Annotated in this window: 51 protein-coding genes and 1 riboswitch (2 of these 52 running past the window's edge); of the genes, 23 read left to right on the forward strand and 28 right to left on the reverse strand. The window is 60.5% G+C overall.

The window, feature by feature from the left end; translation table 11 throughout:
• Both LEPTO7104_RS0124230 and LEPTO7104_RS0124235 read right to left on the reverse strand, forming a co-directional pair.
• Positions 1-253 carry the 5' end (the start) of an MOSC domain-containing protein gene (locus LEPTO7104_RS0124230; protein WP_017301179.1) on the reverse strand. Its footprint begins 539 nt before the window's first position, so 253 of the gene's 792 nt are visible here — the first part of the coding sequence; its start codon is at positions 251-253; the stop codon falls past the left edge of the window.
• 322 nt (positions 254-575) lie between these two features.
• The gene (locus tag LEPTO7104_RS0124235; protein ID WP_017301180.1) at positions 576-1,118 is read right to left on the reverse strand and encodes a PadR family transcriptional regulator; all 543 of its coding nucleotides are present in this window, start codon (positions 1,116-1,118) and stop codon (positions 576-578) included.
• Between the two features lie 197 nt (positions 1,119-1,315).
• Here LEPTO7104_RS0124235 and LEPTO7104_RS0124240 point away from each other — a divergent pair, with 197 nt between their 5' ends.
• The 4 genes from LEPTO7104_RS0124240 (at position 1,316) to LEPTO7104_RS35145 (ending at position 8,357) form a co-directional block, all read left to right on the forward strand.
• On the forward strand, positions 1,316-2,686 hold the full coding sequence (locus LEPTO7104_RS0124240; RefSeq protein ID WP_017301181.1) for an efflux RND transporter periplasmic adaptor subunit: 1,371 nt from the start codon (positions 1,316-1,318) through the stop codon (positions 2,684-2,686).
• A gap of 18 nt (positions 2,687-2,704) precedes the next feature.
• The gene (locus LEPTO7104_RS0124245) at positions 2,705-3,706 is read left to right on the forward strand and encodes an SDR family oxidoreductase (protein WP_017301182.1); all 1,002 of its coding nucleotides are present in this window, start codon (positions 2,705-2,707) and stop codon (positions 3,704-3,706) included.
• Between the two features lie 101 nt (positions 3,707-3,807).
• Positions 3,808-4,887, forward strand: coding sequence for a peptidoglycan-binding protein (locus tag LEPTO7104_RS37320; protein ID WP_155523757.1), 1,080 nt, complete (start codon positions 3,808-3,810; stop codon positions 4,885-4,887).
• A 383-nt stretch (positions 4,888-5,270) separates the two neighbouring features.
• Complete coding sequence (locus LEPTO7104_RS35145) at positions 5,271-8,357, forward strand: efflux RND transporter permease subunit (protein WP_017301184.1); 3,087 nt, start codon at positions 5,271-5,273, stop codon at positions 8,355-8,357.
• A gap of 18 nt (positions 8,358-8,375) precedes the next feature.
• Here the strand turns inward: LEPTO7104_RS35145 and cdf31 are convergent, their stop codons facing one another.
• Positions 8,376-9,278 (reverse strand): CDF family zinc efflux transporter Cdf31, encoded by a 903-nt coding sequence (gene cdf31 / locus LEPTO7104_RS0124260; RefSeq protein WP_017301185.1) that lies wholly within the window; start codon positions 9,276-9,278, stop codon positions 8,376-8,378.
• A gap of 374 nt (positions 9,279-9,652) precedes the next feature.
• Between cdf31 and LEPTO7104_RS0124265 the strand changes: the two genes are divergently transcribed.
• Complete coding sequence (locus LEPTO7104_RS0124265) at positions 9,653-10,516, forward strand: PEP-CTERM sorting domain-containing protein (protein ID WP_083887132.1); 864 nt, start codon at positions 9,653-9,655, stop codon at positions 10,514-10,516.
• A 12-nt stretch (positions 10,517-10,528) separates the two neighbouring features.
• Here the strand turns inward: LEPTO7104_RS0124265 and rpmB are convergent, their stop codons facing one another.
• The 5 genes from rpmB to LEPTO7104_RS0124295 form a co-directional block, all read right to left on the reverse strand.
• Positions 10,529-10,765, reverse strand: coding sequence for a 50S ribosomal protein L28 (gene rpmB / locus LEPTO7104_RS0124270; protein WP_026073040.1), 237 nt, complete (start codon positions 10,763-10,765; stop codon positions 10,529-10,531).
• Between the two features lie 269 nt (positions 10,766-11,034).
• Positions 11,035-12,966, reverse strand: a complete 1,932-nt coding sequence (locus LEPTO7104_RS0124275) for a M48 family metallopeptidase (RefSeq protein ID WP_017301188.1) — start codon at positions 12,964-12,966, stop codon at positions 11,035-11,037.
• Positions 12,967-12,968: 2 nt separating this feature from the next.
• Entirely contained in the window at positions 12,969-13,559 is a 591-nt protein-coding gene (locus LEPTO7104_RS0124280) for a LemA family protein (protein ID WP_017301189.1), read from the reverse strand.
• A 153-nt stretch (positions 13,560-13,712) separates the two neighbouring features.
• Positions 13,713-14,243 carry a Crp/Fnr family transcriptional regulator gene (locus LEPTO7104_RS35150; RefSeq protein WP_083887133.1) on the reverse strand — a complete coding sequence of 177 codons (531 nt, stop codon included), beginning with the start codon at positions 14,241-14,243 and terminating at the stop codon, positions 13,713-13,715.
• Positions 14,244-14,288: 45 nt separating this feature from the next.
• Complete coding sequence (locus LEPTO7104_RS0124295) at positions 14,289-17,291, reverse strand: MFS transporter (RefSeq protein WP_017301192.1); 3,003 nt, start codon at positions 17,289-17,291, stop codon at positions 14,289-14,291.
• Between the two features lie 401 nt (positions 17,292-17,692).
• On the opposite strand from LEPTO7104_RS0124295, the gene ilvN reads away from it, so the two are divergent.
• Positions 17,693-18,214, forward strand: a complete 522-nt coding sequence (gene ilvN, locus LEPTO7104_RS0124300; RefSeq protein WP_026073042.1) for an acetolactate synthase small subunit — start codon at positions 17,693-17,695, stop codon at positions 18,212-18,214.
• Positions 18,215-18,371: 157 nt separating this feature from the next.
• Complete coding sequence (gene dapB / locus LEPTO7104_RS0124305) at positions 18,372-19,196, forward strand: 4-hydroxy-tetrahydrodipicolinate reductase (protein ID WP_017301194.1); 825 nt, start codon at positions 18,372-18,374, stop codon at positions 19,194-19,196.
• Between the two features lie 4 nt (positions 19,197-19,200).
• Here the strand turns inward: dapB and LEPTO7104_RS0124310 are convergent, their stop codons facing one another.
• Positions 19,201-19,692 (reverse strand): DUF2062 domain-containing protein, encoded by a 492-nt coding sequence (locus tag LEPTO7104_RS0124310; RefSeq protein WP_017301195.1) that lies wholly within the window; start codon positions 19,690-19,692, stop codon positions 19,201-19,203.
• Between the two features lie 326 nt (positions 19,693-20,018).
• On the opposite strand from LEPTO7104_RS0124310, the gene mnmE reads away from it, so the two are divergent.
• The gene (mnmE, locus tag LEPTO7104_RS0124315; RefSeq protein ID WP_017301196.1) at positions 20,019-21,440 is read left to right on the forward strand and encodes a tRNA uridine-5-carboxymethylaminomethyl(34) synthesis GTPase MnmE; all 1,422 of its coding nucleotides are present in this window, start codon (positions 20,019-20,021) and stop codon (positions 21,438-21,440) included.
• Positions 21,441-21,471: 31 nt separating this feature from the next.
• Here the strand turns inward: mnmE and LEPTO7104_RS0124320 are convergent, their stop codons facing one another.
• Positions 21,472-22,125: a Uma2 family endonuclease gene (locus LEPTO7104_RS0124320; RefSeq protein WP_017301197.1), complete on the reverse strand. Its 654-nt coding sequence runs from the start codon at positions 22,123-22,125 to the stop codon at positions 21,472-21,474.
• A gap of 95 nt (positions 22,126-22,220) precedes the next feature.
• Positions 22,221-22,886 (reverse strand): class I SAM-dependent methyltransferase, encoded by a 666-nt coding sequence (locus LEPTO7104_RS0124325; protein WP_017301198.1) that lies wholly within the window; start codon positions 22,884-22,886, stop codon positions 22,221-22,223.
• A gap of 184 nt (positions 22,887-23,070) precedes the next feature.
• On the opposite strand from LEPTO7104_RS0124325, the gene LEPTO7104_RS0124330 reads away from it, so the two are divergent.
• Positions 23,071-23,262 (forward strand): hypothetical protein, encoded by a 192-nt coding sequence (locus LEPTO7104_RS0124330; protein ID WP_017301199.1) that lies wholly within the window; start codon positions 23,071-23,073, stop codon positions 23,260-23,262.
• 4 nt (positions 23,263-23,266) lie between these two features.
• Here LEPTO7104_RS0124330 and LEPTO7104_RS0124335 read toward each other — a convergent pair whose 3' ends face one another.
• Together LEPTO7104_RS0124335 and LEPTO7104_RS0124340 are read right to left on the reverse strand one after the other, a co-directional pair.
• Positions 23,267-23,632 (reverse strand): DUF7980 family protein, encoded by a 366-nt coding sequence (locus LEPTO7104_RS0124335; protein ID WP_040695632.1) that lies wholly within the window; start codon positions 23,630-23,632, stop codon positions 23,267-23,269.
• Positions 23,619-24,203 carry an SRPBCC family protein gene (locus tag LEPTO7104_RS0124340; RefSeq protein ID WP_017301201.1) on the reverse strand — a complete coding sequence of 195 codons (585 nt, stop codon included), beginning with the start codon at positions 24,201-24,203 and terminating at the stop codon, positions 23,619-23,621. The genes LEPTO7104_RS0124335 and LEPTO7104_RS0124340 overlap by 14 nt, the downstream gene beginning before the upstream one ends.
• Before the next feature lie 321 nt (positions 24,204-24,524).
• Here LEPTO7104_RS0124340 and LEPTO7104_RS0124345 point away from each other — a divergent pair, with 321 nt between their 5' ends.
• On the forward strand, positions 24,525-24,713 hold the full coding sequence (locus tag LEPTO7104_RS0124345; RefSeq protein ID WP_017301202.1) for a hypothetical protein: 189 nt from the start codon (positions 24,525-24,527) through the stop codon (positions 24,711-24,713).
• Positions 24,714-25,003: 290 nt separating this feature from the next.
• Here LEPTO7104_RS0124345 and LEPTO7104_RS0124350 read toward each other — a convergent pair whose 3' ends face one another.
• Together LEPTO7104_RS0124350 and LEPTO7104_RS0124355 are read right to left on the reverse strand one after the other, a co-directional pair.
• Complete coding sequence (locus tag LEPTO7104_RS0124350; RefSeq protein WP_155523758.1) at positions 25,004-25,918, reverse strand: YihY/virulence factor BrkB family protein; 915 nt, start codon at positions 25,916-25,918, stop codon at positions 25,004-25,006.
• A 128-nt stretch (positions 25,919-26,046) separates the two neighbouring features.
• Positions 26,047-27,219 carry a histidine kinase gene (locus LEPTO7104_RS0124355; RefSeq protein ID WP_017301204.1) on the reverse strand — a complete coding sequence of 391 codons (1,173 nt, stop codon included), beginning with the start codon at positions 27,217-27,219 and terminating at the stop codon, positions 26,047-26,049.
• 491 nt (positions 27,220-27,710) lie between these two features.
• Here LEPTO7104_RS0124355 and LEPTO7104_RS37325 point away from each other — a divergent pair, with 491 nt between their 5' ends.
• Both LEPTO7104_RS37325 and LEPTO7104_RS0124365 read left to right on the forward strand, forming a co-directional pair.
• Positions 27,711-28,280 carry a hypothetical protein gene (locus tag LEPTO7104_RS37325; protein WP_155523759.1) on the forward strand — a complete coding sequence of 190 codons (570 nt, stop codon included), beginning with the start codon at positions 27,711-27,713 and terminating at the stop codon, positions 28,278-28,280.
• 95 nt (positions 28,281-28,375) lie between these two features.
• The gene (locus LEPTO7104_RS0124365; protein ID WP_017301206.1) at positions 28,376-28,837 is read left to right on the forward strand and encodes a hypothetical protein; all 462 of its coding nucleotides are present in this window, start codon (positions 28,376-28,378) and stop codon (positions 28,835-28,837) included.
• A gap of 441 nt (positions 28,838-29,278) precedes the next feature.
• Here the strand turns inward: LEPTO7104_RS0124365 and LEPTO7104_RS0124370 are convergent, their stop codons facing one another.
• Complete coding sequence (locus LEPTO7104_RS0124370; protein WP_225887033.1) at positions 29,279-31,255, reverse strand: FAD-dependent oxidoreductase; 1,977 nt, start codon at positions 31,253-31,255, stop codon at positions 29,279-29,281.
• Between the two features lie 396 nt (positions 31,256-31,651).
• On the opposite strand from LEPTO7104_RS0124370, the gene LEPTO7104_RS43320 reads away from it, so the two are divergent.
• The 3 genes from LEPTO7104_RS43320 to LEPTO7104_RS0124385 all read left to right on the forward strand — a co-directional run bounded on the left by LEPTO7104_RS43320 (position 31,652) and on the right by LEPTO7104_RS0124385 (position 33,188).
• Positions 31,652-31,777: a hypothetical protein gene (locus tag LEPTO7104_RS43320; RefSeq protein ID WP_017301209.1), complete on the forward strand. Its 126-nt coding sequence runs from the start codon at positions 31,652-31,654 to the stop codon at positions 31,775-31,777.
• A gap of 490 nt (positions 31,778-32,267) precedes the next feature.
• The gene (locus LEPTO7104_RS44025) at positions 32,268-32,456 is read left to right on the forward strand and encodes a TLTLP motif-containing protein (RefSeq protein ID WP_479724826.1); all 189 of its coding nucleotides are present in this window, start codon (positions 32,268-32,270) and stop codon (positions 32,454-32,456) included.
• A 222-nt stretch (positions 32,457-32,678) separates the two neighbouring features.
• Positions 32,679-33,188, forward strand: a complete 510-nt coding sequence (locus LEPTO7104_RS0124385; RefSeq protein ID WP_017301210.1) for an inorganic diphosphatase — start codon at positions 32,679-32,681, stop codon at positions 33,186-33,188.
• 140 nt (positions 33,189-33,328) lie between these two features.
• On the opposite strand, the gene LEPTO7104_RS0124390 is transcribed toward LEPTO7104_RS0124385, so the two are convergent.
• The 3 genes from LEPTO7104_RS0124390 to LEPTO7104_RS40380 all read right to left on the reverse strand — a co-directional run bounded on the left by LEPTO7104_RS0124390 (position 33,329) and on the right by LEPTO7104_RS40380 (position 34,793).
• Entirely contained in the window at positions 33,329-33,628 is a 300-nt protein-coding gene (locus tag LEPTO7104_RS0124390) for a ferredoxin (RefSeq protein WP_017301211.1), read from the reverse strand.
• 337 nt (positions 33,629-33,965) lie between these two features.
• Complete coding sequence (locus LEPTO7104_RS0124395; RefSeq protein ID WP_017301212.1) at positions 33,966-34,151, reverse strand: DUF4278 domain-containing protein; 186 nt, start codon at positions 34,149-34,151, stop codon at positions 33,966-33,968.
• A 477-nt stretch (positions 34,152-34,628) separates the two neighbouring features.
• Positions 34,629-34,793 carry a hypothetical protein gene (locus LEPTO7104_RS40380; protein ID WP_017301213.1) on the reverse strand — a complete coding sequence of 55 codons (165 nt, stop codon included), beginning with the start codon at positions 34,791-34,793 and terminating at the stop codon, positions 34,629-34,631.
• Positions 34,794-34,969: 176 nt separating this feature from the next.
• Here LEPTO7104_RS40380 and LEPTO7104_RS0124405 point away from each other — a divergent pair, with 176 nt between their 5' ends.
• Complete coding sequence (locus LEPTO7104_RS0124405) at positions 34,970-36,400, forward strand: FAD-binding domain-containing protein (protein WP_017301214.1); 1,431 nt, start codon at positions 34,970-34,972, stop codon at positions 36,398-36,400.
• Between the two features lie 9 nt (positions 36,401-36,409).
• Here the strand turns inward: LEPTO7104_RS0124405 and LEPTO7104_RS0124410 are convergent, their stop codons facing one another.
• On the reverse strand, positions 36,410-38,056 hold the full coding sequence (locus LEPTO7104_RS0124410; protein WP_026073045.1) for an ABC1 kinase family protein: 1,647 nt from the start codon (positions 38,054-38,056) through the stop codon (positions 36,410-36,412).
• 132 nt (positions 38,057-38,188) lie between these two features.
• A riboswitch (cobalamin riboswitch) is annotated at positions 38,189-38,363 on the forward strand.
• 21 nt (positions 38,364-38,384) lie between these two features.
• On the opposite strand from LEPTO7104_RS0124410, the gene LEPTO7104_RS0124415 reads away from it, so the two are divergent.
• Positions 38,385-39,098 (forward strand): HupE/UreJ family protein, encoded by a 714-nt coding sequence (locus tag LEPTO7104_RS0124415; protein WP_017301216.1) that lies wholly within the window; start codon positions 38,385-38,387, stop codon positions 39,096-39,098.
• Between the two features lie 100 nt (positions 39,099-39,198).
• On the opposite strand, the gene LEPTO7104_RS0124420 is transcribed toward LEPTO7104_RS0124415, so the two are convergent.
• Entirely contained in the window at positions 39,199-40,125 is a 927-nt protein-coding gene (locus LEPTO7104_RS0124420) for a LysR family transcriptional regulator (RefSeq protein WP_017301217.1), read from the reverse strand.
• Positions 40,126-40,256: 131 nt separating this feature from the next.
• Here LEPTO7104_RS0124420 and ald point away from each other — a divergent pair, with 131 nt between their 5' ends.
• Complete coding sequence (ald, locus tag LEPTO7104_RS0124425; protein WP_017301218.1) at positions 40,257-41,372, forward strand: alanine dehydrogenase; 1,116 nt, start codon at positions 40,257-40,259, stop codon at positions 41,370-41,372.
• A gap of 115 nt (positions 41,373-41,487) precedes the next feature.
• Here the strand turns inward: ald and pheT are convergent, their stop codons facing one another.
• Positions 41,488-43,923, reverse strand: coding sequence for a phenylalanine--tRNA ligase subunit beta (pheT, locus tag LEPTO7104_RS0124430; RefSeq protein WP_017301219.1), 2,436 nt, complete (start codon positions 43,921-43,923; stop codon positions 41,488-41,490).
• 387 nt (positions 43,924-44,310) lie between these two features.
• Between pheT and LEPTO7104_RS0124435 the strand changes: the two genes are divergently transcribed.
• Positions 44,311-45,897, forward strand: a complete 1,587-nt coding sequence (locus LEPTO7104_RS0124435; RefSeq protein ID WP_017301220.1) for a serine/threonine-protein kinase — start codon at positions 44,311-44,313, stop codon at positions 45,895-45,897.
• Positions 45,898-45,901: 4 nt separating this feature from the next.
• Here the strand turns inward: LEPTO7104_RS0124435 and LEPTO7104_RS0124440 are convergent, their stop codons facing one another.
• The gene (locus LEPTO7104_RS0124440; RefSeq protein WP_225887034.1) at positions 45,902-47,005 is read right to left on the reverse strand and encodes an AI-2E family transporter; all 1,104 of its coding nucleotides are present in this window, start codon (positions 47,003-47,005) and stop codon (positions 45,902-45,904) included.
• Between the two features lie 342 nt (positions 47,006-47,347).
• Here LEPTO7104_RS0124440 and LEPTO7104_RS35160 point away from each other — a divergent pair, with 342 nt between their 5' ends.
• Positions 47,348-48,058 carry a GDSL-type esterase/lipase family protein gene (locus LEPTO7104_RS35160; RefSeq protein ID WP_017301222.1) on the forward strand — a complete coding sequence of 237 codons (711 nt, stop codon included), beginning with the start codon at positions 47,348-47,350 and terminating at the stop codon, positions 48,056-48,058.
• A gap of 9 nt (positions 48,059-48,067) precedes the next feature.
• On the forward strand, positions 48,068-49,513 hold the full coding sequence (locus LEPTO7104_RS0124450; RefSeq protein WP_225887035.1) for a DUF2252 domain-containing protein: 1,446 nt from the start codon (positions 48,068-48,070) through the stop codon (positions 49,511-49,513).
• A 3-nt stretch (positions 49,514-49,516) separates the two neighbouring features.
• Here the strand turns inward: LEPTO7104_RS0124450 and LEPTO7104_RS35165 are convergent, their stop codons facing one another.
• Entirely contained in the window at positions 49,517-50,023 is a 507-nt protein-coding gene (locus tag LEPTO7104_RS35165; RefSeq protein WP_017301224.1) for a Rid family hydrolase, read from the reverse strand.
• A 174-nt stretch (positions 50,024-50,197) separates the two neighbouring features.
• On the opposite strand from LEPTO7104_RS35165, the gene LEPTO7104_RS0124460 reads away from it, so the two are divergent.
• Positions 50,198-51,487 carry a peptidase MATCAP family protein gene (locus LEPTO7104_RS0124460; protein WP_017301225.1) on the forward strand — a complete coding sequence of 430 codons (1,290 nt, stop codon included), beginning with the start codon at positions 50,198-50,200 and terminating at the stop codon, positions 51,485-51,487.
• Positions 51,488-51,722: 235 nt separating this feature from the next.
• On the opposite strand, the gene LEPTO7104_RS0124465 is transcribed toward LEPTO7104_RS0124460, so the two are convergent.
• Complete coding sequence (locus LEPTO7104_RS0124465; protein WP_017301226.1) at positions 51,723-52,133, reverse strand: acyl-CoA thioesterase; 411 nt, start codon at positions 52,131-52,133, stop codon at positions 51,723-51,725.
• A 96-nt stretch (positions 52,134-52,229) separates the two neighbouring features.
• On the opposite strand from LEPTO7104_RS0124465, the gene LEPTO7104_RS0124470 reads away from it, so the two are divergent.
• Positions 52,230-52,841, forward strand: a complete 612-nt coding sequence (locus LEPTO7104_RS0124470; RefSeq protein ID WP_017301227.1) for a TetR/AcrR family transcriptional regulator — start codon at positions 52,230-52,232, stop codon at positions 52,839-52,841.
• A 207-nt stretch (positions 52,842-53,048) separates the two neighbouring features.
• On the opposite strand, the gene map is transcribed toward LEPTO7104_RS0124470, so the two are convergent.
• The 3 genes from map to LEPTO7104_RS0124485 all read right to left on the reverse strand — a co-directional run.
• On the reverse strand, positions 53,049-53,903 hold the full coding sequence (gene map / locus LEPTO7104_RS0124475) for a type I methionyl aminopeptidase (protein ID WP_017301228.1): 855 nt from the start codon (positions 53,901-53,903) through the stop codon (positions 53,049-53,051).
• Positions 53,904-54,034: 131 nt separating this feature from the next.
• On the reverse strand, positions 54,035-54,649 hold the full coding sequence (locus tag LEPTO7104_RS0124480) for a hypothetical protein (RefSeq protein ID WP_017301229.1): 615 nt from the start codon (positions 54,647-54,649) through the stop codon (positions 54,035-54,037).
• Between the two features lie 88 nt (positions 54,650-54,737).
• Positions 54,738-55,412: the 3' portion of an aldo/keto reductase gene (locus tag LEPTO7104_RS0124485; RefSeq protein WP_017301230.1), read on the reverse strand. Its footprint extends 453 nt past the window's final position; the window shows 675 of its 1,128 coding nt (coding positions 454-1,128); its start codon lies off the right edge, out of view — the gene reads right to left on this strand; the stop codon is at positions 54,738-54,740.

Below are 55,412 nucleotides of genomic sequence, written 5' to 3' on the forward strand. Positions count from 1 at the left end.
CCTCGGCCTCCGCCAGATTAGGGGGCTTTGCGGCCTTGTCAGCATTTCGAAAGCGGGGCTGGTAGCGCAGCATTTCCTGCTGCTCACGCCCGGTTAGGTAGGGAAACCCTTTGGGGGCCGCCGCATTCTTGAAGGCAAAGAGGCGATCGCCGTAGATGCCCGCATAGCCCATAAATGCTTCGTCTAGCTCTTGGCCGCGCATACTTTTGACCGGATATCGCCAGAGGCTTTCGACCTGGCCGATGATGCTCATGGGAAACCTCTCTTTGGATGGAATGATTTAACCAGAAAAGTCGCGCTTTGGCTTGATGCCCAGCGCAGGCTGCGACTACAGCAGGTTATTAATCAGCAGCCCCATACCAAATCCTGTCTAGTTACCCCCGATTCCCCAGGACGAAAGCCATAAAGTCGCTGGCTTGGCTACGCCAACGCCCCTACAAGTTGGCCCCTATGGAAGCAGGGATATGGGGTTCGGATTTGCTATCACACCCAATTAGGCGCTGATAGGCCCAAAATTTCAGTATAAACAGCCCCCATCGTCGTACCGACTGAATCTGGCACCGTTCTTCTTGCCGTTACTCAGGGCTGTCTTGCTTTAAGAAATCCAGTACCTCGTCGCACCAGTCAATCCAGTCTTGTTCGTAGCGCAGGCCCCGGCGCAGGGTGAGGTAGCGAAAGCGCTCGGTTTTGGGCGGGTGGGGCATGGCCTGGTAGGCCGCTGCCATGGCCTGATAGTCGATCAGCTTTTCGAGGTGTAGCTGACGGCGGCGCTGTAGCTCTTGCCGCAGCGAATCTATCGAGACAAAGGGGGCGGCCAACACCTTGACCAGCAGATCTTCGCGGATGGGGGTGGGCTCGGTGGGTTCGACGAACCAGCGGGCCAGTTCGCCATGGCCCACATCGGTAATGCTGTAAATCTTTTTGTCGGGCTTGCCCGCCTGGAGCACGGTTTCGTGGGTGACCCAGCCCTGGGACTCCATTTTGCCCAGCTCACGGTAAATCTGCTGCTGGCTGGCCTGCCAGTAGCAGCTGACGCTCTCTTCAAAGCGCTTGCTGATGTCGTAGCCGCTCAGAGACTCGCGGGACAACACCGCCAAAATTGTGTGGGACAGGGCCATAGGTTCTCTTGCCCATTGACATACTCAACAATTTGAGTATACCTTTTGGTCAAGGTACACAACAATTTGAATACCGACTTGTTGAATACCCATTGGTTGTATAGCATTTTGTTGTTTAAGGCAGACTTATCACCGCTTTTGGGTCAGCCCTCTGGTCGGATTAGCCGATCGCCCGTTCTTCTCGCCAAGGTGCCGTCATGACCGACGCTCCCGCTCCGCTCGATTTGACCTCCACCGATTTAGTTTCCGCGCAGCCTCGCCCAGCTGACCCCGTGGCCAACCCTGGTAACAATGTCCCAAAGCCCAGGCGGTGGCGGCTGCGGCTGCGGCGCTGGTGGCTATTGCCCCTAGTCACGGTGCCGCTGGCGGTGGGGGTGGGCCTGCGGCAGCTCGGCCAGCTGGCGGAAACGCCTGCTGCTGATCTCCCACTGCCCGTTGAGGTGGTTTCGCTGACGCCGGTAGAGTCCTACCAGGTGGAGCGGCAGTACGCGGGGGAGATTGTGGCCCAGCGCCGCAGCGCCCTGGGGTTTGAGCAGGGAGGGACGGTGGTGGCGCTGCTGGTGGACGAGGGCGATCGCGTCTCTGCCGGACAACCCCTGGCCCGCCTGGATACCCGCAGCCTTACCACCCAGCGCCAGCAGCTCGTCGCCCAGAAAGATCAGGCCGTGGCCACCCTGAATGAATTGCAAAACGGCCCCCGCCAGCAGTCGATCGCGGCAGCCCAGGCGGCGGTGGGCGATTTAGAACAGCAGCTCGCTCTGGCCCAGACCCAGCGCGATCGCCGCACCGACCTCTACCAGCGCGGCGCCATTTCCCGCGAAGAACTCGACCAGCAAACCTTTGGGGCTGGTGCTCTAGAGAGCCGCCTGGCCCAGGCCCAGAGCGAGCTGGATGAGCTGCTGGCCGGGACTCGCCCGGAGCAGATCGCCGCCCAGGTGGCCTGCGTGCGCCAGCTAGAGGCCAGCATTCAGGCGGTGGATGTGGAGCTGTCGAAGGCGGTGATTAAGGCCCCTTTCGCCGGACGCATTAGCGATCGCCCCGTCGACGAAGGCATGGTGGTCAGCGGCGGCCAGACCGTGCTGCAACTGACTGAGGGGGGCAAAACCGAGGCCCACATCGGCCTGCCCGCCGATGTGGCCCAGGGCGTCTCCCTGGGCAGCGCGGTGACGGTAGCAGTAGGCGATCGCACCTATCCCGCCACCGTCACCGCGCTGCTGCCGGAGCTGGAGTCGAGTAGCCGCACCGTCACCGCCGTGCTGGGTCTGGATACGCCGGAGGACATCACTCTGGGCCAAACCGCTCGGCTGGTGCTGAAGGAAACTCTGCCCACCGCCGGGTTCTGGCTGCCCGCCACCGCCCTGGTGCAGGGAGAGCAGGGGTTGTGGTCGGTGTACGTGGCCGACCACAACGAAGATTCTGCCCAGGCTAAGGTGGCCCGCCAGCCGGTGGAAATTGTCTACACAGAGGGCGATCGCGTGCTGGTGAATGGGCTGGTGCAGTCCGGCGATCGCGTCATCACCTCGGGCACCCATCGAGTGGTGCCCGGTCAAACCGTCAGCGTCCTCTAACCAAAAGGAATTTTTACTATGCAGGCCTTTGTAACTGGCAGCACCGGGCTGCTCGGCAGCAACCTGGTGCGCGAACTGGTCGATCGGGGCTACAGCGTCAAGGCCCTGGTGCGCTCGGTGGATAAGGCCAAGCACCTGCTGGGCGACGTGCCCCAGGTGCAGTTTATCCAGGGCGATTTGCAGGCTATTCCAGCCTTTGCCCCCGAGCTACAGGGGTGCGACGTGCTGTTTCACACCGCCGCCTACTTTCGCGAATCCTACGGGCTGGGCGACCACTGGCCCAGGCTCAAGCGCCTCAACATCGACGCCACCATCGAACTGCTGGAAGCGGCGGAGAAAGCCGGGGTGCGCAAGGCGATCTACGTCAGCTCCTCGGGCTGCATTGGCCGCAACCCCGACGGCTCCCCCGGCAGCGAAGCCTCGCCGCCCGCTCCGGTTTCCTACAGCAACCTCTACTTCAAAAGCAAGCTGATAGCCGAAGATGCGGTGGCTACCTTCCTCCAGCGCTCTACTCTGCCCGTGGTGCTGATCTGCCCCGGTGCCATGCTCGGCCCCCAGGATGCTGCTCCCACCGAATTTGGCCAGTTTGTACTCGACTTTTTGAACCGCAAAATTCCGGCCCGGCTGGCGGGGGGCATGCCCACGGTGGACGCGCGGGATGTGGCCGCCGCGATGGTGAATGCGGTGGAACGGGGCAAATCGGGCGATCGCTACATCGTCGGTGGACCCTACTTTTCCATGGCCGACCTGATGCACCGTCTGGAAACCGTCAGCGGCGTGCCCAGCCCCCGGCAAAAAATACCTGGCTTTATGATGCGCCTGCTGGCCCTTTTGGCCACCGCCGTGGCCCGCTTCACGGGGGGCGAGCCCGCCATTCCCATAGAAGGCGTGAAAATTATGCTGGCCGATCTGGCCTACGACTCGGCCAAAGCCCAGCGAGAATTGGGGGCCGAGTTTCGCCCCATAGACACAACCCTGGCCGATATGGTCGCCTGGTACCGCCAAGCCAACTACCTGTAGGAATTGCCGTGCTTACCATCCTCCCTCTGAACGGCAGAAGGCCATCGCCAAGAGTAGATACACTTGCGGTGAGTTCAAACCACGTATGCAAGGGGATCGCTATGGCTGAGATACCAATGCCGGGTCTAGACCTGATCAAAACCTTTGAGGGCCTGAGGCTAGAAGCCTACCCAGACCCCAAGACCGGCGCTGAGCCAATCACCATTGGCTGGGGCGCTACCCGCGATAAAACGGGTCAGCCCTTTAAGCTGGGCGATCGCATTACCCGTGAAGAGGCCGATGACCTACTGCTAGAGCAGATCCGCAACCGATATCTGCCGCCTCAGCAGCGCATCCCGGTTTGGAGCAGCCTGAACGATCGGCAGCAGGGGGCGATTCTGAGCTTTGCCTACAACCTGGGCGCTAATTTCTACGAGGCCAGCGGGTTTGAAACCCTCTCGCGGGTGCTGCGCAACCAGGAGTGGCAAAACCTTGAGGCGGCGCTGATCATGTACCGCAACCCCGGCACCAACGTCGAAGAAGGACTGCTGCGCCGCCGCCTGTCTGAGGCCAGCCTGTTTCTGGCGGGCACGCCGGGGGTTGACCTCAGTGCCGCCGCCCAAAAATACTTAACCAGCGGACGCACCCCCAGCAGCAACCCCAACCTCAGCCAAGAAGCCCAGGAGTATCTGGCCAATCGGCCTGTCATTTTGACTGGCGATGGTTTGGCAGGCGATGGTGCAGCCAGCAGCCTGCCCATCGTCAACCCAGGATCGCGGCTGCTGACTTTGACTAACCCTTACACCAGCGGTACGGACGTGCAGCAGCTCCAGAGAGATCTGGTGCGCTGGGGAGCCAAGATTTCGCCGGATGGAATATTTGGCCCGGCCACCCAGCAGGCAGTGGAAGCCTTTCAGCGATCGCAGGGGCTGCTGCCCGACTGTATTGTCGGCCCCATGACCTGGATCGCGCTGCAAAAACAGCCTCCCGCCTATCGACTGCTGCGGCTAACCAATCCCTACCTGACTGGCCCCGATGTGCTGGTGCTGCAACAGGCGATCGCCCGCGCCGGTCAGGCGATCGCCGTCGACGGTGTATTTGGCCCCACCACCGATCGCGCCGTGCGCCAGTTCCAGGCCAGCCGAGGCCTGGTCGCCGATGGCATCGTCGGTGCCCAAACCCGCGCCAGACTCGGCATCTAACGCCTCCCTGAAAGCTTTCTTAGTCAGCAAAATGCTCTCTTTTGGGTTACGGCCATTGGTGATTTTAGATTGGCGATTTTGGATTTTGGATCGGCGGCTCAATTCTTCTAGTTCCATGCCGCGAAACGCTCGTCTGTGGGTTACGGCCAGTGCCCAGTTCGCCTATCTCCGAAATGGTTTGGTTGTGGCCTAACCCAAGCTACAGTTCTCAATTCTTCTAGTTCTATGCCGCGAAATGCTCGTCTGTGGGTTACGGCCAGTGCCCGGTTCGCTTATCTCCGAAATAGTTTGATTACGGCCTAACCCACGCTACAGTTCCTCCCCCATCTCCTCTACCTCCCCCACCTCCCCCACCCCATCACTCCCCCACTCCCCCTCTTCCCATGAACCCCTTCTACCGCAACCGCCAGCTCCTCCTCCTCACCCTGGTGCTCATCGTCGTCTGGGGTCTCTCCGCCTTCCTCACCCTGCCGCGCCTGGAGGACCCCGAGATCACCCAGCGCTTCGCCCGCATCACCACCTTTTTACCGGGGGCTACCCCTGAGCGGGTGGAGACCCTGGTGACCGAGAAAATTGAGGATCGCCTGTTTGAGCTGGAGGAGATTAAATCGCTGCAATCCACTTCCAGCTCGGGGATTTCGGTGGTTATGGTGGAACTCAAGGAGGCGATCGCCGACGTAGACCCGGTCTGGGCCAAGGTACGCAGCAAGGTGGATGACGCCGTGCCCGACCTGCCCGCCGCTGCCTCGGTGCCGGAGTACGCCGACAGCTCCACCAAGGCCAGCGCCCTGATTGTGGGCCTCACCTGGCTGCGGGACGATGCGCCCAACTACGCAATTCTGGGTCGCCTGGCGGAGGCCCTAGAGGATCGGCTGCGGGCCATTCCCGGGACGGATACGGTGGATGTATTTGGCGAGCCGGACGAGGAAATTCGGGTCAATATTGCAGCGGCGGAGCTGTCGCGGCTGGGGCTGTCGGCCCAGGCACTCGCCCAGCAGGTGGCCACCAGCGATGCCAAGGTGTCGGCGGGGGAGTACCGCAGCGCCAGCAGCGAATACCTGCTCGAAGTCGACAGCAGCCTCAGCTCCCTGGAGCAGATTCGCGCCATTCCGATTCAGGCGGGTGAGGATGGCCAGGTGGCGCGGCTGGGGGATGTGGCCACGGTGACGCAGGGGGTGCAGGACCCGCCGACGGATCTGGCGCTGGTGAATGGGCATCCGGCGATCGCCCTCTCGGCCAAGGTCGAATCCGCCGAACGGGTGGATCTGTGGGCTGTTCAGGCTCGCCAGGTGCTCGCCGACTTTCGCCGGGAACTGCCCCAAGAACTGGATCTCCACGTCGTGCTCGACCAGAGCCAGTACGTGCAGCAGCGGCTCAACGGCGTGATTGGCAACCTGATTTTGGGGTCGGCCCTGGTGATCGGCGTATCGCTGCTGCTCTTGGGTTGGAAATCGGCGCTGCTGGTGGGCCTGTCGCTGCCGCTTACCACCCTGACCGTGTTTGGCACCATGAAAATCCTCGGGGTGCCCCTGCATCAGATGTCGGTGACGGGCATTATCATCGCCCTGGGGCTGCTGATCGACAACGCCATCATCGCGGTGGATGAGGTACAGGGGCGGCTGCGCCAGGGATTGCCGCCGGGGGAGGCCGTTTCGCAGACGGTGCGCCACCTGCTGGTGCCGCTGCTGGCCTCGACTCTGACCACGGTGCTGGCCTTCATTCCCATTGCCACCTCGCCCGGCAGTACAGGGGAATTCATCGGCGCCATTGGGCTGACGGTGATTTTGGCTCTGCTCAGCTCGCTGGCCCTGTCGCTGACGGTGATTGTGGCGCTGGTGGGGCGGCTGCACCAGTGGAATCCGCTGCCTGTGCGGTGGCACTGGTTGCAATATGGCTTTGCTAACGAAGGGTTGGCCAGCGGTTATCGGTGGACGCTGCGGGCGGTGCTTCGTCGCCCCTGGGTCGGGGTGGGGCTGTCGCTGATTCTGCCGGTGGTGGGCTTTGCGGTGTTTGTCACCCTACCCCAGCAGTTCTTTCCGCCTACCAACCGCAACCAGTTTCAGATCGAATTTGAGCTGCCCACCCAGGCTTCGCTGGATGCCACCCAGGCCCAGGTGCAGCAGGCGCGGGATCTGGCCCTGAAGCATTCTGAAATTGAGGATGTGCACTGGTTTATGGGCCGCACCGCGCCGCCCTTTTTCTACAACGTGCTCGACAACCGCCGCAACGCCCAGAACTACGCCCAGGGAATTGTGCAACTGGCCAGCACCCACCACATTCGCGAAACCATTCAAACCCTGCAAAGGGAGATGGATGCGGCCTTTCCCCAGGCCCAGGTGCTGGTGAAGCAGCTGGAGCAAGGGCCGCCCTTCGATGCGCCCATCGAGCTGCGGGTCTACGGGTCGGACATGACGGGCCTTCGGGAATTGGGCGATCGCCTCCGCGCCGAGCTGGCCCAGGTGCCCAATGTAATCCACACCCGCGCCACCCTGAGCGAGGCGCTGCCCAAGCTGGCCCTGACCGTCGACGACGCCCAGGCCCGCCAGCTGGAGCTGGACAACCAGGCGATCGCAGGCCAGCTCAACGCCGCCCTCGACGGGCGCACGGGCGGCTCCGTGCTGGATGGCACCCACGACATTCCGGTGCGGGTGCGGGTGCCCGAGCCGCAGCAGGGGGATCTGGGGGCGATCGCCTCGCTGGAGATGGTCACCGCCCAGGGGAACATGCCCTTAGATGCGATCGCCTCTATGGCCCTGGTGCCCGACACCGCCACCATCAGCCGCCGCGATGGCCAGCGGATCAACACCGTGCAGGCGTTTATCACCGCCGGGTCGCTGCCCAGCACTGTTCTCGCTACCTTCCAAAAACGCTTGGCAGCACAGAACTTTGAACTGCCCCCCGGCTACCGCATCGAGTACGGCGGCGAGGCCGACGCCCGTGGCACCGCCGTCGGCAACCTGCTCTCCACCGTCGGAGTGCTGATGATTTTGATGACCGCCACCCTGGTGCTGTCGTTCAACTCCTTTGGCCTGGCGACGCTGATTGGCACAGTGGCAATTCTCTCGGTGGGTCTGGCCGCCCTGGCGCTGAAGCTGTTTGGCTCCATCTTTGGCTTTACCGCCATTCTCGGCACCCTGGGGCTGATTGGTCTGGCCATCAACGACTCAATTGTGGTGCTGGCGGCATTGAGGGAGCATCCGGAGGCTCGCCTGGGCCAGCCCCAGGCGGTAGAAGATGTCGTTTTTCACGCCACCCGCCACGTGATCGCCACCACGGTGACAACCATTGTTGGCTTTGTCCCGCTCATGCTCGATCCGACCGGGTTTTGGCCGCCGCTGGCGATCGCGATCGCAGGCGGCCTCGGCGGTGCCACCCTGCTGGCCCTCTACTACATTCCCTCGGTCTACCGGCTGCTGACTCGCCGGAACCCTACGCCAGTGGCCCAAGTCTCGGTAGAGCCTGCGGTATAGATAATCGGACCTATTTACTCAGTAGGTAATCTCTTGTTCTGTATACTCCTGGGGCTCGATGTGAATCGTGATTCGAGCCGGGCCGTAGAGGTTTTCAAGGCGATCTTCCACGGCTTCAGTCACCACATGGGCAGCGCGGATATCGGTGGGTTTGACCACCAGGTGCATGTCGATAAACACCTGTCGCCCCAGCAGCCCTCGGGAGGCGATGTTGTGGCAGTTGACCACGCCGGGCACCTGCATTACCTGGGCGTGGATGGCTTCCGGCGCGATCGCCATTTCGTCCACCAGCCAGGGCAGATTTTCCCGCAGCACCGTCCATCCGCTGGTAAAGACCAGCAGCGCCACCGGAAAGGCCAGGGCAACATCCAGCCAGTTTAACCCCCGCCAAACCCCAATTAGCCCGGCCAGTACCACAATGGTGACCCAGATATCGCTCATGGTGTGGCGGGCATCGGCGACCAGAATTTTGCTGTTCAGGGCCAGGCCGACCCGCCGCTCGTAAAAGGCCACAAAGATATTGATGCCCAGCACAGCCAGCATGATCCAGAGGGCTGTGGCGCCCATGGTCACTGGCTTACCCCCCGTGACCAGGCGCTCGATGGCGCTTTTGAAAATTTCAAAGCAGGCAATGCCCAAAAAAGCGGCAATGCCCAGAGCGCCAATGGCCTCAAACTTTTGGTGGCCGTAGGGATGGTCGCGATCGGGCTGGGGATCGGCCAGGCGATTGGTGGCCAAGCCCAGCACGTTGTTGGCGCTGTCGGTCACGCTGTGCAGCGCATCGGCCAGCAGGCTCAGCGATCCGGTCAGCCACCCCACGGCGGCCTTGAGCGCTACCACCGCTAGGTTTAGAGCCAGGGTGATTAACAACACCCGCTGCACCGCCTGGCGGTTATCGGGAGTAAGGGGACGATCGACCATAGGTAACCAGTGAGTGAACACACCAATAAGCAGACTAGCTGGGAGTGCCTTAGGAACACCAGAGACTATCCCTGGGTCTACATTACTGCCTCAGCGGCGGTCTTAGAATGCCGCAGTTTTTGCCGATTCAGGGCAATCGTCACCCGTGGAAACTTGGTATTCGGTCCCTTAAGAGCAGCAGCGCGCCGCTATGATCGGTAAAGTTTGCTTAAGGATTCCGTAAATCCCCGTAGAGATCAGATTTCAGAACCAGGGTTGCGCGGCTAGTTTAGGAGGAAATGATCGTTTGCGATCGCAGCTATCTTTTCCTGTCGAGCTAACCCTAGTCTGGCAGCCAACCTCGCTGAGATATTTTCTTGCCCCATCCCACCGCAATGAAACACTGGTCTGCTGCTATCTCATCTACCCTTGGCTTGACGGTGGTGCTGGCGCTGGCGCCAAGGCTTGCGGTGGCCGCCGAGGCAGTCCCCCCGGACCTGATTGAGCTGAGCGATGGTAACTCGGTCTATCGAGCCGATCTCCTGCGCTTTAGCGAAGACCAATCGTGGCTGGTGGACGGGGTTGAAACGCTGTTCACCGATCTGTACTTTCTAAATCTAGGCGGCAGCGCTGCCCTGCGGGAGCAGCGACTCGAAGACTTACAGCCAATCGCCTTTAGCCAACCCACTAGCAATTCTCTCAGCGCCAGCTTTTCAACCTTTGGGGCCAACCTAAATTTCTCCATTAACTCTGTGCTGCTGGGGGGCATCCCCGGCAGCTATCGCGCCGCCCGCCACGAAACCGTAACCCTGACCAATACCGGCACCGACTGGCTCGATGTCAGTCTGTTTAAGTACATCGACTACGACCTCCAGTTCGACGGTGTGCTCAACAACAACAGCGCCTTCTTTGCCGACAATACGCTCACCCAAACCGATGCCACCGGGGCGCTGGCTACCCTCACTGCCGATCAGACTCCCACGGCGGTGCAGATTAGCCCCTACGGCCTGCTGCTAGCTCAGCTGTACAACTCTCCTGCCACCGGCTTGCAAAACAATCCTGGCCCCCTAGTCGATGGCGATGCCACCGCTGCCTTTCAGTTCGATCGCACCCTGGCCCCCGGTGAGTCAGTGATGTTTAAGTTCGTCATGGAAGTACAGCGCCAGGCAACAACAAAGGCCGTCCCCGAACCAGGAACAGCCTTTGCTTTTATTGCGGTGGCGGCGGGGCTGGCGCTACTGCGCCGCCAAACTAGCTGACTGCGCGCAAGCCTAGCACTTGTGCAAATTGATACCGGCTTCTTTGGCCATGGCCTCTAGGCCTTTAGATTGCAGGGTTTTGATGGCTTTAGTCGACAGGCGCAGCTTGACCCAGCGCTTGCCCTGGGGCCACCATACCCGCTTCTCCTGCAGGTTGGCCTCCTGCAAGCGCTTGGTACGGCGGTGAGAGTGGGAGATTGAGAAGGCATTATTCGCCTTTTTTCCGGTCAATTCACAATGACGAGCCATGGATATTCTCCGACAGTAGGCAAACGGCACAATAGCGCAGTTTTCAATTATAGCAGAGGTGTCTGCTAATCAACCGGCTGAGGCACAGTTTGGCAACCCCCAATCCATGGTCCAGCTTCCCGTAGGTGCGCAGTATGCGGCGCACTTGTGCACTGGCGATATTTAGGGGGAGATCAGGCCAGGCTCGGTATTCCGCCTTAGCCAATGTCAGTTCGGGGTCAGCCGAGGCCGCAGCGAGAAAAGCGATATGGTCTGCATTAAAGCTACCCCTAGGCGAGAAACGGCGGGGCGGGGCAGTCGAGGGTGATGACCACGGCGCGCAGCAGGCCCATTTCGGCAGGGGTAACGTCGTTGTCGGCCAGTACGGTGTGGGCACAGGCATCGACGATGGCCTGCTTTAGCTTCGGGCTGATGTGCTCCAGGCGGGCCAGGCTGGCGCTGATATCGGCACCGCGGACGGGGGGCAGTTGGTTAGGGGAGGGCTGCTTTTTGGCCCCTGGCAGCTGCGAGATGCCCAGTTTAAAGGCATAGAGAGCATCCTCCGGTCGGCTGTGGCCAACCCGAGCCAGCAGGGCCAGCAGGGTGAGGGCGTCGCCCCAATGGTCTTGGAGGGTGTCGGGGGTTGACTCGGGGGGCCGGGCGGCACTGTCAGACAGCCGTTTGCGCAGAATTAGCTGTAGCGGGTAGGTGGACAACAGCAGGCGACCCCCCGGCTGGCTCAGGGCCTTAGCGGTTTGCATAAACCGCTGCCCCGCCTCTGGAGACAGCTGCTGGAGGGCGGGGATCAGCGCCTCTAGCAGCAGCAGATCCTGCCCCGACTCCAGGGCACGAGCGTACTTATAAAACTGCCCGACCCGCTGCTTACAGTCGGCCCCGTGGGTGGCGGCCAGATACTCAATCTGCTGGGTTTGGAGGGCGGGCTTGGTTCGCACCAGCAGGGCGTACACCAGCTCGGCGGCCCGACTGGGGTTCTGGAGGGCGGCTTTGACATCGGGGGGCAGCTGGGCCAGCAGCGATCGCACCTGGTCCAGCCGCCGCGCATCGGTGGTGCCAAGGGCCGTCATGAACTGGCCTGCGGAGGGGGGCGCGATCGCGGCAGACCCCTGGCGCACAGAGGTTTGACTACCGCCATGCAGCCCCATCACCAGCGACTCTTCCGCCGCAGCGGGCGAGGATGGGACCATCGCCTGAGCCGACTCGCCAGGGACGGGCACCCGCCCCAGCCGCCGCAGCCGCTCGCTCAGGGGCGGGTGGGTGGCAAACCAGCCCCCCAAAAACGACAGGCTGCCGTTGGCTTCACCAAAGAACAAATGGCTGGCGGTTTCGGCCATCGGCGAGGCCACCGCAGAACCCGCCGAAAGCTGGCCTATTTTGCGCAGAGCCCCGGCAATGCCGTCGGGGTTACGGGTGTACTGCACGGCGGCGGCATCGGCCAAAAACTCGCGCTCGCGGGCTACGGCACTTTTGATCAGGCGTCCCCCCAGCACCCCCAGGTAGCCGATAACGAGCATGGCCATCGCCGCCGCCAGGATCGCGCCCCCAGCTTTGTCATCGTCCTTCGACCGCCGCGACCCGCCAGAGTAGTAGCTCATGCGCAGAATGACGCGCCCGGTGATGTAGATCAGCAGCAGCCCGTGAATTACCCCAATCAGCTTCAGATTGAGGCCCATATCGCCGTTGAGGATATGGCTAAATTCATGGCCAATCACCCCCTGTAGCTCGTCGCGGCTGAGCTGGTCGAGGCAGCCCCGGGTAACTCCAATGACGGCCTTATCGGCGGAGTAGCCCGCCGCAAAGGCGTTGATGCCCGGCTCGTCGTCGAGCAGATAAATGGCCGGGATGGGAGTGCCCGAGGCTAGGGCCATCTCGCTGACCACGTTGACGAGGCGCTGTTCCGCAGGATCGTCGGTCAGGGGGTTGAGCTGTCGCCCGCCCAACCCCTGGGCTATGCTGTGGCCGCCCTGGCTGAGCTGGGCCATTTTAGCGGCGCCGCCCACAACCATAAAGCCCAGGGTGCCGCTGGCCACCCAAAACAGGATTCCGGGCTGCCACAGCGCTCCTCGCCCGCCCGCCTGGGTGGACAGAAGGGCGATCGCCACTCCGTAAAACGCCGCAATCATCATCAGGATCGACAGCCCAAACAGCACCAGCAGCTTGGTGGTATTGCGCCGGGCCTGATCTTGGTGCTCAAAGAAATTCATGGCTAGCTAAAGGAAACTCGGGGCACGTCTTTGACCTCGGGTGCGCTCTCTTCCAGCAGCTGGGCAGGGTTAAAGTTAAACGTGTCTGCCACCAGGTTGCCCGGAAACATTTCCCGCTGGGTGTTGTAAAGGGTGACGGCGTCGTTAAAGGCCTGACGGGCAAAGGCGATTCGATTTTCGGTGGAGCGCAGTTCTTCTATGAGCTGAGCCATGTTTTGGTTGGCCTTGAGGTCGGGGTAGGCCTCCGAGAGGGCAAAAAACCGACCCAGGGTACCGTCTAGCACACCCTCCGCTGCGGCCAGCTGCTGCATGGCACGGGGATCGCCGGGGGTCTGGGCCGCCTGGCGACTGGCATTCATGGCGCTGTTGCGGGCGGTGATCACCGCCGCCAGGGTTTCCTTTTCGTGGGCCATGTAGCCCTTGACGCTTTCCACCAGGTTGGGAATCAGGTCGTAGCGACGCCGCAGCTGCACGTCGATCTGGGCGTAGGCATTTTGGTAGCGATTGCGGCCCCTGACCAGGCGGTTGTAGAGATTGACGCAAAAAGCGATCGCGATCAGCACCACGGCCACCAGCAGTATCAGTACCCCCATGGGTAGGTCCTCAAAAACGGCATCGTACCCCCAGTTTGCCCAGGCTCAGCGGTTGGGTAAATGGGCAGTAGATGAAGTTGTATTGCTTGACAGCAGAATCACGGTAAAGCCGTGGTTCATGCTGGGGGGCGGCCTTGCCGATCTGCTCCTGCCCTAGCGACCTGGGCGGGCCAGGGATTCTGGCGGCGGAAAGGGCATGGGCTGATACCACTGAGGTCGCGCCGGTGTAAACGGGGACGGTTCGGCTAGCTGCTGTTTTACCTGGTTGAGGTCCTGGTTGAGTTCGCGAATGCGGCGAGAGAGCAGTCGAATGACGTTGACGGCGATGCCCGGCGTTTCGTCGATGGCGTCGTAGAGCTGCTGCTGGGTGAGCACCAGGCAGGCGCAGGGATCTAGGGTAGTCACCGAGGCCGATCGCGGTTCGGCGTCAAACACCGACATTTCCCCAAAGCATTCCCCCTGCTTGAGCTGGGCCACCTGCTGGCCGCCAATGTGTACGCTGACCCGCCCCGACACCACAATGTACATCGATCGCCCTTCCTGGCCCTGGGTAATGATGGTGTAGTTGCCTTCGTAGAACACCTCATCCATAACCGAGGCCAGCCGCACCAAAAAGTCGTCCCGGAGTTCTTTGAACATGGAGACGTTGCGGATAAAAAGAAGTCGTTCGACGCTGTTTAACATACCGGAGGATGGCGGGGAAAGGTTCTCAGCCCTTGGTCGGCCTGGTTAGTGAGGCAGGCTCGGCTCCAAATTATAGGTGTTGATCAGGTGTTTAACCTGGGCTAGCACCAGACGATCGGAGTCTTGCTCTAAAATTGGCAGCAGCTCCCGCAGGGCGCGGGGTGAGGCCACGGCCAGATAGGCCAGCACCGCTTCGCGCACAAAGCCGGTGGGGTGCTGTAGCAGGGCCAGGGTGTGCTCGGCGGTGAGGTTCCACCGCTGCACCCGGGCCAGGTGAAAGCAGCAGGCCGTGGCCCAGTCGGATAAAAAATTGCGCAGGTCGAGCAGCTGCCGCAGGCGATCGCCCGGGGGCAGCTGCTGGTAGGGAATCAGCGGCGTAGACAGGGCCAGGCGCTTGAGTTTTTCGGGGTCGGGGCGGCGATCGAGCAGCAGCAAAATCGATCGTTTGTTGGCCACATCCACTACGTTGTCGAGGATTTCAATGCCCCGCGCCCAGCTGGAGGCCGAGCCGCTGAGGCTGACCTGGGCCGCCTGAATGGCCGTGGCGGGCGACACAAAGCGCAGCAGCATAAACAGCCGTTCGGTGGCGTCGCTTTGCAGCCCGTTGAGGGCCTCGCGCAGCAGATCGGCCTCAATGCCCCCGACCCGGCTAGCGGACAGATCGACCTTGGCGGCCAAGATCTGACCGGCAAAGGCCAGCTCGGTGTTGAGCAAATCTTCGATGCCGCCCCGGCCCAGCAGGCGATCGAGGGCGCCGTCAATCAGCGCCGATCGCTTCACCCCCGACTCCTGGTAGAGGCTGAGCAAAATCCGCAGAATGTGGCGGCGGGTGTTGCCCCAGGTGGTGATCAGGTTTTGAATGAGAAATTCCAGGGCGGGCAGGGTGCCGATATTGCCGATCACCTGCCAGGCCTGGTTGCGCAGAATCTCGGGCCGGTAGTTGTCGAGGGCCAGCTCTTCCAGCATGGGCAGGGCCTCGTTGCCCAGGCGGGTCAGGGCGGCCACGGCGGCCTCGCGGGTTGATTTGTACTGCAAGGCTTTGAGCAGCGAGGGGTAGTACTTTTTGTATTGGGTAGCCGCGATCGCCTCCAGCAGCGCCCGCCGCACCCGCAGCGAGGGGTCCTGCAGCAGGCTGTCGATGTAGATGCTGAGCGACTCCATATAGTCGGCTTCGCCCAGGGCGCGGCAGCCCATCACCCGCTCGCGCTCCTCATCGTGCACCAGCATTTTGCGCAGGGTGGCGGTGGCCTCGGCCCGCTCCTGAATATTGCCCCGCCGCAGCATCAGCGATGCCGCCGTACCGCGCACCACGGCATCGACCTCGGGCTGTAGGTAGGGCCGCAGGTCGTTGATGTTGAACCGCTCCTGGGCCAGCCACACGTAGCGCAGGGCCAGGGCCAAAATCTCCGGCGTTTGGTTGGGGGTCTGCAACAGCGCCTGCACCTGGGCGGTGTAGGCACCGTTGGGATGCTCCAGCATGGCCTCCAGACTCTGGCGCTGCAGCCCCTGGGGCATGTCGTCCAGGCGGGGGGCTAAGATTTCTCCCACATTTTTGGGGTCGATGTGGCTGAGCAGCTCGATGCACGATCGCTTGTTGGCCTCCAGCCCCGGCTGCTCCAGCTGCTCGATAAAAGCCCGCTTGAGCACCCGCAGGTTGGCGTCGGAGAAGGTCAGCAGGCCGCGCTCGGCCCCGCGCACCAGCAGGTTGAGGTAGCGCGATCGCAGCATGACCATAATGGCAAACCACACCAGGGCCGCCACCACCGTCCCCAGCAAAAACAGCCGGGCCTGCACCAGAACGTCGCTGAGGCCAACCCGGTTGCACAGCGCAATGGTGACTAAAATCGCCAGCCCGGTGCCGCCCATCGCCAGCGGTTCGGCAATGCCGCTCACCCACGACTGCACCGTACTGCGCACCTGGTCGGGAATGGGCTGAAACAGAATTGGCCGGGTGGTGGCCACCAGGGTATAGCGCAGCCACTCGTCAAAAAACTTCAGCACCACCAGCCCCACAAACAGGGCCGACACCGCCAGCCGGGCCGGATAGCTGGCCACCAGCGTAATTAGCCCAATGGTCACAATTACCGAGGGCAGCACCAGGGCTACTTTAAACACCCCCTCCCGCTCGATCAGGCGGCTGGAGGTAAACCACTGGGTAAATAGCTCAATCAGCCCTAGCAGACCGCTAAAAAAGCCCAAAAATGCCGCGATCGCCGCCACGTCCAGGCTGGTTTCGAGCTGGTTAAAAAACTGAAATTCGATCGAGAACAGCAGCATTTGGGCTAGCACAAAGAACGAAAACAGCAGCACCACGTACTGCCGTATCGGCCCCTGGAGTCGCTGGCGCGATCGATAGCTCTCCACCGACTCCGCATCCTCAGCCTGCCGCCGGGGAGAGTCGGGGAAGGCGTGCTCATAGTTGCGGCTGAGGTGATACAAAATGATGGCCCCAATCACCATCACCACAAAGGACAGCAGCAGCACATTTTGCAGCCCAATCAGCCGCAGCAGCAGGTACACCGAAAAGCCGCTCAGCACATCGGCCACCAGGTTGCCGCTGCTGATAATCGGATAGGCCCGCTTGATCTCGCGAATGTTAAACAGCTGGTTGGCCGTCACCGATAGGTTGAGGTCGTTGAGGCCGTAGATCGCCTCAATCCACAGCCGCATCGAAAACACCATGGGGGCCGCCAGCCACTCCACCGTCAGCCCCCAGCGAAACCCCAAAATAGGAATCGCCATCAGCATGGCGATGATCACAATCACCCGGCGCAGGGGAAACAGCCGCTGCAGCCAGGAATACACTACGCTTAGCCCTAGCCCTACCCCGGCGCTAAAAATATAGATCCACGGCAGGCTAGCGGCCCCGTAGGCGCCCAAAAACAGCGCCGCTGAGCTCACCTCCAGCCACAAAATGCCCATGGAGGTGGCGGTGTAGAAGGCGAACATGAGCAGCGTGCGCTCCTCTTCCCCGGGGCGCAGGTTGATGACATCGAGAAAACGCCCCCGCAGGGACTGAATTTCTTGAACCGGGCCAGATAAGCTCATGCGGAAGAGGATAGGGTTGGCTAGTGCCTCAAGGATACCCAATCTCAGGGATCTAGGCTTGGGTTTGGCGGGTGGGGGAAGCGGCAGGGCAGGGCGTTGGGGCCGCCCCAGCGGAGAACTCCTGAGCAATAGCAATTCCGAGCGATTCCGCCACTGGGCTGAGACCTCCGGCAGAGGATGGAAATGCCTGCGGTAAAGAACCGGGTTTTGCGGCCTCAGCAGCGGCGTGAGACATTGCCGTAGGTTAAGCAGGCGGCTCTAAGGAAAAGCTTTTCGAGATAATATTGAGGTTTGCTGGTTTATTTGCCGTCATCGGTCAGCGCCGACCTTCGTTTATTTTCCCAGGCCCTATGGTTAACCCTTCCACGCTGCCCAGTTCAGCTCTAGCGCCTCAGCAGGCCATCAAGCACACCCTCTCTGTTCTGGTTGAAGACGAAGCCGGGGTGCTGAGCCGCATCGCTGGCCTCTTTGCCCGGCGCGGCTTTAACATCGAAAGTCTGGCCGTAGGGCCAGCGGAAACCGCCGGTATTTCTCGCATCACCATGGTTGTGCCGGGCGATGACGCCGTGATTGAGCAGCTGACCAAACAGCTCTACAAGCTGATCAACGTGCTCAAGGTCAACGATGTTACCGATACCCCCTGCGTTGAACGCGAGCTAATGCTGCTCAAGGTCAACGCCACCAGCACGACTCGCTCGGAGGTGATTGAGTTTGCCCAAATCTTTCGCGCCCGGGTCGTGGATGTCTCGGAGGACTCGGTCACCCTGGAAGTGGTAGGCGACCCCGGCAAGATGGTGGCGATCGTGCAGGTGCTCAATCGCTTTGGCATTCGCGAAATTGCTCGCACCGGCAAAATTTCCCTGCCCCGTGAGTCGGGGGTAAACACCGAATACCTCAAGTCATTGGAACGCAAGTTCCAGTAGTTTAGACTGGCCATCGACAGGGTAGGACATGAAGTCGTTCTGCCCTGGCTGTCGGCAAAATCTGCCAGCGGGCAGCCGTTGGTACGTGCGGGCGGTTTGCCCTCTACTTTGCCGGTGCGCAAATGTTTTAGCATGCTAATTTAGCTGGATTTTTGCTATGCCCCCTCAATCCACCATTCCCGTCGTGGTCAATGGCGCCTACGGCAAAATGGGCCGCGAGGTCATCAAGGCGGTGGCCCAGGCCGAAGATATGACCCTGGTGGGGGCCATTGGCAGAAATCCTGAATTTCTGGGGCAGGACATTGGTGACGTGATTGGCTATCGGCCTCTGGAAGTGCCGATTATGAATGACCTGGAGGCTACCCTGGTGGCGGCCCAAAGCGAGGGGCTGGCGGTAATGGTCGATCTCACCCACCCCAGCCGCGTGTACGAGTCGGTGCGGGCGGCGATCGCCTACGGCGTGCGCCCGGTCGTCGGCACCACCGGCCTCACCAATGCCCAAATTCGCGATCTGGCCGAGTTTGCCGACAAGGCCAGCATTGGCTGCCTGATCGTGCCAAATTTTTCCATTGGGGTGGTGCTGATGCAGCAGGCGGCCCAGCAGGCGGCCCAGTACTTTGACCATGTGGAGATTATCGAGCTGCACCACAACCAAAAGGCCGATGCCCCCAGCGGCACGGCGGTGCAGACGGCCCAAATGCTGGCTGAGGCCCAGCAGACCTTCAACGTCCCTTTGGTCGACGAAACCGAAACGATTCCTGGCGCACGCGGGGGGACTACCGCCGAGGGTATCCACATTCACAGCGTGCGGCTGCCCGGCCTGATTGCCCACCAGGAGGTTTTGTTTGGCTCGCCGGGGCAGCTCTACACCCTGCGCCACGACACCAGCGATCGCGCCAGCTTCATGCCGGGGGTGCTGCTGTGCATTCGCCGGGTGATGGCGCTCAAGTCGCTGATCTACGGACTCGATAAGGTGTTGTAGGGCGCTAGGGCTGCTCTAGCTTGCGCTGCATTCGGGCGATTTGGCGCGATCGCACCCGCCGAATCAGCGGCAGGCCGCCAAAGTAGCTCAAAACCCCCGCTACCACACCCACCACGGTGCTGCCCAACATCAGCCGCACCGAGACCTCGGTGCCCATATCCATCCAGCCCTTGAGACTGTCAAGATCCTGAAACGCCTCGGTGGCGCTGCCCCCCAGCAGCCATAGCCCCACCTGATAGTTAAATGCAAAAATAGGGACGTAGGTCAAGGGATTGCTGACCCAGGTGGCCGCCGCCGCCATAATGCGGTTGCCACGCAGCACCGTAGCAACCCCGACTCCAATGATGATCTGAAAGCCAAACAGCGGATAACAGCCGGAAAATACTCCCGAGGCTAGGCCCCTAGCCAGCTGTTCAGGACTGCCCTGGAGCCGCAGAAAACGCAGATACACGTAGCGAAGCTGCCGCCGCCATTGAGGCTGAGTAATTTTGCGCATTAGAGGCTTTGGACTAGGTGGCAATTCAGCGGAGGATGTTTCAGGCGTGGGCGCAGTAGTCATAGACGAGGGTACACCAGAGGCTAAGTTCCCTTGGGCTGCCAAGGAAAATGAGAAGAGAGATGGCTCAACAGTTCAGATGGGTAGCCGTTACCGGCGGCTTGGTAGACTATCCCTGTGGTCAGGCCGAAAAAATCAGGTTTAAAGTCTCAGCTGTAAAAGCTTAGAAGCACGTAAAGATTTTTTTCTATTCTACCCACCAGAATGGCGCTTTAGCAGGCTCGTTCCAGGGCTTCAACATCACTTCACCGTGCGAGATAGATGCTATGGATGGCAGTAGTGCTGCTACTGAGGCGGGTTCGTTACCTCCAATTGCCCAAGGGGAGACCATCGCCGCGATCGCCACGGCCATTGCCCCCCAGCAGGGCAGCGTTGGCATTGTGCGGCTGTCGGGCGCCACGGCACTGGCGATCGCCCGCACCCTGTTCTACGCCCCTGGCCAGCAGCCCTGGGAAAGCCACCGCATTCTCTATGGTCAGGTGCGCCACCCCCAGACCCGCCAGCCGGTTGACGAAGCGCTGCTCTTGCTGATGCTGGCCCCTCGCTCCTACACCCGCGAAGATGTAGTGGAGTTTCACTGCCACGGCGGGCTAATGGCGGTGCAGCAGGTGCTGCAACTCTGCCTCAGCCAGGGGGCGCGGCTGGCGGAACCGGGGGAGTTTACCCTGCGAGCTTTTTTAAATGGACGGCTCGATCTGACCCAGGCGGAGGGGATCGCCGATCTGGTGGCGGCCCAGTCTAGCCTGGCGGCCCAAACGGCGCTGGCGGGGGTGCAGGGCAAGCTGACTCAGCCGATTCGTCAGCTGCGATCGACCTGTCTGGACCTGCTGGCGGAGGTAGAAGCCCGCATCGATTTTGAGGACGATCTGCCGCCCCTGGACGAAGCCCTGGTCCGCCAGCAAATTGATGCGGTGCTGGGCGAAGTCGAGCGCATTCTGGCCACGGCGGAGTCGGGGGAACTGCTGCGCACGGGGCTGAAGGTGGCGATTGTGGGTCGCCCCAACGTGGGTAAGTCGAGTCTGCTCAACGCCTGGAGCCGCAGCGATCGCGCCATTGTCACCGACCTGCCCGGCACCACCCGCGACGTGGTGGAATCGCAGCTGGTGGTGGGCGGCATTCCCATTCAGGTGTTGGATACGGCGGGCATTCGCGAGGCCAGCGATCGGGTCGAACAGATGGGGATCGCGCGATCGCGCCAGGTGGCCCAGGGGGCAGATCTGGTGCTGCTCACCGTCGATGCCACCGCCGGGTGGACCGACGACGACGAGGCACTGTACGAGTCGGTGCGCGATCGGCCGCTGATTTTGGTGGTCAATAAAGTGGATTTAGTCACCGCCGATGGGCTGGCCGCCCTAGCCCTGCCGCATGACCTCGCCATCGTGCATACCGCTGCCGCCCAGCAGCAGGGCATTGAGGCCCTAGAGCAGGCCATTCTCAGCGCCATTCACGCCGACCGGCTCACCCCAGGCAACCTGGAGTTTACGGTTAACCAGCGCCAGGAATCTGCCCTTACCCAGACTGAGCTGGCCCTGCGCCAGGTGCAGCAGACCATCGACAATCAGCTGCCGTTGGACTTTTGGACGATTGATCTGCGGGCGGCGATCGCCGCCCTGGGCAGCATTACCGGCGACGAAATCACCGAGTCGATGCTCGACGAAATTTTCAGCCGCTTCTGCATCGGTAAGTGATCCTGAAACCCTGAGCGCCTACCCTAGGTGACTACTCCGTCAAATCCCCAAACCGTTCGCGGTAGCGGGCCAGCTCAGTTTCGAGTTCATGGACTCGCTGCTGCTCTCGCTGCAAGGCCTGGACCAATTCATCGGGGATCAGCAGCTTTTCGCCAGTATCAGGCCGATAGAACCCAATTAGGGTGTTTTCCACCACCAGGCGCAGGTTGAGTCGCTGGCTAATGCTATCGGTAATGGGTACGTAGTCTTCGCCCTGTAGGGAATAGCCCCTGAGCTGTTCAGCAATCCACTCGCCCTTGGGGTCAAAGAGCCAGTATTCCTGCACCTCTAGCTGAGCGTAGAGGGTTTTCTTGAAGGACTGCTCTTGCTCCTGGGTGCCTTTGGATGTCATCTCAAAAATGACGGCGGGAGTTTGACCTTCTTCCCAAATTTTATAGTTGTCACGGCCGCCGGGTTCCACCTCAAAAATGACCACTACGTCAGGAGCCACCCGCAGCTTAGGGTATCCCTGGGCATAGTAGAGAAACTGATGGCCTAACACCGCAGCCCGCTGCCCAGACAGGTACTGGCGCAGCACCTCCAGCGTGATCAGCATGGCGTAGAGATGGACAAAGGTTTCGGCCACAGGCTCGCCGTCTGAGGACGGGTAGGTTGAACTAGAGACCTGGGGAGATAGAGCCGTCATGGGTATCCCTGCGTACAGCTACCTCCAGCTTAGTCCCTGAGTTGAGATTCCTGGTCTGGTTCCAGCATGGGATCGATCCCCGACGGGTGGCGGACCTAGGGCTTCTTCATCGCCAGGGTGAGGCCGTCGGCGATGGGCACCAGGCTGGCAACGACGCGATCGTCGTTGTGGATTGTGTCGTTGAAGGTGCGCAGGATGCTGGTGCGGCTGTCGGTTACCTCAGGGTCAGCCACCCGACCCGACCACAGCACGTTGTCTACGGCGATCAGCCCACCGGGGCGCACCAGCTGCAGCGCCTGCTCGTAGTAGGTGGGGTAGCTGCTCTTGTCGGCGTCGATAAAGGCGAAGTCGAAGCTGCTGCTTTCCCCCGACTGAATCAGCTGATCTAGGGTTTCGGTGGCGGGAGCAATGCGCAGGTCAATTTTGTCGATGACTCCAGCTTTTTCCCAGTAGCGGCGGGCGATCGCCGTATACTCTGCGCTGACATCGCAGGCCACCAGCTTGCCCTCGGGCGGCAGCGCCAGGGCTACCCGTAGGGCGCTGTAGCCGGTAAACACGCCGACTTCCAAGGCTTTAGTTACCCCCAAAAGCTGTACCAGCAGCGCCATAAACTGCCCCTGTTCGGGGGCAATTTGCATCTGGGCCATGGGGTGCTGGGCGGTTTCGTGGCGCAGAGCGGTTAGCACCTCAGGCTCGTGCACCGAGTGGTTGATCAGGTAGCGATAGAGGCGATCGTCGAGGGTGAGGGTTTGGTTACTCATTGCTGCAGAGATAGGGGGCCGCAGAGATAGGGATGGGACCGGGGCAAATAGGAAGAAAGTCAGCGGTTTTGCCGCCGCTAAAACAAATCTGCCCTACCATAGCACCGCAAGTGTAGAACCTGAATTCGGCCCTTAAACTTGCCGAAAGCGAGACTAAGTCTTAGGCCCAGGGGAGAACAAGGCCATGGACACAGATACGGTAGTGCAAATTTCGGCTATGACTGGCTGGATTATTGGCGTGAGCCACAGCAAGGACCGGGGCTATCAGTGCTGGATCGTCAATCCTGACCTGGATGTGCTCAGTGACGGCACGTTTTACACCACCAGCAGCGCCGCCATGTCCGCCGGACGAGCATTTGTGGAACGCCACAGCTAGCAGGTCAGCCAGGCAGTAAACCCGCCGGCAGACGCAGAATGTTGAAATAGACCAGGCCCGCTGCGATCGCCGTATAGGCCGTGGAGCTGAGGAACCCGATCCACAGATCGCGCCGCCAGTTCGACTCGCGATCGCCCATCACCATATCCGTTGCGCCCCACTGCATCATCGCCATGCCCAGCACATTTGAGAGCCAGTAGCCGATCGCCGTAGCGGGCAGCAGCCACTGCCGATGCCCCAGGGTAACCAGGTAGGCAAACCCGTAGGCAATGGGCAGGTTAAAAACGACATCGTTCCACCAGGAGAGGGGCGACAACAGATACCCCAACCCTAGCCACACACCGCCCCGCAGCCGTTTATGCCACACCATACCGCGCGCACAACACCCGTCTCATCTGCCTCATATTACCGGGTAGGTCAGTTTTCATCGCCTGCTCAACCAAAAAAGACGGAACCGGAATCGTTGGGGCCGCCTGCACTGAGTAACTCAGCAGGGTGCCCTGGTTAAAATCTTGCAGGTGCAGGTCCGCAGCAAAGTGCGAAAAGGTGCCCTGCTCCAGGCGGAACTGGATAGCTTCACAGGTGGTTTCAACCACCCTGAGATAAATTTCAACCTGGGCGGTGAGCAGCATGAACCCCTTGCGGCCCACCTGGTAAAGACGCCGGTAGCGCTGGGTGGCCGTCTTTACGGTCTCTAGCACTTCGCTGTGCACAATATTTGGAAAATACTGGGTCCAACAACTGTAGTTGATGACCTGGGGCCAAATTTGAGGCCGTGCCAGGGGCACGTACATGTGGGCCGTTACGGCACCGCCATCCTGGTTGGTTTGAGATTGAAGCAACACGTCTCCCCGCAGCAGGGCTATCTGGTCCCCAGGAGAAAACTGAGCGAGAAAATCGTTTACGGGTCTAACCTCTCGAGCTACCTGCGCTTTGCTCATAACCACTGCTCTACTCCTCCTGATAATGGGACCCAACCTCCGGGCTTTGGGCAGGGACTGCCAGCCCCGGGAGGTCTATGGTCGAAGGCTAGTTCCCTCAAGCCATCACAAGCTCGATACCATATGGCGCCTTAGCTTGTTACCGTAGTAAGCACTGAGTTGTTTGGCCCATGCTACCGCTGTAGCGCTGGTTTTTCCTATTAAATGCCAGCCAGCCCTGGGGTATGGGGGAGACTGTAGTATCATTACGGGGCTTTTACCAATGACCATCAGTATTCCCCCGGAGTCAGCAAAAGCTTTATAAACGGAGACATCGCTGCTATGGGTCGTCGCCGCTACCCCCTGCAACCGCTAACTAAGCTATTTTTAGCCGCCCTGGGTTTAACGGCTATTATCTGGATTTTACGGGGTCTGTCAGTGTTGGCCTTCTTGCCGGGCCTGGTAATCTGGCTGCTGATTTTGCTGTGCTTTGGTTTGGGTATTGCCAGCAGCCTTCAGCGTATTCGCTAAGTTCTGGGTTAAGCATGTCTGGGTTGAGTCGGAGGGCCAAATAAACCCAGCTTAAGTTTCCGGGTTTTCTCCCTTCGGGAGACACTTCGTCAACGGCTCCGCTCAACCCTCTGCCCAGTAGCAGATCGGGCAGAGGGCGGAGTCGAAATGCGTTGTATATAGCTATGGCCAGTCTGGTTAAGACAGATCTCCTATGAACGCTCAAACGTTTGAACGTTACCAACGTGACTATGGCTATAGATACCTCAGACCTGCTTACTGAACGCTCAGTCACGGCGGCTCACAGCGGCTCAGTCACGGCGCTTGATCTTAAAGGAGTCGAACGAGGGCGGTGGGGGTGTGGTTAGGGGCGTTCCCCAGGAGCGAGTGGGGCCTCGATGGCGCAGGGCAGCGACATTCACCAGGGCTCCCACTGGCACCAGCAGGATTAACCCGTACAGCGTGCCTAGATTGAGACCAAGGGCGAGCAATAGCCCGTAGGCAATATTTTGGTGGATCAGCCAACTCAGCCCCCAATGGCGCAGCCCCAGCCCCACCAGCGCCAGCCCCAGGGCTATTCTTACCCCGGGCCACAGGGCCAGTCCGGGTACCCAGCGGCGGGGGGAAAGGCGATACATCAGGCCCAGGCCCAGACCCAGGCTGGCTAGGGCGATCGCCCATCGCCCCAGCCACCAGATTCTCTGCCCCAGGCCAGGGTGGGGTGAAGCCGTCGATTGCCCGACCAGGGTGAGCACCAGCTCTGCCAGACCCAGACCCAGCAGCGTTACCCCCCAGGGCAGGAGCCGAGTGCGCCAGCCGACCGGGCGGGAAGGGGCGCTGCCGTAGGCCTCGGCCACCAGCTGCACCAGTTTTTGACTGCCGACCACCAGGCAGACCCAGGCTGCCAGGCCGACGATCCCAAGCCCCCAACGGCCTAAAAAATTGGCGCTGGCGTCTGCCCCTGCGATCGCCAAGCTAGTTTGCAGCCCGTGGGCCAGGGCCAGGGCAGGCAGAGGTAGCCCCTGATTTTGCTCCAGGTGCAGCAGTACAAAGCTCAGCCCCAGCAGCCCCAGCAGCCAGAGAAAGGCAATGGTTGCTACCACCTCAGCCCAGCGCGATCGCGCCGCCTGTAGCCCCACCTCTCGCCAGAGCCGACCGCTGCCATACAGCGCTATTGTGCTGGCCCATACGCCAGGACTCAAGAAGGACAAAAACCGCTTTATCATGGCCCCTATCTTGCCATAGGCATGGGAGGTTGATGCAGGGTGAGGAGTAGATGGGCAGCTCAGAAGAGCCAGCGCTGCTCCGCAAACATTACAGAAGTTTTTCTAACCAGCACCTCAAGGGCAGAGGCTCAGGCCCGATAGACGGGAAGCGTGAAGTAAAACGAGCTGCCTTCGCTGGGGGTAGAGTCGACCCAAATTTGACCGTAGTGGGCGCGAATGATCCGCTGGCAGAGCGCCAGCCCCAGCCCGTACCCTTCCTGGGTGACATCTCGCTGAAGGCGATAGCTCTCTTCAAAAATTTTGTCGCGGTTCTCGGGGGGAATGCCGGGGCCAGTGTCGGTTACAGAGACCTGAACTTTCTGGGTGGTGCGGTGGAGGGCAACAATGGAGACTTGTCCTCCCTGGGGGGTGTATTTGATGGCATTGTCGAGCAGGTTGGTCACCACCCGTCTGACCTGACTGCCGTCGGCATAGACCGTGGGCAAATCCTGGGGAATTTCGGTCGTTAACCCCTGCTGCTTTTCGTGCAGTCGGTTTTGGAAGGCATCTACTACCTCAAGGCAGAGCGCCGATAGGTCGAGTTCCTGGGGCACAATCTGTAGCTCCATGGAGGCGCCTCGGGCCGCTTTGAGAATATCGGTAATCATGCGGTTGATAGCCCGCACCTGGGTTTTGGCATGCTTGAGCAGCTGGCCGGTCAGCTCCGGGGTGAGGGTGAGGGTGCGCGCCTGGTTGGGGGCATAGCCCAGCTCTAGGGTTTCGATGGCAATCGAGGCAGCGGTGAGCGGGTTGCGCAGATCGTGGGCCATCATGGCAATGATGCGGTCTTTGAAGCGCAGCTGGGCCTCAAGCTCTTCGCGGGTTTGGTTGAGCTGAAAGATTTCGTCAGAGAGCTTCATCAGCTCAGCCGAATAGTTGACAGGATTGTCTGGCTCGGTTGGCAGCCCGGCGGGTTGATCGGCGTCGGCATCGGCCAGGTTGAGGGCATCGAGGTGCTCTTGCTGCCACTTTGGCCACCACCGCTCCAGCTGATTGACGATGTCGCTGCCAGCCAGCATTTGCTGGGGGGCCGGAGAAATTTTGATCAGGGCGGGGCTAGCCACCAGCTTGTAATGCTCGGCCAGGTAAGGCTGCTCGCCAATATCGACCACGTCCAGGTTGAATTCAAAGTGGGCTTCTAGGGTTTTCAGATACCGTCTGATCTGGCGCATCTGCTGGGCCAGGCTGGGCCGCTTGTCAATAAATAGCAGCAGCTTGAGAGGCACTCGAACATCATCAAAGGAAGTGGAGGAACCCTCCATTACTATCTCCTAAAAGTCTGAAAACCAGGTTCTATCCATGATTTTACCCTGACTACCAGACTCTCTACAGCCCAATCTAAATGCTCCCCCGGTCGGGGGCGGGGCGAAGGAACAATCGCGACCAGTTGCAAAGCTGGCCCATGGGAGGATGCACTTTTGAGTCGCTGGCCTAAAACTGTACCTAGCGACAAATTAACGTGGAGCACAGCGCGATCGCCCGTGGGGCTAAGCGCAAAAACTGCAGCTCAGCATAGGTCAAAGCACACCAGAGTTAGGTCCTAACAAAGAGTTGTTACGGTTCACGATAAAACGGTGAATCGGGCCGCCGAGGTCTACTACATTGAAACTAGGGCGAAAACGCTGAAAGAACCGCAGGCTGGCCTCTTAGAGCGCTGAGTAGGCCTTCAGGCATAGCTGGTGCGCAGGCTTCTTCACGGTTGCATAGTTCGTCAAAAAATAAATAAGAGGGGGTAAATAGAATGGGTACCAAAATGTTTCAAACCACGCTATTTTCCGCCCTGGTAAAATCACTTTTGAGCCAGGGTGGGAATAGCGATCGCCATCCCCTATCGTACGTGTTAGCTGGTGCCGCCGCCGCCGCTGCCCTGGGTGCTGTAGCTCCGGCGCAGGCTCAAACTGCCCCTGCCCAAACCGCTACCGAATCCACGGCGATCGAGACCGCTGCCGCTGTGCCGTCGGCTTCGGGCCGCTATTTGTTCGGTCAAGTGCCCCAGCCTGACCAAATTGGCCAGGGCTACGTAGTGCTTGAGCGCAACGGCGATCGCGTCTATGGCGCCCTGTACTACCCGAGTTCATCCTTTGACTGCTTCTACGGTCAGGTGCAGGGCACCGATCTGGCCATGACGGTCATCGACAGCTACGAGCAGGAAGCTTATCCCTACAGTTTGGCCCTCGCCGATGCGCCCCCGGTGGCCACCAGCGAAACCACCGGAGATCTAGCGCCCTTTGGCCTCAGCGGCTTCTTTGCCATTCAAAACCTCAGCGCCAACGACCATCGCATGCTCAACGTCTGTCGGGCAGCCGTGGCTCCAGGGCAGTAGAGGGCCGCAAAAGTGAGCCAGTCGTTATCCAGTTGACGGTTAGACCAGAGGCGCTAGTCTATGCTTAAAGCTCTTCTACTACCGTTGCAGGTCGCGTGAACGCAGCAGAACAGGCCAACAGTATTGAATTTGCCAGCAAAATAGCTGCCGTGGTGGGCCTCTTCAAAGCAGAGCTGCCCGATTTGCGGGCCGACCTCAAGCCCTGGGCCAACGATCCCGACACTCGCGATCTGGTCGATCCAGACTCTATTGATGTGGGGTTTCATTTTCCGGGGGTGAGTCGGCTATTTCAATGCCGCAGTCTGCTGGTGCAAATTCGTCTGTACACCGATCCAGAAATCGGCGATGGCCACAGCTCCCTGTCGAGGGCAAAAACCCGAGTGATTGGGTTGGACTTAGCCGGGTTTGACCATCGAGGCAGGCGCTGGAGCCTTTCCACCATCGACAACTGGAGTTTTTCGGGTGAAGTCACCCCCGATCCCACCGCTCGAGAGCGGCTGCGTCGGTGCTGTCGCCAGGTGTTTGCCCTGTTTAATGCGCCCTCGCAGGTGGGCTAGTCGACTGCGGCACAAGTATGGGGACTATTGCCAATCGCGAGGGAGCAGGGGAGCGAGGGAGCCAAGCGAGCTGGAATGGTCGACATATTTCCGCCTTCGAGCATTAGGACGGTTGGCGGAGTCCCCGCCGCTCCTGTTTGAATACGGTCGGCAGTTTTGCGCCAAATCGGACTAAATTCTAGTTGTTTCTCCCAAATTTCTAAAGTTCGAATGCTATGCGCCTTTACAGATTGTCCTTTATGGAATCGGGGATTGGGCGGCTTGGATTTGGTATAGCCATAGGCACGTTGGTTAGGACATTCAGAAACCCTATGAACGTTCAAACGTTTGAACGTTCACTAGGAGACAGGCCTTAATCAGACTGCCTACAGCTATATCAGATCTCTGTGGCCGCAAAATCGGGGCCGCTGAAAACAGGCGCGGTTCAAGCTGCGATCGCTGCTACCAGCTTGTCTTCAGACCCTCAAACCGGATTGTGTCTTGCAGCGCTGCCATCGAACCGCTGGGGATCACCTCCATGGGGTCGCTGATGGGGGTATTGGGCGACATCAGCCAGCCTGCCGTTACCCCAGCCGCCGCCCCGGTCTGCCACTCGCTGTAGTGAATGCGGGTAGTGGCATTGGCGATATGGCTAGCGGCGATGGCTTTGCCGCCGATCAAAAGATTGTCGACCCCTTGGGGGATCAGGCTCTCTAGAGGAATTTGCAGCGGCCTGACGCGGGACTCCTGGGCGGGGGCTGCGATCGCCTCTCCAGAGGGCTTCCAGTTGCGGTAGCGGCAGCCGTGAATATCAATGGCGTAGTGGGTTAGGCCCACAGCGGTAGGGCTAAAGTTGCGCGACTGGGGAAAGTTATAGCGCAAGTCGTTTTCGCGAATCATAAACTCCTCCTGCCCGTAGGCGGCCCGGCCCACAATCCGCCGACCTTCGCGAATGTAGGGCACCATACTCAGCCCCGACAGGGTGCCCAGGGGGCTTTCACTGCCGTAGAGATAGGCCAGGGGATAGTTGGGAGTTACCTGGGTCTCCAGCAGCCAGCGGGCAAACATCAGGGCGTTCTCTTCCCCAAACTTGAGGGCCGACTGCGACAGGCCCCCCATCCAGTTTTGGTACTGCCCCAGGGCCTCTAGCTCCGACGCCTTAAGCACCAGAGGCGGATTCATCCAGTTCCAGTCGTTGCCCCGGTTCCAGTTGATCATGGCGATATCGCCGGGGGCCGGGGCGCCGATATAGGGGTTGGTGCGGGTGTGGCTAACGATGCGCCGATAGTGAAAAATACTTTTGCCCGCAAAAAATGGAAAGCCCTCCAGGTCGAAGTTGGACTGGTGTTCTTGCAGGTTGTAGGTGGGCTGGAGCCGCGACAGGGCCGCTAGACTGTCGCCGCTGTCGTTGTGAATGGCGAGGGCAAAGGGGTAGGTAAAGGCCTGGGTGCAGTCGGGGTTATCAAAGGCGGCGGCATCGGGCTCGCCACTGGTGTCCTTAGACTCAGACCCCAGGTGGTAGGGCACCTTGGCCCAGGCCACCAGTTCGCCAGTGTCGGTGGCGTCAATGACGATCATCCGCTGGCCGGGGGGAGCTTGCAGCTTGACGGGCACCCGGTCAAAGTCGGCGGTGGGCGACCAGCTGTACCAGTCGGCCAGTTCCACAGACAGCCGCCCCTTGGGCCTGTAGTTGGGGTCTTTGGGAATGCGCCTCACTCCGTATACGGCGGTGATTCGGCGTCCCGTGGCGTCAAATTCGGCCCCCTTGAAGGCTGTCATCGTGGCCCAGCGGCTGGCCGGGGCGCTGGGGTGGGCTTCGGTTAAAAGCTGCTCGGCGGCCTTGGCCCCGGCCTGGGGCGGAAAGCACAGGGTACCGACCCAGCAGCTGTTGATATCGGCCACCGATCGCGATTGACCGCCGGGGCTCCAGGCGGGTAGATCGACGCTCTGCTGCTTGATCAGCTGGCGAAACCGCTGCCAGCTGGGGGATAGATTTTGGGCCTGGCGCATTCTCAGCGATTCATCGAGGGCCGACACCCCCTGGACGCTGACCTGCCCCCCCAGCCAGGGGGCGACTTCAATCAGGCAGGTGGTGGCGCCGGTAGCCATGGCGTGGGCGGCGGCGGCCACGCCCCCCAGGGACCCCCCAACCACGACCACCTGGCACTGCCAGACCTCCTGAAAGCTGGGCAGTGGGTCAACCTGGGGCCGGCCGTTAAAGACCAGGGGCAGGGGCAGGGAGTGCAGTCCGAGGGCGGGCGCAATCTCGCCGCCCGCCCCGGGCGCAGGCGCAGGGGACCAGCGCGATGCGCTCAGCCCCGCGATCGCCCCTATGCCAAACATGACAACGACCAGTGCCGATAGATTTCGCCATCGAAGCCGCCGCCGAATCTGCCTGCGATCGCCCTTCACGCCCTCTGCCCCGGTAAATACTGCCAAGGTTTTAGCACACCTTCCCCGGGCCGATCGCACTTTGGCATGCTCCGTTACAGGCCACGCCGGGTCAGTGTGAACCTGGTAAAGTAGCCACAGATTTGCTAAAGCCTGGCCCTATGACCCCTGATCTGCCCCTAGCTTCGACCCCCTCTGGCTCCCACTCTGCGCCCTCCTCCAGCCAGGCAGAAGGGGCCGCCGAACCCCTGTCCCTGCTGCCGGTCGAGGCGGTGCAAAAGTACCTGAATCGCTCGCGGGCCTCGGTGTACCGCTACGCCAACACCGATCCCGAGGTGCTCAACCCCCCCCTACGACCAGAGCAAGCTCAACCCAGAGCTGCGCCGCGACAAGGACGATCCCCTGGAGTTTCGCCCCCAGGAGGTTCGCCGGTTTGCGGAAGAAGTGCTGGGCCTCCACCCCACGATTCAGGTGCAGCCCCCCGAAGAGACCATCACCCAGGGGCTGATGCGGCAAATCCTGAGCGAGCTGCGGGCCATTCGCGAGCTGCTAGAGCAGCAGCAGCGCTAGAGAAAGTTGAGAGGCGATGTAAGGGGTTGCTGGTGCCTTGCCCAGGACCGAGGGGCCGTGAACTTTTGTATAAAGCCTGGGTCAGGGCGCGCAGGCTTGAGGGGCTTATTCTTATTGGTCCTTTGCGCTGACATGCCTGGGTTGGCCAACTCCCCGCACCCCCGGCCCAGAGTAATATCCGTAATTTCTGGAAGTCGTCGGGAATGCTAGATTCAGGATTGGTTTAAACCAGTAGGCCTTAAATCTGGCCTCAGGTTAAGCCCTAGGGGTGATCAATGTCATGGATTGATTGCTATAACCTTGCGTATGGTTTTAATGGAACCGTTTTCCACCTCAATGTCGTCGATAATTTCGTCCATGGCGAGTACACGACGGCGGTGGCCTCAGTAGGGGCTACCCCTGAAGGTTGGATATGTGGGATTGCCTGGGCTTTCGCGGTTTTGCCCCGACCTCAGGCAGCTATCCCTTGTTGATTTCTGTTACTGCATGTATGGATTCTGCCAGTCAGCCTGAGACCCCTGGGGGGGAACCCCCTAGTCCTTCATCGAATATGCTGGGCGTGTTAATTGCGGTATTGACCCTAACGCTGCCGCTGTTTATGGTCGCCCACTTCTCGTCAGCTACAGAAAATCTTGAAAGGCCGTCTGTCCTCATGATGCCCACCTCGACGGGTCGCTAGGCGCCTACAGCCTTGACTCCCAAGCTCGCTCAGCGCCCGATCTCGGGCCTGGGCCACCGCCTAAAGTTTTGGGGCCGTGGCCCTAACCTTGCGGAAAATGGGCTGCTGCCCCGTAGAATACTATGTCGGAAGGGAGGTTTCTAAGGCCCGGCGGTTTATCGTGGGCGTTAGGTCTTGCCTTCCTCTCGGCAATGCTAATTTATTATCCCTTGGAGTATCGTTGTGGACCTATCCCGTATTCCAGCCCAGCCTGAGCCTGGACTGCTGAACGTGCTGGTCGAAATTACTGGCGGCAGCAAAAATAAGTATGAATTTGACAAGGATTTAAACGCCTTTATTCTTGACCGGGTGCTGTTTTCGTCGGTGAAATATCCCTACGACTATGGTTTTGTGCCCAACACCCTGGCCGACGATGGCGATCCCCTGGACGGCATGGTGCTGATGGATGAGCCCACCTTTCCGGGATGCGTGATTGCGGCGCGGCCCATCGGCATGCTGGAGATGATTGACGGCGGCGATCGCGACGAGAAAATTCTCTGCGTGCCCGCCGAAGATCCCCGCTACGCCAGCGTTAAATCGCTGGACGATGTCGCCCCCCATCGGCTGGATGAGATCGCCGAATTTTTCCGCTCCTACAAAAATTTGGAGAAGAAGGTGACCGAAATTTTGGGCTGGCAGAACGTCGATAAAGTAGCGGCCCTGGTAGAGCAGTGCGTAGCCGCCGCCAAATAACACGATTTGCTCGTATCAAGTTCTGTTGATTAACAAAAGGGCGCTGCCTAGGATTCTAGGCAGCGCCCTTTTAGTCGTTAAGAAACCCGTTTGACGGCCTGACCCCACAGTTTAGATCTGCGGAGATAGGCCCTTCGAACTTAGTAGAGTTCTTCTTCTTGGTGGGTGATGATGGTGCAGTCAGAGGTGGGGTAGGCAACGCAGGTCAGCACGTACCCAGCGCCAATCTGGTCATCATCCAGGAAAGACTGATCGGATTGATCAACGGTACCAGCGGTGATCTTACCGGCGCAGGTGGAGCAGGCCCCAGCCCGGCAGGAGTAGGGCAGATCTAGGCCCTGCTCTTCAGCGGCATCAAGAATATAGGTATCGTCGTCAACGTCGATGGTTTGGTTGAGACCTTCGGCCTCGTTCATCAACGTAACCTTGAAGGTTGCCATGGTGCTATCCTCTCGTCAAATACAGATTCTACGTCGATCTATAAATCACAGAACAGCCTTGGGATAAGGTTTCCAGGATTTGCTCTGAGCAGATCTAACACAATCTTGATACTACGGGAAAACCTGAAGACTGTCTTGCCTTTTTGGGGCTTGGCTGAACGGGATTCGTAATCAAACCGATTGGTAATGGATTGGTTTGCTTATGGGTTTCAGGATCCTAAACGCTAGACGGTGGCGATACCGACGGCGGATGTGCAGCAATTTGACCAGAAAAACACCCCAAAAAAGGGGCAGGCTAACGGGCAGCCCGCCCCTACGACGAAATAGGAGAGCTGGTCTACACCGGTTGGGTATATTTGACACCCCGGTAGGTCAGATCGACTTCGTGATGACGGTTGTTTTGACGGTGGACATGGCGCCAAGTGGCCGGAGCGCCTCGGTAGGTGCCGACGATATCTACACCATCGTTCTGCCCCTGGGGCAGCTGCACCTCGTACTGGGCACCGCGATAGGACAATTTCATGGCAAAAAGCTCCCTGCTCAGGGTATGAATACTCAGGCAACGCTACCCTCAGCTCGGTTGCGCAAAAAAGAGCAAACCCACCGATAAACTGTAGCTGTTTTTACAGTTTAATAAACGGAAACCTGCATTTCAAGCTCGGCGATCGCCCTTGACAGAATTTTTAGGGTTCGCTCCCCGGCTGGGGCGCTGCTAAAGTTGAGGCATAAATGGGGTCGGGTCAAACGGCTGTTCGACCATAGGAGAGGCGCCTAATGTTTAGTTCATACTTCCCAGCAGCCTGAGCAGGGTCAGCCCCTGGGGATAGAGCGGGGCTTAAACAGGCTGTTTTGGATTTCTGGTCGCTAGCTGGGGCTAGGCGTGTCATCAATTCTGGCTAAAATCCTGATTCCACCAGCCTTGTCACGCCCGACCCCAAAAACAGGCTAGGGGCTGTAACCGTTGATTTTTGGCCCATCAGCAACTAATTGATGACAGCCCCTAGGACTTGCGGCTGTTTTCGGCCTGCTGGAGGTTGAACTCGGCCTGGGTGAGCAGGGCGGCCACCTGGCAGGCGGCATCGGGAGAGAGGGAGGGCTGGCTTTCGGCTAAAAAGTCAAGGTAGCCGTTGAAGGTGCGCATGATGATTTGCTTGTTTTGCAGCATGGGTTGATCTCCTCAAAAATCCTGGGCTTGCAGACAGCCTCTGCCCCATGATAAGCGTCTGCCCCACGGGCAAAGCCGCCCAAGCCTGGCCGCTAATGTCGTTATACTAAACAATCGTTTTCCGTTTTTTGGGGCCGTTTACCAGGCTGTTTGCTGAGAAAGGTGGGGCTGTTTCCATGGCCGATTTAGTTTTGTTTTGGCACCGGCGCGACCTGCGCCTGGGCGACAACGTGGGGCTGGCGGCGGCGCGCGATCGCACCCCCCAGGTAGTTGGCCTGTTCTGCCTCGACCCCGGCATTCTCCAGGGCGATGCCGTTGCCCCGGCGCGGGTGGCCTACATGGTCGGCTGTCTGGCGGCGTTGGGCGATCGCTACGCCAAGGCAGGCGGGCAGCTGCTCATTCTCCAGGGCGATCCCCGCCAAAAAATTCCCGCGCTGGCCCAGGCCGTAGGGGCCGACGCCATCTACTGGAACCGCGATGTGGAGCCCTACTCGCGCCAGCGCGATACCGACGTGGCGGCGGCGCTGAAGGATGCTGGCATCGAGTTTCACACCAAATTTTGGGATCAGCTGCTCCATGCCCCAGGGGAGGTGCGCACCGGGGCGGGGGACCCCTACACCGTCTACACTCCCTTCTGGCGCAACTGGATTAAGCACGACAAAGCTGAGCCATTGCCCCTGCCGGAAGGGCTAAAATCCCTCAGCGCCAGGCAGCTAGAGGCGGCTAAAAAAGCAGGCTGTATCGATCTACCCAGCGCCGCCGATCTGGGATTTACCTGGGAAAACGGCTTCCCGATTGAACCGGGGGAGCAGGCGGCCCTGGAGCGACTGACTGACTTCTGCGAGGACGACCGCGCCATTGCCACCTACGACGAGCAGCGCAATTTTCCCTTTGTGGACGGCACCTCGCGCCTCAGTGCGGCGCTCAAGTTTGGCGCCGTGGGCATTCGCACCCTGTGGGCTGCTGCCGATGCCGCCTACGGGCGCTGCCGCAGCGACGAGACCCGCGACAACGTGCAAACCTGGCAGCAGGAGCTGGCCTGGCGCGAGTTTTACCAGCACGTGATGTACTTTTTCCCGGGGCTGGCCGACGGCCCCTACCGATCGCCCCTGAAAGACTTTCCCTGGGTCAACAACGAAGACCAGTTTGCCGCCTGGTGCGAGGGGCGCACCGGCTACCCGATTGTGGATGCGGCCATGCGCCAGCTCAACGAAACCGGCTGGATGCACAACCGCTGCCGCATGATTGTGGCCAGCTTTTTGACCAAAGACCTGATTATTAACTGGCAGTGGGGTGAGAAATACTTCATGCAGCGCCTGGTCGATGGCGATCTGTCGGCCAACAACGGCGGCTGGCAGTGGAGCGCCTCCAGCGGCATGGACCCAAAGCCCCTGCGGATTTTTAACCCCGCCAGCCAGGCCCAGAAGTACGACGGCGAGGCCGAATACATTCGCCAGTGGGTGCCCGAACTGCGGTCGGTGGATACCGGGCCGCTGGTGACGGGCAAAATTTCGCCGGGCGATCGCGGCGACTACCCGGCCCCAATTGTCGATCACAAAACCCAGCAGGCGTTGTTTAAAGATAAGTACAAAGCCCAGAAAGGCTAGGGCGCGACGCTACCGCCGCCGCCTTGGCCGCACAATGCTAAACAGCAGCCAAAGGCCAAAGAAGCTGGCCGCCGCGAACAAAATAATGCTCAAGATCTGCCCCTGGGACGACTGCCGCCCGGTGGCCACGATCGCCGCCCCAATGATCAGCGCCGCCACCACAACACTAAAGGCCTGGCGATTCGAGGCCTCATCCATGCTGCGGCGCAGATCGTCTAGCCCCTGAATGCTGAGGCTAAACTTGAGCTGCTCTGAACTGAGGCGATCGAGCAAAAAGCCAAACTGGCGCGGCGAGCTGAGCGACAGGTTGCGAAACTCCAGCCCTGTGCGCAGCAGCGCCTGGAGCGGATCGTCCCCCACCAGCTGCTGGCGGAACAGATCGGCCATCAGCGGGCGCACCTCGTCGATTAAATTCACGCCGGGGTTAAACTGCCGGGCGGCCCCCTCCAGATTGGCCAGCGATTTGGTAAACAATCCCACATTGGCGGGCCAGCGCAGGTTGTTGCGAATGCCTGCCGACAAAATTTCGCCAAAAATTTCGGCGGTGTTGATCTGCTCCAGGCTGAGGCCGTAGTAGCGCCCCAGCAGGCGAGTGTAGTCGCTCTCTAGCCGGGCCAGATTGACGGGCTGGAGGGGTTCGGCCAGCTGGAGGGTGAGCTGGGTGCAGCGCTGGGCATCGCAGTTGACAATCGCCAACACCATCTCGGTCATGGTGTTGCGAGTGCGCGGGTCCATGTGGCCCATCATGCCGCAGTCGAGCAGGGCCACTCGGCCATCTTCTAGGTAAAAAATATTGCCGGGGTGGGGATCGGCATGGAAAAAGCCATCGACAAAGTACTGCTTGAAGAACGCCCGAAATAGCAGCGTGGTAGCCGCCGCCCGCGGACCAGCCTGGCCGCTGTGGGCATCTTCGGGGGCCAGGTCGGCTTTGAGTAACGGCTTACCCTCCAGCCACTCCATGGTCATAATTTTGGAGTTGGTCAAATCCCAGTAAATTTCCGGGACGATCAGCTGCTTGGCGTCGTACCAGGTGCTTTTAGAGAGGTTGCGGCGCAGCTGGTCGGTGTAGCTTGCTTCGGTGGTGAAGTCGAGTTCGGCGTTGAGGGCATCGGCAAATTCCTCGGCCAGATCGACGACGTTGTAGCGCTGGCCAAACTGGGTGGCCGACACCAGCCGCGCAATGTCACGAATCAGCGTCATGTCGCGCTCGACCTGGCGCTCAATGCCCGGACGCTGCACCTTGAGCGCGACCTGTCGACCATCCTTGAGCACCGCCCTGTGGGTTTGGGCAATGGAACCCGCCGCGATCGCCAGATAGTCCAACCGCTCAAACAGCTCCTCCGGCGGGTGAGCCAAGTGCTGGCGAATATGGGCTTCGATCTCACCACGGTCTACGGCGGGCACCGTAGTTTGCAGGCTGCTGAGCTCTTCGATATAGGCCGGGGGCATGAGATCGGGGCGGGTGCTCAATAGCTGGCCCAGCTTGACGTACACCGGCCCCAGATCGGTCAGAATATTGCGCAGCACCGCCGGGGGCGGCAGTTCGGGTTCGTCGGCCCTGCCCCCCACCAGGAGCCGCCGCATATAGTCCCAGCCGTGGCTCAGCACGACTTCAACGATTTCCCTCTGTCGGGCCAAACGAGACGATGAAACCATTGGACGCCGGAGTACAGACTGCTCGATGCTAACGCAATCACGTTAAGGCTTTATTTCCGTCGTTGGGCCAGGCTGCCCTGAACCAAGTGACTATTGATGAACCAGCGGTGGGGCTTTCTTCACCCAGTGCTATTATGCTTGGGCGCGATTGGTTCTGGTGGGGATCAGCCACCAGAGGTAACGGGGAAAGTGCAGTGTAAGGCTGCCGCTGTCCCGCAGCTGTAAGGCGATGTTGGCGTTCAGCCCATGGATGCACCGAACGCTAACATCGCCAAGCCAGAATGCCCGCCGATCGCAATGTTGCTCTTTCTTCGTCTGCGAGGTACGGATGAATTATCGTTTTACGGCCCTGGGTTCCATCCAGGCTAAGCTGCTGTCGAATTCTGTGGGGCGCGGTGTTGCTTGGGCGATCGCCCAAGCGGGCCGGTCGTTGAGCCTTGCGGCGCTGCTGCTACTGCTGCTGCCGCTGCCCAGTTTTGCCCACCACCTGACGGGGGGTAAGCTGCCCACCACCTCTGCCGAGGGCTTTATGTCGGGCCTGGGCCACCCCATTATCGGGCTCGATCACCTGGCCTTTGTGGTGGCCATGGGCCTGCTGGCCGCGATCAGCACCTGGGGGATTGCCATTCCCATCGCCTTTGTGCTGGCGACCATGGCCGGGGCCGGGCTGCACCTGGCCAGCATTACCCTACCGGCGGCAGAGCTGGTGATTGCCGGGTCGGTACTGGGGGCCGGGGTGCTGCTGACCCTGAGCCAGCGCCCTCAAAGCTGGGTAATGGCCGGATTGGCCGCCCTGGCTGGCCTGTTCCACGGGTTTGCCTACGGGGAGTCTATTTTTGGCGCTCAGCCTATGCCGTTGGTGGCCTACCTGGTGGGCTTTACGACGGTGCAGATGGCCATTGCCCTGGCGGCCTTTCTGGTGGGTCGGCAGATTACGCAGCGATCGCCCGCGCGCTTCGGGCAGCGGGCAGGCCTGGTGATCTGCGGCATTGGCGCCGCCTTTTTGGCCACCACGCTGCTCAATACCCTACTGCCGGTTTAGCTGTCGGTCTAGTTGACCCATGGCCAATCAGGGCTTCACCTTGACCCCTCTGTGGCGTGGTTCAAGGTGCGCCCGGTTTTACCCCAGCTGATTCAGGCTGCTATGGTTCCCTAGGCACCAGCCTGTCCAGGGGCGCTGGCAGCGTTTGCAGCATCTCTAGAAACGCATAGACGGCGGGGCTGTGCAGGCGGCCTTCCAGCAGGGCCGCCGCCAGCGAACGGCTGAGGGGCTGGGGCAGCGGGCAGGTAATTATCCCCTTTGGCAGTGGAATTGCGGCCAGGTGGGGCAAAATCGTCATGCCCAGCCCCTGGACCACCATGCTGAGAATAGCGGAGTCTTCGTTGAGTTCGTAGGCCACCGCCAGCTGGACGGGCAGCTGGGCCAGGTACTCGCGCAGCAGAGCGTAGCTGTTGTCCTGAGGCACGGGCAAAATCAGCGGATAGCGCTGAAACTGCTCCCAGCTCGGAGCTTCTACATTGACCTGGGCACCGGGGGGGAAAAAAGCCAGGTAGCGATCGGCAAACAGGTCGTAAATCTCCAGCCCCGAGGTTTTGTAGAGGTCGATTAAGCCGATATCGGCCACCCCCTCCTTTAGCATGGCCTGAACCGTGCCGTGGTTAACGCAGTGGGTGATGGTCACCGCAATGTTGGGATGCCGTTCTTTAAACGCCGCAATTCCCTGGGGCAGCCAGTGGGTGGCCAGACTGCGAATGGCGGCCACCCGCACCAGGCCTGTCTCTAGTCCCCGCGATCGCTCGGCAATCTGGCCCAGCTGCTCCAGGTTTTGCAAAATCTGCCGGGCGTTGTCGAGCATCTCCTGGCCGACGGCGGTGAGCATGGCCCCTCTGCGCCCCCGCGAAAACAGCACGACGCCCAGCTCCTCCTCCAGGGCCGCAATGGCGTAGCTAATGGCCGATTGGGTCATGTCTAGATCGAGGGCGGCCTTGCCAAAGCTGCCGCTGTCGGCCACCGCCACCAGGGCCCGCAGCTGAAATAGCTTTATGCGCGATACATCAATGGCACTCATGGGTTGACATTATCACTGTGCTTTGAACCCAGCCGCTGCAATGCCTACAGTTAGCTCAATGAAGGGGATTTGGCCCAGCGCTCAACCCCCGCCGCGATCGCAAACTATCCTCAGCAACCCTAGGCGTGACCATGCAAATCGGACTTCCTAAAGAAATCAAAGATCAAGAGTTTCGAGTTGGCCTTACCCCCGCTGCCGTGCACAGTCTTTGCCAGCAGGGACACCAGGTGGTGGTTGAAAACGGCGCTGGGGCCGGCTCGGGCTTTGCCGACCAGGACTATGTGCAGGCCGGGGCCAGTCTGGTGTCTGACCCGGCCCTGGCCTGGGCGCAGACCATGGTGGTCAAGGTAAAAGAGCCGCAGCCGTCGGAATACCGCTTCTTTCGGCAAGATTTGATTCTGTTCACCTACCTGCACCTGGCGGCTGAGCCCCAGTTGACTGAGGCGCTGATGGCCAGCGGGGTGAATGCGATCGCCTACGAAACCGTCACCACCGCCGACGGTCGCCTGCCCCTGCTCACCCCCATGAGCATCATCGCTGGCCGCCTGTCGGTGCAGTTTGGCGCGCGCTACCTCGAAAAGCAGCAGGGCGGTCGCGGCGTACTGCTGGGCGGCATCCCTGGCGTGCCCGCCGGTACGGTGGTAATTCTGGGCGGCGGCGTGGTCGGCACCGAGGCGGCTAAAATGGCCGTTGGCCTGGGCGCTAAAGTTAAAATTCTCGACATCAGCGTCGATCGCCTGGCCTACCTAGAAACCCTGTTTGGCTCTCGGGTAGAGCTGCTCTACAGCACCCCCGCCCAGGTCGCAGCCGCCGTGCTCGACGCCGACCTGCTGATTGGTGCGGTGCTGGTGCCCGGCCGCAAGGCCCCCACCCTGGTGAACAGAGCCCTGGTCGCCAGCATGAAGCCCGGTTCCGTCATCGTTGACGTGGCTGTAGATCAGGGCGGCTGCATTGAAACCCTGCGGCCCACCTCCCACAGCCAGCCCACCTACGTCGAGTCGGGGGTGGTTCACTTCGGCGTGCCCAACATGCCGGGCGCTACCCCCTGGACCGCCACCCAGGCCCTCAACAACGCCACCCTGCCCTACGTGACCAAACTGGCCCGAGACGGCATCGATGCCCTGGTGACCGACCCCTCGCTCCGGCAGGGCCTGAATGTGGCCAGGGGTGAACTGGTGCATCCTGCGGTGCGGGACGCCTTCCCAGACCTGGCCGATCGCAGGGCTGGGCAGTTGGCAACCGTTTAGGCGGCTCAAAGCTCTGCCTGAACCATGAACTGGGGGTGTGGCCACAGACCACACCCCTGATTTTTTGCGCGCTACCCACGCCAATTAGGCCCACGGCTATGGGACAATCCCAGACCTAGCTCCGCAGGGTTACCCCAAACTGCTTCTCCAGGGTGGCGCGCACCTTTTGATGCACCGGGTCGACGGTGTCGTCAGTCAGGGTCTGGTCGGGGGAGCGGTAGATTAGGCGGAAGGCCAGGCTGCGCTGCCCCTGGGGCACAGTCTCGCCCCGGTACTCGTCGAACAGCGCCACCGACTCCAGCAGTTTGCCCCCGGCTTTGGTGATAGTAGTGGTCAGATCCGCCACAGATACCTCCAGGGGAGCATAGAAGGCCAGGTCGCGATCGCTGGCTGGGAAGGTCGAGTAGGCGGCAAACTTCACCGACTTTTGCAGCACCGGCACCAGGCAGGTCTCCAGGGCCGACCAGTTGAGCTGAAACACGTACACCTCGGCGGGCAGCTGGCGCTGCTGCCGCAGCTGGGGATGGAGCTGGCCGAACCGCCCCAGTTCTAGCCGCCCCCGCACCCACAGCGACGCCGTGCGGCCGGGGTGAAAGCGGGGGTCGGTGCTGTCGGCGCGGTAGTCTACCGCCAGGCCCAACCGATTAAACACGCTGTCCAATATGCCCTTGGCCTCGTACCAGGTCAGAGGCTGCTCCTGGCCGCTGGTCACCCACTGGCTCGATCGCCCGTCGCCGCCCACAATGCCGCCCACGGCTATGGCCTCGTGGATGTCGTCGTCGTCCTGCCAGAAAATGTGGCCGATCTCAAAGCCGTTGAGGGGACCATTGCCCTGGTTGAGATTGAAGGCGTAGGCGTCGATCAGGCCGTCGATCAAATCCTGGCGCAGGGCCGAATATTCGGGGAAGAGGGGGTTGGCCAGGGTGACCTGGCGATCGCTGATCGGCCTGGTCAGTGAGTAGTGCAGCAGCTCCGTTAGCCCCGCCGCCCGAAAGGATTCCCGCAGTCGTCGGTGCAGCGCTGCCTCCACCGACAGATAGCCCCCCACCGCCTTCTGGGGCAGGGTGTCGGCAAAGTGGTTGTAGCCGTAGAGGCGGGCCACTTCTTCGATCAGATCGACTTCGCGCTCCAGGTCGCGGTAGCGGTAGGGGGGCACCGTCACCGCCCATACCCCTTCCTCGCCGCCGGGGGCAACCTGACACCCCAGGGTTTCGAGCAGCGCCTGAATGGTTTCGGGGGGCAGCTGCTGGGGCGTATCGCCCAGGTTGGTGACCTTGCCCAGCAGCTGAGCTACCCGGCTCAGCCGCAGGGCAATCACCCGTTCGGGAATGGCGGCGCCGAGGGGGGTGGTGCCAGTGGTTTGGGCCACCACCCTGGCTCCGGCCAGCTCTTGCAGCAGCTGGAGGGCGCGATCGCAGGCCAGCCGCAGCTCAGCCGGGTTCACCCCGCGCTCGTAGCGGGCCGAGGCCTCGGTGCGCAACCCCTGACTGCGGGCCGATTTGCGAATCGCCGCCGCGTCAAAGAAGGCCGCCTCCAGCAGCACCGCCACCGTGCCCTCGTGAACTTCGGTGGCCTCGCCCCCCATCACCCCGGCCAGGGCCACGGGCTGATCGCTGGCGGTAATCAGCAGCGTCTCGGGCTGGAGCTGGCGCGTCTGGCTATCGAGGGTGACCAGGGTTTCCCCCGACCGGGCATAGCGCACGCCCAGGCTCAGTTCGCCCGCGGCCAGCAGGCGATCGCGATCGAAGGCGTGCAGCGGCTGACCCCACTCCAGCAGCACGTAGTTGGTGATATCCACCACATTATTAATAGGGCGCGTGCCCGCCGCCACCAGCCGCTGCTGCAACCACTGGGGCGAAGGACCGAGGGCAACATTCTCCAGCACCGTACCGATGTAGACGGGGCAGGCTTTCTCGTCGGTGAGCGTGATTTTGGGGGCCGATTTGCTCTGCGGCACTGCGATCGCCTCGGCCGTGGGCAGGTGCAGCGCCGCCCCCGTAATCGCCGCCACCTCGCGAGCAATGCCAACCATGCTGAGGGCATCGGCCCGATTCGCCGTAGAGGTGACATCCAAAATCACGTCGTCGAGACCCAGCAGGGGGCGCACATCCTGCCCCGGCTCCAGCGCCTCGGCCTCAAAAACATGAATACCGTCCGAATCCTTAGCCAGACCCAGCTCCGCCAGCGAGCAGATCATCCCGGCGGAGGGCACCCCCCGCAGCTTGCGCGGCTTGATGGTGAGATCGACGACGGGCAGATACGTATCCACAGTGGCTACCGCCACGTAGATGTCGGCCCGCACATTGGCGGCTCCGCACACTATAGTTGACCTATCGGCCTGGCCAATATCAACCACGCAGACGCTGAGCTTGTCGGCATCGGGGTGCGGGGTGCGCTCTACCACTCGACCCACCACCACGCCATCGGCCCAGGTGCGCCGATCCTCAATGTCTTCCACCTCAAAGCCCGCCATGGTTAGGGCATCGGCTAGCTCGGCTGGAGACAGCTGGACGTTGACGTATTCGTTAAGCCAGTTTAAAGATATGCGCATGGTGGGCTGGTTGGACTGCTAAAAGAAGCTAAAACGCTGTGGTTTATTGCCCAAACATTCTACCCTGCGGGCATTGCATCTACCCAAGGTCGTGCCTCTGCCCAGTTATCCCTCTGGCGCATAATAGGGCATGGGGATCAGGGGTTCATCGACTTTTCACATTTCACTGAGATTTTGGGCCGAAGTATATATCCCCGTGGGTGAATGCTATAACCCCTCTCGGAAAGAGGGAATAATTGGGGTAATGTGGCATTACCGCTGGGGGCGGCCCGCACAACTCCCGTATCGTCGGCATTGTGGCTCCCCTCCGCACTGCCCCGCTGCTGGTTAACTCACCCCCAGGCGTAGCCCTCGGGCCTCGTCTAGACATCCACCACCCTGGGCCGCATGAGCTACTGCATCAGTCCCGATTGTTCAAAGCCTAAAAACCCCCCCACCGTCAGCCATTGCCAAAATTGCGGGGCAGAACTGCTGCTGCGGGGTCGGTACCGGATGATTCGCGCCCTGGGGCGGGGTGGCTTTGGGGCGACATTTCTGGCCCGCGATGAGCTGCTGCCGGGCAAGCCCCCCTGCGTGATCAAACAGCTGCGGCCTTCCGCCGAGGCTCCCCACATCCTCGATATGGCCCGCGACCTGTTTAAGCGGGAAGCCAAAATTCTTGGCATGATCGGCAACCATCCCCAGCTGCCCCGCCTGCTCGACTACTTTGAAAGCGAGCATGAGTTTTTTTTGGTGCAGGAATACATCAACGGCCTCACCCTACAGCAGGAGGTCAAACGGGGCGGTCCCTTTACCGAAGCAGGGGTAAAGCAGTTCTTAAGCGAAATTTTGTCGATGGTGCAGTACGTGCACGACAACCACGTCATTCACCGCGACATTAAACCTGCAAACATCATTCGCCGCGATCAGGACAAAAAGCTCGTCCTGATTGACTTTGGCGCCGTCAAAGATAAGGTCAACCCCACCCTGGCGGCCAACTCCGATCAGACAGCCCTTACCGCCTACGCCATTGGCACCCCCGGCTACGCCCCGCCCGAGCAAATGGCCATGCGCCCGGTGTATGCCAGCGATATTTACGCCCTCGGGGTGACCTGCATCTATCTGCTGTCCGGTAAAGCCCCCAAAGATCTCAACTATGACCCCAACACGGGGGAACTGCTGTGGCGAGAGCAGGTGCACATCAGCGATCACTTCGCCGGGGTGCTAGAAAAAATGCTGGAGATCTCGGTGAAGCACCGCTACCAGACGGTGGAGGCGATCCATCGCGATCTGGACCTGGAGCCCTACATGGAGAGTCTGGCCCAAAACATGGCCTTCCCCTCCGCGTCGGGGCCGAGCACCACCGGCTTTACCAGCAGCGCTGGGCCAATCAGCAATTCCTCAAGCCAGCCGAGGATCAGCAACTCCGGCGGTTCCCCCTCCTCTCGCATGGCGGCGGCCATTCGGGCCCGGCGGGAGCGATCGCACTCGGATGCCAAGAGCCCTCCCCTGGTGCCGAGCCGCAGCGGGTCGCCCTCCCCGCGCCCCAAGATGGCCCCTGCCACCGTGCTCTCATCGGACGACGTCAAGCAAAAGTACACCAAGGGTCGGCGCGATTTTTCGCTGCAAACCTTCAAAGACCTAGACCTCCAGCGCACCCTGCTGGCGGAGGTCAACTTCAACCAATCAAAACTGCCCAGCGCCAACTTCCAGGGCGCTGATCTGAGCAATGCCAACTTTGGTCGCGCCAACCTCAGCCGGGCCACCCTGCGCAACGCCAAGCTGGTCAAGGCCTACTTCCACTATGCCAATCTGGAGGGGGCCGACCTGCGGGGCGCTAACCTGGCCCACGCCTGCCTTTCCAACGCGAACCTGCGGGGCGCCAACCTCTGTGGAGCCGACCTGACTGGGGCGCTAATCTCAGACGATCAGTTAGCCACCGCCCGCACTAACTGGTCAACGGTGATGCCCAACGGTCGCCGGGGCGTACTTTAAAGCCCTAGGGCAGAGCGGCGGCCTTGGTCTGCGCTGCCCCTGCGCCGGAACCACCATCAATGGTTTCTGTCGCTGACCCCAGGTAGGGCGCGTTGCGCAGGGCCACCAGGGCTTCTTTGAGAATTACCGCAGCGGGGACGGCGACAATCACCCCCAGCAGCCCCCCCACCCTGGCTCCCGATAAAATGGCAATAAAGACCCAAAAGGGGTTTAGCCCGGTAACGCTGCCCAGCACCCGAGGGGCAATGCCGTTTTCGACCAGCTGCTGCACGATCAGGGCGGAGATCAGCATGGGGATGGCAATTTTGATGTCCCGCAGGGCCACCAGCAGGGTGACGATAATCACCCCCACGGTGCCGCCAAAGGGCACCAGGGCCAGCAGCCCCACGGTAAGGCCAAACAGGGAGCCAAAGGGCACGTTAAGCAGCCCGAAAATAATGGTCAGGGCGGTGCCAAAACAGCTGGCGACAATAAACTGGCCCAAAAAGTAGTTGCGAAAGCTCTGGCGCAGGGTTTCTGAGAAGGGCTGCTGGAGGCGGGTGGGCAACAGGCCTATCACCCCCTGCCACACCTCTTCGCCGTGCTGAAGCAGGTAGAAGGTGAGCACCACGGTGAGCACCACGTCGAGCAGCTTGTTGGCGGTAAACACGGCCACGTTGATGGTGAGGTTGAGGGCTTCCCCGGCGATCGACTGAATCTCGCGCTTGAGGCGATCGCTGGTCTGGGTAATCAGCCCGTCGAGGTTAATCGGCCAGCCCCATTCGGCTAGTTTGCCGTCAAGCACCATCAGCTGGGTTTTGCCCGAGTCAAACCAGTCGGGCAGGCGCACCACCAGCTGCTGGCCCTGGTCGATGACAAAGGGCAGCACAATAATCGCCAGCCCCGAAAACCCCACCAGGGCCAGCACCAGCACTAGGGTGGCCGCATAACCGCGCTTGAGGCCCAGGGTTTCGAGCCGACCCATGGGATAGCTGAGCAAAAACGCCAGCAGGCCAGCGATCAGCACTGTGACTAAAATTGAGCGAAAGTAGCCAAAGATAACGGATATGGCCCACACGTTGAGCACCACCAGGGGCGTGGCCAACAGTACCAGGACCGATTGGGCCATGGGGCTAAGTTGTTCCCACCAGCGGGCTAGCCAGCTTTTTGGGGTGGGTTGATCGCCCTGTGCTACACCGTACTCCATAGATTTGATTGGGTTGGCTAAAGGGGTCGGGGTGTGGCCATTGCGGCCATCTACAGCCTACGGCAAAGCAGCGGGTTTCAAACTGGAGCGATCGCCCTTTTTTGTCGCGGGCATAAAGGTTCTCCTCAACCGCTAGGCGCCCCAGGGGGTAATATGTAAACAATTTAAAACAAACCCTAGCCCGACCTCGCCATTAGCGTCTACCGCTGGCCCCTATATCAGACCTAGAACCGTCTAGCCCAACCTCGTAACGCCACTCTCCCTATGCTTGCCTCTCACCCCAGCTCCACGCCAGGCATTACCTTTAAGCATGTCCATCCCCAAAAAGTGCTGGTGCTGGGTGACAGCCTGGTGTACGGCTTTGGTGACCCCGAGGGCGGCGGCTGGGTCGAGCGCCTGCGCCGCCTGACCATGGCCCCAGGCCGAGAGGGGGCTGTTTTCTATAACCTGGGGGTGCGGGGCGACGGGGTGGGTCAGGTGCACCAGCGCCTCGACCAGGAGTTTCGCTACCGGGGTGAATTGCGCAATCGCCTGCCCGACCTGATTGTGCTGTCGGTGGGCATTAACGACTCGGCCCGAGTGGGCAGCTCCCTGGGCCGCAACCGCACCGACTTCGACGATTTTCAAGCTCAAATAGAAGCGCTGCTGACCCAGGCGCGGCAGCTGTGTCCGGTGCTATTTGTGGGCATGACCCCCGTAAACGAGCAGGCCATGCCTTTTTCTGAAGTGCTGTACTACAGCCACAGCGACCAGTGGCGCTACCGCGAGGCCACCCGCCTGGCCTGTACCAGCCACAATATTCCCTACCTCGATGTGCTGAATCTCTGGTTGGGGCGAGGCGAAGCCTGGTGGTCGCCGCTGATTTCTGCCGACGGCCTGCACCCCAATGTGGCCGGGTATCGGGCCCTGCTGCACGACATCTTGGGCTGGGATGCTTTTCAAACCGCCGTCGATCTCCCCTCCGTCCAACTTTAGGTTAGGGACGTGACATCTATACCCGTCGTGCAATCTCCCGATTTTCATCCCCAGGCCGCTCCCCTATCGGTAGCCGAAGCGATGGCGGCAGGCAAAGCCCTGCGCCAAAGCGTTAGACGGTCTGACCAGGGCCGCTACGCCCCTGCTGCCGATCGCCTAGATCCGGTAGAGCGGCTCATGGCCCAGGATGCTAACCGCATTTCGGACCTGGTGCCCATTCGCTACGGGCGCATGCTGGCGTCGCCGTTTGCGTTTTTGCGGGGGTCGGCGGCTCTTATGATCGGCGACATTGCCTCAGCCCCGACCACTGGTCTCTACGTACAGGCCTGTGGCGATATGCATGTGTCCAATTTTGGGGTGTTTGCCTCCGCCGAGCGCAACCTGGTATTTGCCATCAACGACTTTGATGAAACCTACCCCGGCCCCTGGGAGTGGGATCTGAAGCGGCTGGTAGCCAGCGCCGTAGTGGCGGGGCGATATTTGGGAGGCAATTCTCAGGGCGATTCGGGCCGGACTCGCGCCCTCTGTAAAGACGCGGTACGGGCTACGGTGCAGTCCTACGCGGAGCACCTGCAAACCTACGCTGAGCTAGGCTACCTCGACCTGTGGTACGACACCATTACCACCAACGAACTGCTGGAGAAACTGCCCGACAGCGCCGAGAAGTACGCCCAGCGGGTGCTGACTAAGGCGCGTCGTCGCAACCACCTACAGGTGCTCGACGAAATGACCAATCTGGTAGACGATCGCCACCACATCGTCGAGTCGCCGCCGCTGGTGGTGCGGGCTGAGACCCTAGGCAACTGGTCTAAGGTAGAGACCGATTTAAGAGCGTTGATGCAGGACTACGGGACATCGCTGAGTGGCGATCGCCGCTTTTTGCTGTCGCGCTATCGGCTGATGGACGTAGCCCACAAGGTGGTAGGTGTGGGCAGCGTCGGCACCCGCTGCTGGGTGGCCTACCTGGAGGGCAAAAACGCCAGCGACCCGCTCTTTTTACAGATCAAAGAGGCCCAACCCTCGGTGCTGGCCCCCTACGCGAAAGCCCCTTGCAGCTACCGCCTACCCGACCAGCATCAGGGCCGACGAGTGGTGATTGGCCAAAGGCTCATCCAGGGGTCCCCGGATATTTTTCTGGGTTGGGGCACCCTTGGCAGCATTCACTACTATGTGCGCCAGCTGCGCGATATGAAGGGCGGAGTTAAGCTCGACCCCGACAAATTTCGAGTTTCTAAATTGCCTGACTACTGCGCCCTTTGCGGCTGGGCTTTGGCCCTGGCCCATGCCAAGTCGGGGGATGCCACCATGCTGTCGGGCTATATTGGCAAAGGCGAAACCCTGGCCGATGCCCTGGTGCCCTTTGCCGAAGCCTACGCCGACCAAAACGATCGCGACTACGACGCCTTAGTGGCCGCTGCCAAGCAGGGACGCATCCCCGTTGAGCAAGACGCCTAGACCTTAGTCTAAACAGCCTTCGTCTAGGTCGGTGGCGGTTATGGGCGGTAGGGTGGCGGGCTGAATGGGGCGACCCAAAATCATGCTCTGGAGGCGAGCAGGGGGCGATGGCTGAGGCGGGGTTTCGTCACCGAGGGCATCTACCTCAACTTCGACCAGCATGTCGGGGTTCATCAGGGCCGGAATTTCGACGGTGGTATTGACTGGCGGGTGGTCGGCAAACAGCTCGTGGTGGGCACGGGCGATCGCCTCCCAGTGAGCCATGTCGGTGACATAGATCCGGGTTCTGACCACATCGCTCAGGTCGGCCCCCACTTCCTGTAGCGCCTGCTGAATGATTTCAAAGCAGCGCTTGGTTTGGGCGTAGGCGTCGCCCGGCGCAAAGGTGCCGCCCTGGCCGTCGCTGGGGGCGGTGCCTGAGACAAATATCTGCTGGCCCACCCGCAGCGCCCGGCAGTAGCCAACCTTCTCTTCCCAAGGGGTGCCCGAAAATGCCCGCTGCCGCGCCATTGCTTTGCCTAGCGTAAAAACAGCCTTAGCATACCTTTATTTTTGCGGTCCTGTCGGGCACCTGTAGAGAGAGACTGAGGCGCAAAATGCTTAGAAAATTAGAACGCTTTTGCCGGGGGCGATCGCCCTGGCAGTAGGCTTACAATCATCCCCGCGCTAGGCCTGACAATTTCTATGGCGACTCCCCTCGATGCCAGCGATCGCGACCGGATTTGTGCCGTGGCCCAGCGGCTCTACCAGGCGGCCAGGCCAATCAAAATTCTCAAGGCGATCGCCTGGCCCGACCGGGTTAAAGCCGACTTTTTTGCCCAGGGCGCTAGAGAGCTGCCCCAGGTCGAGTACCCAAGCTTCGATCCGCAGCCGGTGCTGGAGTTAGTCCACGCCGCCCGACGGGATATTTTAGGTGGCTCGGTGATTGACGCCTGGCTGGAGCGCCAGGCCTACGCCCTGGAAACCGGGGCCAGAATGCTGGCGGTCGTCGGCACCCCCGCCTTCTTTGAGCACTCCCGCCGCGCCTACGGCGAACCCACCACCCCCATGCGGTTCGACACCGAAACCACGCTGGATTTAGCCTGGCAGATCCAGTCCGTCATTCAGCAGCTTGACCACATCAACATTGATATTTCGCCGCCGGAGTTTCACGATGCCAATTTTGTGGCCCAAGAGATTGAGGTCGCGGTCAAACAGCACTTCGGTGACGCCGCCCCCGAAATTCAGGTGGTGGATGCCCTGTCGGCCAACGCCCTGGCTTCGGCCAGCCGCATTCGCCTGCGCCGCGATGCCCGCTTTACCGATCGCGATGCGGCCCAGCTGCTGCACCACGAGGCCCATATCCATGTCGCCACTGCTCTCAATGGCAAGGCCCAACGCCTGCTGCCCATTCTCTCGGCGGGGCACCCCGGCACCACCCGCACCCAGGAAGGGTTAGCCGTATTCGCTGAAATCCTCAGCGGTACTATTGAGCTAAATCGCTTTCAGCGCCTGGCCGATCGCGTCTTTGCAATCCAAATGGCGGTGGAAGGCGCTGACTTTTTGCAGGTGTACCAATATTTTCTGGAGCGCACCGACAGGCCCGATCAGTCCTTTGAGAGCGCCCGGCGGGTGTTTCGCGGCGGGGTGATGACCGGCGGGGCACCGTTTACTAAGGATGTGGTGTATCTGTACGGGCTGCTGCAGGTGAGCACCACCATTCGGGCTATGTTTAGCGCCGGGCGGGCCGACTGCCTGCTGCTGCTGTTTTGCGGCAAGCTGGATATCTACGACCTGCCCGCCCTGGCGGAACTGACGGCGGCGGGGCTATGCCAGCTGCCCCAGTTCGTGCCGCCCTGGGTGAGCGACCCCCGCTACCTGCTGGCCCTGCTGACCTACTCGACCTTTATGAACCAGATCGAGTCGGAGCGAGCCACCGCCGCCGTTAAAAAGCTGCTCGAAAATACCCCTGTTGTAGATGTGTCAGGCCGCTAGTAATCTGAGGCGGAAGCTTAGGGACTATTTCTGCGAGCTAGGGGGCGGGGGAGCCAGGGAGCCAAGCGTGCCAAAACGGTGAAGATATTTCAGCCTTCGAGTACTAGCCGAAAACGCGCGCTTAAACCTCAGCTGCTATAGCTGTGGCCAGTTTGGTTAAGACAGGTCTCCTATGAACGTTCAAACGTTTGAACGTTCATAGGGTTTCTGGATGTCCTAACCAACGGGACTATGGCTATACCTGCAAATAGGGTGTAAATAAGGTCTTTTCTTCAGCGGTTAAACGCTTGGGGCGCATCGTCTTGGCATCTACAAATAACCCTTTTTGCCTACCCTCGGCGGCAAGCAACTGGTCGCCATTGTGAAACCGGAACTGCATCACGGCGGAGGCATGGCGCAGCTCAGATAGCCACATCTGAACCTGGACGCGATCGCCCAAATACAGCGGCAGCTTATAGATAATGTTTGTCTCCACCAAAATTGGCGCGGTGCCCTGCTGGAGCACTTCATGAACGGGCATACCGACAGCCTCCAGCAGCTTTATACGCCCAATCTCCATCCATTGAATATAAACCGAGTTATTCACATGACCAGCAAAATCAATGTGATAGGTATAAACCTCAAGATCGAAGAGAAGTTTGGGCATAGTCTGCGCTCAGCCAGGGAATGAATCGACGCAAGTCACCGCACAGTGACACGGTATCATGGTCACCGAGTGGTGACAAGCTGGCGAGGGGAACGGATGGCGCGCGATAAAGAAGAGACCAAGGCTCGAATTTTGGCGGCGGTCGGTAAGCTCTTGGCCGAAGCTGGTTTTAAGGGCCTGGGGGTGAATGCGATCGCCCGTGAGGCCGGGGTCGATAAAGTCCTGATCTATCGCTATTTTGAGGGGCTACCCCTGCTGCTCCAGTGTTTTGCTAAAGAGGGAGACTATTGGCCGACGGTGGATGAGCTGGTGGGCGATGAGTCGGTGGCGAAAGCGGAAACCCTGGCCGACTGGATGGCCTATCTGCTGTCAAGGTTTTCAGATAATTTGCAAGGGCGCCCCATGACCCAGGAAATTTTGCGGTGGGAATTACTGGAAGGCAACGCACTGACCCGTGAACTGGCCGATGTGCGCGACAAATTTGACCTAGACAGCCTGAAGTTTTTAGAGGAAAAACAGTCTTTTCCTCCAGACAAAGATATTCCGGCTATTAGTGCGGTTTTAGTCGCGGGGGTGGTCTATCTCATGCTGCGAACTAAGTCTAGCAGCACGTTTATGGGCATCGACTTTAGCTCGCCTGCTGGTTGGCAGCGAATTCAAGCTGCCCTCGACTCGATTGTTCAGCTGACGGTTGATGGTGACAATTGATGCTAATTGACCGACAGCATCGCGATCGACAGGGTGAGTGAAATACAGAGCCACCCAGCGTTAGAGAACGTTTTGCAGCACACTGCTAGCGCTACCTACCCCCAGAGAGACAAGCTGATCGTTAACCGGGGGGTAGCACCACGCCCTCGTAAATTTGCTCAATCGGGCAAACGATCCCATTGCCCCCAACCCGTCATACTTAATTGACTAGGCCAGCACCTTAGCCGGGGAAAGCGTCAGCACGTCGACGCCGTCTTTCGTCACCACTACAGTGTGCTCAAACTGGGCCGAGAGGGAGCGATCGACGGTGATCGCCGTCCAGCCGTCAACCAAAATTTCGGCCTCGTAGCTGCCGATGTTGATCATCGGTTCGATGGTGAAGACCATGCCGGGGCGCAGCTTCTTGCCCTTGCCCTTCTCGCCGTAGTGGGGAATTTGCGGCGCGGCGTGGAAGATGCGGTGTACCCCGTGACCCACAAAGTCGCGCACCACAGAGAACCCTTCGCCCTCGGCATAGTCTTGAATGGCCGCACCAATGTCGCCCACCCGCGCACCGGGCTTAACGGCGCGAATGCCCCGCCACATGGATTCTTCGGTGACTTCGACCAGGCGGCGGGCGGCGGGGGAGACATCGCCCACTAAGAAGGTGCGGGACGTATCGCCGTGGTAGCCGTCGAGAATGGGGGTGACATCGATATTGATGATGTCGCCGTCGCGCAGGATGTCTTCACCGTTGGGAATGCCGTGGCAGATGACCTCGTTAATGCTGGTACAGATGGAGCGGGGGAAGGGCATTACCGTACCGGCATAGCCCAGGGGCGCACTCCTAGCTCCGTGCTTTTGGGTCCAGGCTTCGGCCAGGTCGTTGAGCTCCTGGGTGCTGACGCCGGGCTTAACGTGGGGCGTCAGGTAGTCGAGCAGCTGGGCGGCAAGCTGGCAGGCTTTGCGCATTTTCTCTAGCTCGCGGCTGGAGAGCAGAGTGATGACTTCGGAGGGTTGCTTTTGTTCTTCCACGGTGTGATTTGGCTGGGGTGAATGGCTAAGGGGAAATGCCTTGAGCATAGTGTAGGCATTTCGTCTGCGGTAAGAACACCAGGGTCTGAAATTAATCTTCACCCACCCGTTCTTGTCGCCCAGCTTTTGACTGGAGCAACGCCAAAAATGCCACTTCGTTAGTATAACAACCCGATCCTTTATTCCTGCGGCAGCGGCAGCAGCGTGACGGAGATATCGACCCCGACCGGATCTTCATAATCAACCTGGCCATCGCCGTTTTCATCCCATACGGTGGTGGCAAAGAAGTCGCAGCGCAGGTCAACGGCATTTGGGTGAGTCTCCAGAAAAAGCGTGCCGTTTTTGATGGCGCAGTTGAATTCGGCCTGGGCGATCGCGCTTGAGTAGAGAGCCTGTAGCTGGGGCCATAGGGCTGCGCATGGGTCATCGGTGGCGGGGCAGCGGTAGGGTTTGGCAAAGGGCTGATCTCGCTCATGCAGGGGCAGCCGCCCGAGCCACTGTCCAGAACGTGACCCGTCATCTCCAGGAGGTGCCCAGCAGTAAAACCCGGCATAGTCGGCCCCGTCGGCCTCCCCGTAGCTCACGGCGGCCAGGGTGTCGGGTTCAGCACAGGCTGCTTCCAATCCGGCGACAGCGGCGGGAAAGCGCGATCGCGCCTGTTCCATAACATGCTGAATGCTGGTGCTATGCTGATCGGCAGGCTGGGGTTCGGCAGCGTTAGTGCCCCCCACAATTCCAGAGGTTTGGGCCAGAGCCAGACCGATTAGCAGCAGGCTATTGATTGGATTATTCATAATTTTGACAGCAATCTTGGCAGCAATTTCCGCATCTTACGCAGGCCATTTCCTGGGAGTCATCCATAGGTCGGCTCGGCCAATCTCATCAATGATCCCACAGACGGCGGCGGGCGGGACCTTTGAGGCGATCGTGGGTGTCGCGCAGCAGGGTGGGGATATCCAGCTGTTCGGGGCAGCGGGGCAGGCAGTCGCCGCAGTCGGTGCAGCGGCTGGCCTTGCGACCAGGGAACCAGTGGCCCGCGTTCTCGAACATGCGGTAGCGGTACTCGCCAAAGGCCTGCATGTCGTAGGCCACGGCCAGGTTGCGCAGGCGCAGCACCTCGGGAATGTGGATGGCTTCGGGGCAGGGTAGGCAGTCGTAGCACTGGGCGCAGCGATCGCTGCCCAGGGCGGTAGATTCCTGGGCCGAGAGCCGTTCTAGGGCCGCGAGTTCTTCAGCCGTGAGCGGCTGAGTTTGGCTTCCCAGAGACGCCAGGGGAGCCAGTTCCGCCGGGATGGCGGGGCCGGTGCTGAGGGTGGTAACGCGGGGATCGCTGAGCAGCCAGCGGTAGGTTAACTCCAAAGGGCTAAACGGGGCGCAGAGATCCTTCAGCACCTCCGGCGGGCTGTAGAGCATGCCGCCCTTGTCGCCGGGGGAAATGATGAAGACGCCCAGGTCGTGCCGAGCCGCCAGCTCCAGAATGGAGGCGTGGCGCTGAAAAAAGTAGTAGTAGTGCAGATTGACGAAATCGAACTGGTCGGTGGCGATCGCCCCCTCAAT

It is taken from the genome of Nodosilinea nodulosa PCC 7104 (genome assembly GCF_000309385.1).
In the GTDB taxonomy this organism is placed as follows: Bacteria; Cyanobacteriota; Cyanobacteriia; order Phormidesmidales; family Phormidesmidaceae; genus Nodosilinea; species Nodosilinea nodulosa.

What these genes read in the sequence shown, in the direction of transcription:
- LEPTO7104_RS0124235 (WP_017301180.1), bottom strand. Translation starts at nt 1,118, where the DNA reads ATGGCCCTGTCCCACACAATTTTGGCGGTGTTGTCCCGCGAGTCTCTG.
- LEPTO7104_RS0124405 (WP_017301214.1), top strand. Translation starts at nt 34,970, where the DNA reads ATGGCCGATTTAGTTTTGTTTTGGCACCGGCGCGACCTGCGCCTGGGC.
- LEPTO7104_RS0124310 (WP_017301195.1), bottom strand. Translation starts at nt 19,692, where the DNA reads ATGCGCAAAATTACTCAGCCTCAATGGCGGCGGCAGCTTCGCTACGTG.
- LEPTO7104_RS0124295 (WP_017301192.1), bottom strand. Translation starts at nt 17,291, where the DNA reads ATGAGCTTATCTGGCCCGGTTCAAGAAATTCAGTCCCTGCGGGGGCGT.
- LEPTO7104_RS0124265 (WP_083887132.1), top strand. Translation starts at nt 9,653, where the DNA reads ATGAAACACTGGTCTGCTGCTATCTCATCTACCCTTGGCTTGACGGTG.
- rpmB (WP_026073040.1), bottom strand. Translation starts at nt 10,765, where the DNA reads ATGGCTCGTCATTGTGAATTGACCGGAAAAAAGGCGAATAATGCCTTC.
- LEPTO7104_RS0124420 (WP_017301217.1), bottom strand. Translation starts at nt 40,125, where the DNA reads ATGAGTGCCATTGATGTATCGCGCATAAAGCTATTTCAGCTGCGGGCC.
- LEPTO7104_RS0124390 (WP_017301211.1), bottom strand. Translation starts at nt 33,628, where the DNA reads ATGGCAACCTTCAAGGTTACGTTGATGAACGAGGCCGAAGGTCTCAAC.
- LEPTO7104_RS40380 (WP_017301213.1), bottom strand. Translation starts at nt 34,793, where the DNA reads ATGCTGCAAAACAAGCAAATCATCATGCGCACCTTCAACGGCTACCTT.
- map (WP_017301228.1), bottom strand. Translation starts at nt 53,903, where the DNA reads ATGCTCAAGGCATTTCCCCTTAGCCATTCACCCCAGCCAAATCACACC.
- LEPTO7104_RS0124460 (WP_017301225.1), top strand. Translation starts at nt 50,198, where the DNA reads ATGGCGACTCCCCTCGATGCCAGCGATCGCGACCGGATTTGTGCCGTG.
- LEPTO7104_RS0124320 (WP_017301197.1), bottom strand. Translation starts at nt 22,125, where the DNA reads ATGACGGCTCTATCTCCCCAGGTCTCTAGTTCAACCTACCCGTCCTCA.
- LEPTO7104_RS0124350 (WP_155523758.1), bottom strand. Translation starts at nt 25,918, where the DNA reads ATGATAAAGCGGTTTTTGTCCTTCTTGAGTCCTGGCGTATGGGCCAGC.
- LEPTO7104_RS0124355 (WP_017301204.1), bottom strand. Translation starts at nt 27,219, where the DNA reads ATGGAGGGTTCCTCCACTTCCTTTGATGATGTTCGAGTGCCTCTCAAG.
- dapB (WP_017301194.1), top strand. Translation starts at nt 18,372, where the DNA reads ATGCCCCCTCAATCCACCATTCCCGTCGTGGTCAATGGCGCCTACGGC.
- LEPTO7104_RS0124280 (WP_017301189.1), bottom strand. Translation starts at nt 13,559, where the DNA reads ATGGGGGTACTGATACTGCTGGTGGCCGTGGTGCTGATCGCGATCGCT.
- LEPTO7104_RS0124395 (WP_017301212.1), bottom strand. Translation starts at nt 34,151, where the DNA reads ATGAAATTGTCCTATCGCGGTGCCCAGTACGAGGTGCAGCTGCCCCAG.
- LEPTO7104_RS0124335 (WP_040695632.1), bottom strand. Translation starts at nt 23,632, where the DNA reads ATGGTGTGGCATAAACGGCTGCGGGGCGGTGTGTGGCTAGGGTTGGGG.
- LEPTO7104_RS0124480 (WP_017301229.1), bottom strand. Translation starts at nt 54,649, where the DNA reads ATGAATAATCCAATCAATAGCCTGCTGCTAATCGGTCTGGCTCTGGCC.
- cdf31 (WP_017301185.1), bottom strand. Translation starts at nt 9,278, where the DNA reads ATGGTCGATCGTCCCCTTACTCCCGATAACCGCCAGGCGGTGCAGCGG.
- LEPTO7104_RS44025 (WP_479724826.1), top strand. Translation starts at nt 32,268, where the DNA reads ATGGATTCTGCCAGTCAGCCTGAGACCCCTGGGGGGGAACCCCCTAGT.
- LEPTO7104_RS35150 (WP_083887133.1), bottom strand. Translation starts at nt 14,243, where the DNA reads ATGTTAAACAGCGTCGAACGACTTCTTTTTATCCGCAACGTCTCCATG.
- LEPTO7104_RS0124340 (WP_017301201.1), bottom strand. Translation starts at nt 24,203, where the DNA reads ATGAGCAAAGCGCAGGTAGCTCGAGAGGTTAGACCCGTAAACGATTTT.
- ald (WP_017301218.1), top strand. Translation starts at nt 40,257, where the DNA reads ATGCAAATCGGACTTCCTAAAGAAATCAAAGATCAAGAGTTTCGAGTT.
- pheT (WP_017301219.1), bottom strand. Translation starts at nt 43,923, where the DNA reads ATGCGCATATCTTTAAACTGGCTTAACGAATACGTCAACGTCCAGCTG.
- LEPTO7104_RS0124240 (WP_017301181.1), top strand. Translation starts at nt 1,316, where the DNA reads ATGACCGACGCTCCCGCTCCGCTCGATTTGACCTCCACCGATTTAGTT.
- LEPTO7104_RS0124415 (WP_017301216.1), top strand. Translation starts at nt 38,385, where the DNA reads ATGAATTATCGTTTTACGGCCCTGGGTTCCATCCAGGCTAAGCTGCTG.
- LEPTO7104_RS0124470 (WP_017301227.1), top strand. Translation starts at nt 52,230, where the DNA reads ATGGCGCGCGATAAAGAAGAGACCAAGGCTCGAATTTTGGCGGCGGTC.
- LEPTO7104_RS0124330 (WP_017301199.1), top strand. Translation starts at nt 23,071, where the DNA reads ATGGACACAGATACGGTAGTGCAAATTTCGGCTATGACTGGCTGGATT.
- LEPTO7104_RS0124440 (WP_225887034.1), bottom strand. Translation starts at nt 47,005, where the DNA reads ATGGCCCAATCGGTCCTGGTACTGTTGGCCACGCCCCTGGTGGTGCTC.
- LEPTO7104_RS37325 (WP_155523759.1), top strand. Translation starts at nt 27,711, where the DNA reads ATGTTTCAAACCACGCTATTTTCCGCCCTGGTAAAATCACTTTTGAGC.
- LEPTO7104_RS0124410 (WP_026073045.1), bottom strand. Translation starts at nt 38,056, where the DNA reads ATGGTTTCATCGTCTCGTTTGGCCCGACAGAGGGAAATCGTTGAAGTC.
- LEPTO7104_RS0124345 (WP_017301202.1), top strand. Translation starts at nt 24,525, where the DNA reads ATGGGTCGTCGCCGCTACCCCCTGCAACCGCTAACTAAGCTATTTTTA.
- LEPTO7104_RS0124245 (WP_017301182.1), top strand. Translation starts at nt 2,705, where the DNA reads ATGCAGGCCTTTGTAACTGGCAGCACCGGGCTGCTCGGCAGCAACCTG.
- LEPTO7104_RS35145 (WP_017301184.1), top strand. Translation starts at nt 5,271, where the DNA reads ATGAACCCCTTCTACCGCAACCGCCAGCTCCTCCTCCTCACCCTGGTG.
- LEPTO7104_RS0124275 (WP_017301188.1), bottom strand. Translation starts at nt 12,966, where the DNA reads ATGAATTTCTTTGAGCACCAAGATCAGGCCCGGCGCAATACCACCAAG.
- LEPTO7104_RS35160 (WP_017301222.1), top strand. Translation starts at nt 47,348, where the DNA reads ATGCTTGCCTCTCACCCCAGCTCCACGCCAGGCATTACCTTTAAGCAT.
- LEPTO7104_RS0124435 (WP_017301220.1), top strand. Translation starts at nt 44,311, where the DNA reads ATGAGCTACTGCATCAGTCCCGATTGTTCAAAGCCTAAAAACCCCCCC.
- LEPTO7104_RS35165 (WP_017301224.1), bottom strand. Translation starts at nt 50,023, where the DNA reads ATGGCGCGGCAGCGGGCATTTTCGGGCACCCCTTGGGAAGAGAAGGTT.
- mnmE (WP_017301196.1), top strand. Translation starts at nt 20,019, where the DNA reads ATGGATGGCAGTAGTGCTGCTACTGAGGCGGGTTCGTTACCTCCAATT.
- LEPTO7104_RS0124325 (WP_017301198.1), bottom strand. Translation starts at nt 22,886, where the DNA reads ATGAGTAACCAAACCCTCACCCTCGACGATCGCCTCTATCGCTACCTG.
- LEPTO7104_RS37320 (WP_155523757.1), top strand. Translation starts at nt 3,808, where the DNA reads ATGGCTGAGATACCAATGCCGGGTCTAGACCTGATCAAAACCTTTGAG.
- LEPTO7104_RS0124465 (WP_017301226.1), bottom strand. Translation starts at nt 52,133, where the DNA reads ATGCCCAAACTTCTCTTCGATCTTGAGGTTTATACCTATCACATTGAT.